Here is a 56,298-nt window from a genome sequence, read left to right on the forward strand (position 1 = left end):
CTTGGCGTTCAACTCACCTTTCAGGTAACGCTGGTACATCGCTTCCAACGAGATCGGCTTGATCTTCGAAGCATTACCGGCAGTACCAAACGCTTCGTAGCGAGCGATACATACATCACGCATGGCCGTTACGGTAGCGCCGAAGAATTTACGTGGGTCAAATTCGCTCGGGTTGGTAGCCATCAGGCGACGCATTGCGCCGGTGGACGCCAGGCGCAGGTCGGTGTCGATGTTGACCTTGCGCACGCCGTACTTGATGCCTTCGACGATTTCTTCAACCGGCACGCCGTAGGTTTCTTTGATGTCGCCGCCGTACTGGTTGATGATCGCCAACCATTCTTGCGGGACCGAGGAAGAGCCGTGCATCACCAGGTGGGTGTTAGGGATGCGTTTGTGGATTTCCTTGATGCGGTCGATAGCCAGCACGTCACCAGTAGGTGGCTTGGTGAACTTGTAGGCGCCGTGGCTGGTGCCGATGGCGATGGCCAGGGCATCAACTTGGGTTTTCTTCACGAAGTCAGCGGCTTCTTCCGGGTCGGTCAGCATCTGGCTGTGATCCAGCACGCCTTCGGCGCCGATGCCGTCTTCTTCGCCGGCCATACCGGTTTCCAGGGAACCCAGGCAGCCCAGCTCGCCTTCAACCGAAACCCCACAGGCGTGAGCCATGGCCACGGTTTGCTGGGTTACGCGCACGTTGTACTCGTAGTCGGTTGGGGTCTTGCCGTCTTCGCCCAGGGAGCCGTCCATCATTACCGAGCTGAAACCCAGTTGGATGGAGCGCTGGCACACGTCAGGGCTGGTGCCGTGGTCCTGGTGCATGCACACCGGGATGTGCGGGAATTCTTCGATAGCGGCGAGGATCAGGTGACGCAGGAACGGGGCGCCGGCGTATTTGCGCGCACCGGCCGAAGCCTGGACGATCACGGGGGAGTCGGTCTTGTCAGCGGCTTCCATGATGGCGCGCATCTGCTCAAGGTTGTTGACGTTAAAGGCTGGGACGCCGTAGCCGAACTCGGCTGCGTGGTCCAGCATTTGACGCATGCTGATAAGTGCCATTGTGTTGTCTCTCCCGGTCGAGGGTCGTTAATCGTGCAAGCCTGCCGTAGCGGCGGCTGCTATTCAAGTTATTGCAGATCAAGGGGTTAAGCTTGAGCTGCTGAATCGTTATTGCAGTGTCCGGTTTACACATAAGTGACTTTGGAACCGGATCAATGTGGGAGCTGGCTTGCCTGCGATGGGGGCAGATCAGACAACATTTGTTTTGCTGACCCACCGCAATCGCAGGCAAGCCAGCTCCCACATTTTGATCTCATCTATTTTGAGACCGTGTTCTTACTGGGCCTTACAGCCACGCCCAATCAAATCATCGGTGGCGACCCAGTAAACCAGGCCTTCCTCACCTTTTGTGTGAAACGCCAGCTGGCCGTCGCTGTACAGCACGCCCGAGGCGGCAACCTCTTGTTTAAGGCGATAAACCTGGTCCGAACCACCGAGGCGTACATCCACTTCGGAACGTGCCGCATTGGTAAAGCGCCAGTTGACCTCGGCCTTGCTGTCGCAGGTCCAGGTGGTCCATTTGTCTGCCGGTTCTGCGGCCTTGTTGAACATGTTCATGCTGCTGCAACCGGCCAACAAGGCCAGGGCTGCGAGGGCGAAAACGCCTTTCATTGCCACTCCTCGAACGACGACCCCAAGGGCCGCCACTGCTGTCGGTTAGTTGATCAGACCCGTCATGGGCAACCCTGTTCCTGACCGTTGGGCGCGGCGTCGTATTGTTCCAGCCGTTCATTGCCGATGCGCTTGTTGATCACCGGCATGGTTTCGGCCTGCCAGTCGGCCTGGTAGCAGCTTTTTTTCGGCGCAGCCCCAGGCTTTTCAGCCTCGGGCACAGCGCTTGGCGTGCTGCCGCAGCCGGCCAACAGGCCCGCTGCGATCACCAGTGCCAACGACTTGATCATGGGAATGCTCCTTTTCCGGATCACGAGCCTTAACCTTTGGCTCGGGTTTCCAGCACTTCAACGGCCGGCAACACTTTGCCTTCGACGAATTCGAGGAATGCGCCGCCACCGGTAGAAATGTAGGAGATCTGGTCAGCAACGCCATATTTATCGATGGCGGCCAGGGTGTCACCACCACCGGCGATGGAGAATGCCGAGCTTTCGGCAATCGCCTTGGCCAGCACTTTGGTGCCGTTGCCGAACTGGTCGAACTCAAACACGCCAACCGGGCCGTTCCACAGAATGGTCTGGGAGGTTTTCAGCAGTTGCGCAAAGTTAGCCGCCGTTTGCGGGCCGATATCCAGGATCATGTCGTCAGCCGCCACGTCAGCAATCAGCTTGACGGTGGCTTCGGCGCTTTCCGCGAATTCCTTGGCAACCACCACGTCCACCGGCAGCGGCACGCTGACTTTGGCGGCGATGGCGCGGGCAGTGTCGAGCAGGTCTGGCTCATACAGCGATTTGCCCACCGGGTGCCCGGCTGCGGCCAGGAAGGTGTTGGCGATGCCGCCGCCGACGATCAGCTGGTTGCAGATCTGGCTGAGGCTGTTGAGCACGTCCAGCTTGGTCGACACTTTGGAGCCGGCCACGATGGCAGCCATCGGTTGTGCCGGAGCACCCAGCGCCTTGCCCAATGCATCCAGCTCAGCAGCCAGCAATGGGCCAGCCGCTGCAACTTTAGCGAACTTGGCCACGCCGTGGGTCGAGCCTTCGGCGCGGTGCGCGGTGCCGAAAGCGTCCATCACAAACACGTCGCACAGGGCCGCGTATTGCTGGGCCAGTTCGTCGCTGTTCTTTTTCTCGCCTTTGTTAAAGCGCACGTTTTCGAACAGCACGATATCGCCAGGCGCAACAGAAACGCCGCCCAGGTAGTCGGCTACCAGCGGCACGTCGCGGCCCAGGGCCTTGCTCAGGTAGTCGGCTACAGGCTTGAGGCTGTTTTCGGCGCTGAACTCACCTTCGGTCGGGCGACCCAGGTGGGAGCAGACCATCACGGCCGCGCCTTTTTCCAGGGCCAGCTTGATGGTCGGCAGCGAGGCCAGGATTCGCGCATCGCTGGTGACAACACCGTCCTTGACTGGGACGTTGAGGTCTTCGCGAATCAGTACGCGCTTACCTTGCAGATCGAGGTCGGTCATCTTCAACACGGTCATGGGTCGCAGTTCCTGAATTACTGTTGAGGTTGTTTAGAAGCGATGTGCAGATAGTGCTCTGCCACATCCAGCATGCGGTTGGCAAAACCCCATTCGTTGTCGAACCACGCCAGGATGTTCACCAGCCTGGGGCCGGAAACACGGGTCTGGCTGGCATCGACAATCGCCGAATGCGGGTCATGGTTGAAATCACAACTGGCGTGCGGCAACTCGGTGTAGGCCAGCAGGCCTTTGAGCGGGCCGCTGGTGGCGGCGTCGCGCAAGATCCGGTTGACCTCCGTCGCGTCAGTGTCGCTGACGGTTTGCATGGTGATGTCCAGACAGGACACATTCACCGTCGGCACCCGTACGGCTTTGGCCTGGATTCGCCCGGCAAGTTCCGGCAACAGTCGCTCGATGCCACGGGCCAGGCCGGTAGACACCGGAATCACCGACTGGAACGCCGAGCGCGTGCGGCGCAGGTCTTCATGATGATAGGCGTCGATCACCGGCTGGTCGTTCATCGCCGAGTGAATCGTGGTGATCGACACATAATCGATGCCGATCGCCTGATCCAGCAGGCGCAACAGCGGCACGCTGCAGTTGGTGGTGCAGGAGGCGTTGGACACCAGCAGTTCATCGCCGGTCAGGCAATCCTGGTTGATACCGTAGACGATGGTGGCGTCCACATCCGCCTCGCTGGCCATCGGCTGGGAAAACAGCACACGCGGTGCGCCGGCGTCGAGAAAACGCTGGCCATCGGCACGGGTGTGGTAGACACCGGAACATTCCAGCACCAGGTCAACGCCCAGTGCTTTCCAGTCGATGCCTTCGGGGGTGGCACTGCGCAAGACCTTCACGCAGGTGCCATTAATATGCAGACAATCGCCCTCGACCCGCACTTCGCCGGGGAAGCGGCCGTGGGTGGAGTCAAAGCGTGTCAGGTATTCGATGCTGGCCATGTCAGCCAAATCGTTGATCGCCACAATTTCAAACCCGGCCGCCGCCCCTCGCTCGAACAGAGCACGCAAGACGCAACGACCAATGCGGCCGTAGCCGTTGAGTGCAACTTTGTAGGGACGCGGTTGAGGCATGGGGTTCTCGATCAAGGTGAGTTCGGTGCTGAATGTTCTGACGCCATCGCGGGCAAGCCCGCTCCCACATTAGACCGTGATCCAAATGTGGGAGCGGGCTTGCCCGCGATGGCGCCAGTACAGACAACGCAGACTGACTTAGTCTTCCAGCAGCTCTTCAGCCTGACCCAGGATGTTTTCCAGGGTGAAACCGAATTCTTCGAACAACGCTGGCGCCGGCGCCGACTCACCGTAGGTGGTCATGCCGATCACGCGGCCTTCCAGGCCCACGTACTTGTACCAGTAGTCGGCGTGAGCCGCTTCGATGGCGATACGTGCGCTGACCTGCAACGGCAATACCGATTGCTTGTAGTCGGCATCCTGGGCTTCGAACAGGCTGGTGCACGGCATGGACACAACGCGAACATTGCGGCCCTGGGCGGTCAGCTTGTCGTAGGCCTGAACAGTCAGGCCGACTTCGGAGCCTGTGGAGATCAGGATCAGTTCCGGCTCGCCGATGCAGTCTTTGAGCACATAACCGCCACGGCTGATGTTGGCGATCTGCGCGTCGGTACGCACTTGGTGTTGCAGGTTCTGACGCGAGAAGATCAGCGCCGAAGGGCCGTCCTTACGCTCGATAGCGTGCTTCCAGGCCACGGCCGATTCCACGGCGTCGGCTGGGCGCCAGCAATCCAGGTTCGGCGTGGTACGCAGGCTGGTCAGTTGCTCGACCGGCTGGTGCGTCGGGCCGTCTTCGCCCAGGCCGATGGAGTCGTGGGTGTACACATGGATCACCCGCTTCTTCATCAGCGCGGCCATACGTACGGCGTTACGCGCGTATTCCATGAACATCAGGAAGGTCGCGCCGTAAGGCACCAGGCCGCCGTGCAGGGACACGCCGTTCATGATGGCGCTCATGCCGAACTCGCGCACGCCGTAGTACATGTAGTTGCCGCTGGCGTCTTCGGCCGAGACACCTTTGCAACCTTTCCACAGGGTCAGGTTGGAACCGGCCAGGTCAGCCGAACCGCCGAGGATCTCAGGCAGCAATGGGCCAAAGGCGTTCAGGGTGTTCTGGCTGGCTTTACGGCTGGCGATGGTCTCGCCCTTGGCCGCGACTTCAGCGATGTAGGCCGAGGCTTTTTCCGAGAAGTCGGCAGGCAGGTCACCGGCCAGGCGGCGCACCAGCTCGTTGGCCAATTCCGGGAATTCGGCGGAGTAGGCAGCAAAACGCTGGTCCCACTCGGCTTCGGCGGCCAGGCCTTTTTCCTTGGCGCTCCACTCGGCGTAGATGTCAGCCGGGATTTCGAACGGGCCATGGTTCCACTTCAGCGCTTCGCGAGCCAAGGCAATTTCCGCGTCACCCAGTGGGGCGCCGTGGCAGTCTTCTTTACCTTGCTTGTTCGGCGAGCCGAAACCGATGATGGTCTTGCAGCAGATCAGGGTCGGCTGCTCGCTCTTGCGCGCGGTGTCGATGGCGGTCTTGATCTCTTCCGGATCGTGACCGTCAACGTTGCGGATCACCTGCCAGTTGTAGGCTTCGAAACGCTTTGGCGTGTCGTCGGTGAACCAGCCTTCGACTTCGCCGTCGATGGAGATGCCGTTGTCATCGTAGAAGGCAATCAGCTTGCCCAGGCCCAGGGTGCCGGCCAGGGAAGCGACTTCGTGGGAAATGCCTTCCATCATGCAGCCATCACCCAGGAACACGTAGGTGTGGTGGTCGACAATGTTGTGGCCAGGGCGGTTGAACTGCGCGCCCAATACTTTTTCCGCCAGCGCAAAACCCACGGCGTTGGCCAGGCCCTGGCCCAGCGGGCCAGTGGTGGTCTCGACGCCTGGGGTGTAGCCGAATTCCGGGTGGCCCGGGGTACGGCTGTGCAGCTGGCGGAAGCTCTTGAGGTCATCGATGGTGACGTCGTAGCCGGTCAGGTGCAGCAGCGAGTAGATCAGCATCGAGCCGTGGCCGTTGGACAGCACGAACCGGTCACGGTCAGCGAACGACGGGTTGCTCGGGTTGTGCTTCAGGTAGTCACGCCAAAGTACCTCGGCGATATCCGCCATGCCCATCGGGGCACCGGGATGGCCGCTGTTGGCTTTTTGCACGGCATCCATGCTGAGGGCACGAATGGCGTTGGCACGCTCACGACGGCTGGGCATCGCTGATCTCCTGGAGTTTGAGTAGAAGAAACGGAAAAAAGGACCGGCATTTTCCCTCAGCCACCGCCTGCGGGCAATGACAGATAGTCACTTGTAGGTGTTTTTCCTGCGGTTTACCCGGCATTGGCTTGCAGAAACAGCCCACCGGTTCGTCTAAAGGTTATAGCGGCTGCTTATAACTACCGATTATCGACCAATATCAAAACTTTTTGATATTGGCCTTGCGGGGATTTCCACCCGTCACTAGACTGCTGGCCTTATGAACCTACCCGTGCCCTCCCTGCGTCCCGACGACGGCGATGAGCTGGCTGCCTTATGCAAGGCCGCTGGTGATCCGTTGCGCCTGAACGTGTTGCGCGCACTGGCCAACGACTCTTTTGGGGTGCTGGAGCTGGCGCAGATCTTCGCCATCGGCCAATCCGGCATGAGCCACCACCTCAAGGTGCTGGCCCAGGCCGAGCTGGTGGCTACGCGCCGCGAAGGCAATGCGATTTTCTATCGCCGCGCCCTGCCCCACACCGAGCTGCTCGGCGGCAAGCTGCACGCTGCCCTGCTCGAAGAGGTAGACAGTTTGGGCCTGCCCAGCGACGTGCAGTCGCGCATCAGCCAGGTCCACGGGCAACGCGCCGCCGCCAGCCAGGACTTTTTCTCACGGGTAGCCGAGAAGTTTCGCGCCCAACAGGACTTGATCGCCGGTTTGCCCCAATACCGCGAAAGCGTACTGGCGCTGTTGGACAAGCTGAGCTTCAGTGATGAGGCGACGGCGTTGGAAGTTGGCCCCGGCGACGGTGGCTTCCTGCCGGAACTGGCACGTCGCTTCAAGCAGGTGACCGCGCTGGACAACAGCCCGGCGATGCTTGAACTGGCGCGCCAGCTGTGCGAGCGCGAAGCGCTGGGCAACGTCAGCCTGCAGTTGGCCGACGCGTTGAATGACACCAGCCTGCTGGCCGATTGTGTGGTGCTGAACATGGTCTTGCACCATTTTGCGGCCCCCGCCGAAGCCCTCAAGCAGATGGCGAATTTGCTGCAACCGGGCGGCAGCCTGCTGGTCACAGATTTATGCAGCCACAACCAGAATTGGGCCAAGGAGGCCTGCGGTGATCTCTGGTTGGGTTTTGAACAGGACGATCTGGCCCGTTGGGCCACCGCTGCGGGACTCGTTCCCGGGGAAAGCCTCTATGTAGGTTTACGTAATGGTTTCCAGATCCAGGTCCGCCACTTTCAGCGACCGACTGGCGACACTCACCATCGGTAAATATCAGGAAAACATCGAGATGAGCGAATACTCCCTTTTCACCTCCGAGTCCGTGTCTGAAGGGCATCCGGACAAAATCGCCGACCAGATTTCTGACGCGGTGCTGGACGCCATCATTGCTGAAGACAAGTTCGCCCGCGTGGCGTGCGAGACTCTGGTGAAAACGGGCGTGGCGATCATCGCCGGTGAAGTCACCACCACGGCCTGGGTCGACCTGGAGCAGATCGTTCGTGACGTGATCACCGACATTGGCTACAACAGCTCCGACGTCGGCTTCGACGGCGCGACCTGCGGCGTGATGAACATCATCGGCAAGCAGTCCCCCGACATCAACCAGGGTGTGGACCGCGCCAAGCCTGAAGATCAGGGCGCCGGCGACCAGGGCCTGATGTTCGGCTACGCCAGCAACGAAACCGACGTGCTGATGCCGGCACCAATCACCTTCTCGCACCAGCTGGTACAGCGCCAGGCGCAAGCACGTAAATCCGGTGTGCTGCCATGGCTGCGTCCAGACGCCAAGTCCCAGGTCACCTGCCGTTACGAAGGCGGCAAAGTGGTGGGCATCGACGCCGTTGTACTGTCGACCCAACACAACCCGGACGTGTCCTACGCCGACCTGCGTGAAGGCGTGATGGAGCTGATCGTCAAGCACGTGCTGCCTGCCGAACTGCTGACCAAAGACACCCAGTTCCACATCAACCCGACCGGCCAGTTCATCATCGGCGGCCCAGTGGGTGACTGCGGCCTGACCGGTCGCAAGATCATCGTCGACAGCTACGGCGGCATGGCCCGTCATGGCGGTGGTGCGTTCTCGGGTAAAGACCCCTCCAAGGTTGACCGCTCGGCGGCCTACGCCGGTCGTTACGTGGCCAAGAACATCGTCGCGGCCGGCCTGGCCGAGCGTTGCGAAATCCAGGTTTCCTACGCGATCGGCGTAGCCCAGCCTACGTCGATCTCGCTGAATACCTTCGGCACCGGCAAGATCAGCGATGACAAGATCGTCAAGCTGGTGCGTGAGATCTTCGACCTGCGCCCTTACGCAATCACCACCATGCTCGACCTGCTGCACCCGATGTACCAGGACACTGCAGCCTATGGCCACTTCGGCCGTACCCCTGCGCAGAAGACTGTCGGCGACGACACCTTCACCACCTTCACCTGGGAAAAAACCGACCGCGCCAACGACCTGCGCACTGCCGCCGGCCTGTAAGCACGCGTTGCACCAAAAGCCCCGCCGGGTTCGCCCGACGGGGCTTTTTATTGTCTGCGTGATGACTTTCGTATTTTTTGGATCCAATGCTTGCAGGCCAAATAATGGCCCTCTAGAATCCGCGCCCTCTCGGGCCTCTCACCTTATTTGGATATTGCCTTGCGCCAGCCCGGGATAGACCAGCGCGCAAGCAATCGAACATTGAGGTTTTTCATGCGCATTTCCACGCTCGCTCCTGCCGCCCTGCTGTTGTGCCTGTTTGCCCTGCCGGCCCATGCCGCCGACCTGAGTGCATTGGGTGGCGCCTTGAGCACTCAGCTAGGCGGCAAAACCGGCGACTGTCAGCAGCAAGCCAAAGACCTGCAAGCCAAGATCGATGCGGCGCAAGCCAAGAACGACCTGCTGAGCGTCCAGGCGTTTAAAGCGGCTCAGGAGCAGCTCAACAAAGGTTGTAACAAACTGGCAGAATCCCAGGCCAAGGTCGATGCCAAGCAACAAACACAGGAAGCCAAGATGGAAAAGAACGATGCCGTGAAGGCGTTGGGCGGCCTGTTCAAGTAACTGGTAACACCCGGTAAAAAGCCCCGCACTGCCGGGGCTTTTTTGTGGCTGCCTGGATCACTTAGGCTGAGCGTCCCTTCCGAGCAAGGATGCTCATGATGCATTTACTGATTGCCCTTCTACTCAGCGCCCTGGCGTTTCCAGCCTGGGCCGAAGACTGCCCCGAAGAGGCACGCTCACAGGTCGGCACCCTGGCTGAACAGCTCAAGCTCTGGGATGACAGTTACCACCGGCTCGGTCAGTCCCCGGTCAGCGACGAGCTGTACGACCAGGCCCGACAGCGCCTGGCGCGGTGGCAGGCCTGTTTTGCGCAAACGCAGTCGACGGCTGATAACCCGCTGGCAGGTGCACGCGGTACGCAGCCTCATCCAGTCGCTCATACCGGCCTGGAAAAGCTGGTGGATGAAGGGGCCGTGGGTGAGTGGCTCAAGACACGCCAGGACGTCTGGATCCAGCCCAAGGTCGACGGCGTTGCGGTGACGCTGGTGTATCGCAAAGGCCGCCTGAGCCAGCTCATCAGCCGTGGCGACGGCCTGCTCGGTCAGGACTGGACAGCCGCCGCGCGCAAGATCCAGGGCATTGTCCAGCAACTGCCAGAGCCCATCGACCTGGTGCTGCAAGGCGAACTCTATTGGCGTCTTGACGATCATGTGCAGTCCGAACACGGCGGGCTCAGTGCCCGCAGCAAAGTGGCGGGGCTGATGAATCGCCGACAGTTAAGCGATGCCGAGGCCTCCAGGATCGGGCTATTCGTCTGGGCCTGGCCCGACGGCCCGACAGACTTCAGCACGCGCCTGGCCACCCTGGCGCGCTGGGGGTTCACCGATAGCCGCCGCTACAGCCATCCCGTGCAAAACCTCACTGAAGCCGCGCATTGGCGCAGGTACTGGTACAACCATCCGCTGCCCTTTGCCAGCGATGGCGTGGTGCTGCACCAGGCCCGGCACGCACCTGCCAAGCGCTGGCAGGTCAGCGCGCCGTATTGGGCGGTCGCCTGGAAATACCCGATAACCAGGGCTTTGGCGCTGGTACGCAAGGTGCAGTTCAAGATCGGCCGCACGGGGCGTATCACGCCCATTCTGGAACTGGAGTCGGTGCGACTGGACGACCGGCAAATCCGCCGCGTCAGCGTCGGCTCCTTGAAACACTGGCATGCACTGGATATCCGCCCCGGCGATCAGGTCTCCATCAGCCTTGCCGGCCAAGTGATTCCTCGGTTGGAGCAAGTGATCCTGCGCAACGAGACCAGGGTGGCGGTGCAAGTACCGGATGCGCGCAACTTCCACGCCTTGAGTTGTTGGCAACTGGACCCTGGCTGCGAAGAGCAATTGCTCGCGCGCCTGACCTGGCTGAGCAGCAACCAGGGACTGGCCCTGCCTTATATGGGCCGCGAGACCTGGAACGCATTGATCCAGGCCGGTCTAATCGCAGGCATTCTCGATTGGTTAACCCTGGATGCGGCAGAGCTTGCTAACATTGACGGCTTCGGTGATCGCCGCCGTGCCCGGGTGCTCGACAGCCTGAAAAGCGCGCGGCAACGGCCCTTTGCACAATGGCTAAAAGCCCTGGGCGTACCGCCTTCGGCGCGCAACGATCTGGAGGGTGGCTGGCAGGCCCTGGCAGCCAAAGACACGCAAGCCTGGCTGGCCACCGACGGCATTGGCCCGGGCCGCGCGGCGCAATTGAGCGCTTTTTTTCGCGACCCGCAAGTACAAGCGTTAGCTGAAACATTACGCGTGGCTGGAATTGACGGGTTTTAAGCCCAACCCGGCCACTTTTACTCCCGGCAGAATTCACCCTGCCATCCGATTGCGACCTTGGAGCCTCACATGAAATTTCTAGCCCCACTTGCCTTGTTGGCCACCGTAAGCCTGGCGAGCATGCCGCTGCTGGCCGCCGAAGAAGTGCCAGAACTCACCGGCTGCGCCGCCAAGCGCCAGGCCATCAGCGCACAAATCGAACAAGCCAAGACCCATGGCAACAGCGAACAACAAGCCGGCCTGGAAAAAGCCCTGAGCGAAGTCACCGCCCACTGCACCGATGCGTCCTTGCGCAAAGAACGCGAGAACAAAGTGCTCGACGCCAAGCACGAAGTCACCCGCCGTCAGGCCGACCTCGACAAGGCGATGAAAAAAGGCGATGCCGACAAGATCAACAAACGCAAAGACAAGCTGGCTCAGTCGCGCAAAGAACTGCAGGAGGCTGTCGACGAACTCGACAAATAAAACCGGTCAGTGGTCGCGAAACTGTTTATGGCAGGCCGTGCAGGCATCTTCGACTTTCTGCACCGCAGGCCCCAGGTTGCTGGCCTTGTAGGGCTGCACCTGGCTTGCGATTACCAATTCACCGGTAGCCGTTTCAAGGTTTCGGGCCAGCTCCTGGAAGCGTGCCTGCTGTTGCCACACAGTATCCTTGGCGCTGGTGTGATCTTCCTCACGCACACTCGGGAAATGCTTCCACGGTTCGTGGGACAACGCATCGAGCTTGACCGCGCCTTCGGCGAACTTCGCGCCGTCGAACGGGATACGCCCACGCAGCATGCCGCCCAGGTCTTCGCCGGTCTTGAGCATCTGCTTGAAGATGGCCTTGCGTTGGCCCAGCGGCGAATTAGGATCGACACCGCCGCAGGCGGACAAGGTCAGGCAGGCCAGCAATACCACGGTCAGTTTTTTAAAAGTCATGATGGCTTCAGGGTCACGGGAAACGGCGGCCAGTATCCTCGCCCCGCCCGCAAAGACCAATAGCCCTATTAATAATAAGGGTTGCCTGAATGCGCTGCGGCGCAGGCAACCGCTTCAGGAATTACGTGTATGAATGTCACCTTGAAACGCTGGAGCCGCCGAATGGTGTGGGCTCTGCCGATGGTTGCGCTGCTGGCCGGTTGCGATGGCGGCAAAGACACCGGCAAAAAAGATGAAGCGGCCAAGCCCCATGCCGTCGCCACCTATGTCAGTGCACCGTGGGAAGCGCTGCCGGCGGTTTCCGACAGCGACCTGCTGGCCGGGTTTGAATCCTGGCGCAGTGCCTGCCAGCGCCTCAAGGCTGATCCGGTGTGGGGCGCAACCTGTGCCGCCGCCGCCACCGTACCGGGCGATGCCGTAGCCGTGCGCGGTTTTCTCAAGGAGCGCCTGGATGTGTTCGGCCTGCGCTCGGCCGACAACACACCCAATGGCCTGATCACCGGCTACTACGAGCCGGTCTACCCCGGCAGCCTGACCGAAACCGCCACCGCCCATGTGCCGGTGTACGGCGTGCCGGACGACCTGATCATCGTCAACCTGGAAAGCATCTACCCGGAACTCAAGGGCAAGCGCCTGCGCGGCCGCCTCGAGGGCCGTGTACTCAAGCCGTATGACGACGCCAGCACCATCAACGGCCAAGGCTCCACTGCCAAGCCGATTGCCTGGCTGACCAACCCGATGGACCTGCAATTCCTGCAGATTCAAGGCTCGGGGCGTATTCAACTGGCCGGTGGGCGCCAATTGCGCGTGGGCTATGGCGACCAGAATGGTTACCCGTACCGCCCGATCGGCCGCTGGCTGGTGGAGCAAGGCGAACTGAAAAAAGAAGACGTGACCATGGGCGCCATCAGCGCCTGGGCCAAGGCCAACCCGCAGCGCATTCCGCAATTGTTGGCGAGCAACCCCAGCTACGTGTTTTTCAGCGCCCGCCCGGACAGCAACGAAGGCCCGCGCGGCTCACTGAATGTGCCGCTGACGGCGGGTTACAGCGTGGCGGTGGACCGCAAGGTGATTCCGCTGGGCAGCCTGTTGTGGCTGTCGACCACCAAACCCGATGGCTCGCCCATCGCACGGCCCGTCGCCGCGCAGGACACCGGCGGCGCGATCACCGGCGAAGTGCGCGCAGACTTGTTCTGGGGCACCGGTGACGCGGCGGGTGAGCTGGCGGGGAATATGAAGCAGCAGGGGCAGATCTGGATGCTGTGGCCCAAGGGCGCGGCGTTGCCCCACGTGCCGGATGCGCCAGCTGGCACCTGAATAACGCTGAAGAACCCATGTGTGCGGGCTTGTGTGGGAGCTGGCTTGCCTGCGATAGCATCACCGCGGTGTAACTGACATACCGAGGTGCCCGAATCGCAGGCAAGCCAGCTCCCACACAAGCCAGCTCCCACAGGGGATTACGTCAAACCTCTAGATCGACACAAAAAAGAAACTCGCAATCAACGCCATCCCCACCGCCCACACCAGCGAACGCAGCATCGCCCAGTCGGCCAGGTAGCAAATGATGTACAGCAGGCGACTGGTGATAAACAGCACCGCCAGCACATTGATGGTCACCAGCGACGCCGTACCGGCCAGGTGCGCGATGATTACCGCCGCTGCAAACGCAGGCGTCACTTCAAAGCTGTTGAGCTGGGCATTGTGGGCGCGCTTGGCGACGCCTTCGACGGTATCCAGGAAGGCACGCGGGTCGTGGTTCTGCCGCGGGCCGAACTTGCCACCGCTGAACTTGGCCACCCCCGTGCACAGGTAAGGCAGGAATATTGCGATCAACACACACCAGAAAGCGGCCGTCATGATGGATTCCTTTTTTTGTTTTAAATAGAAATTAGAGTTTTAGCACTATCACTGCAAAATCGCACTCACCGGCTATGAACCGAGGCGCGCCGAAAGGTTCTATCAGGCTTTTAGCCCGTGCCTTGAAACATCCCGCAGCTGGTGCGGTCCATCCCAGCAATAACGACCTTCCCTCACTTCCAAGGACCTCGGATGCTTGAACTTGTCGCCGCCTTTATTTGCCTTACCACCCTGCTCACCTATGTGAACTACCGATTTATCGGGCTGCCGCCCACTATCGGTGTGATGGTCACGGCCCTGGTGTTCTCCCTGATTTTGCAAGGCCTGAGCCTTATCGGCTACCCAGGCCTCGAAGAACGTATCCAGCAGTTAATCGGCCAGATCGACTTCGGCGACTTGCTGATGAACTGGATGCTGTCGTTCCTGCTGTTCGCCGGCGCCTTGCACGTCAACCTCAACGACCTGCGCAGCTATCGCTGGCCCATCGGCTTGCTGGCGACCTTCGGCGTATTGATCGCCACCGTGGTCATCGGCAGCCTGGCGTACTACATCTTTGCCCTGTTCGGCTGGCACGTCAGCTTCCTCTACTGCCTGCTTTTCGGTGCACTGATTTCGCCCACCGACCCGATTGCGGTGTTGGGCGTGCTGCGAACCGCCAACGCCTCCAAACCACTGAAAACCACCATCGTCGGCGAATCGCTGTTCAACGACGGCACCGCAGTGGTGGTGTTTACCGTACTGCTGGGCATCGCACAGCTGGGCGAAACACCGACCGTCGGCGCCACGGCCATGCTGTTCGCCCATGAAGCGATTGGCGGCGTGGTGTTCGGCGGGCTGATCGGCTACTTGGTGTACCTGATGATCAAGAGCATCGAGCAGCATCAGATCGAAGTGATGCTGACTCTGGCGCTGGTGATCGGCGGTTCGGCAATGGCGACCGAACTGCACGTTTCGGCGCCAATTGCGATGGTGGTGGCCGGGCTGATCATCGGCAACCTGGGGCGCAAGCTGGCCATGAACGACATGACCCGCCGCTACCTCGACGGCTTCTGGGAGTTGCTCGATGACATGCTCAACGCCCTGCTGTTTGCACTGATCGGCATGGAGCTGCTGCTGTTGCCGTTCAACTGGCTGCACGTACTGGCCGCCAGCTTGCTGGCCGTGGCGATCCTGGCCTCACGCCTGCTGACCGTGGCCCCGGCGATCCTGTTGCTGCGCCGCTGGCGCACGGTGCCACGCGGCACTATCCGCATTCTCACCTGGGGTGGTTTGCGCGGTGGCGTCTCGGTAGCACTGGCGCTGGCCCTGCCGCTTGGCCCGGAACGCGACTTGCTGCTGAGCATCACCTACATCGTGGTGCTGTCGTCGATCCTGTTGCAGGGTTTGAGCATCGGCAAGCTGGTCAAGCATGTGACCAAAGATGAGCCTGCACCGCCAACCGAGGCTCACTGATTGAGGCCGGCGGCGGATTCATTTCGCCGCCGGCGCCTGCGATCAATGGGCCTGCACGATGATCTGGCTCTTGAGGTCATTGAACATCGCCTCGATCATCGGCTGCATACTCTTGAACCACTCAGGGCTGCACACCGCTTCGGGGTGGTTAAAGGCAAGCGTGCGGGAAACAAGCACGGTATTGCCGCTGCGCTCATAACTGGCGTCGTAGGTTACATCCGCGCCCTTGAGCGAAACGGTCTTGGGCAGCGCCAGAATAGTCAACGACGCGGGGAACTCGAAGCGGGCCTTTTCAACGCTCTCGCCGGCAAAGCAGGTGAAGTTCTGCACCCGCTTCTTTTCTACCGACAGGGCCTGCACATCCTGGGCGATATAGCTTCCCAGGCGACTGAGTGCCGGTACACCGATCGGCCCAGGCACGTTGACGAAGTTTTCCGTGCGCCCGGCCAACGTGGTGTTGAAGCCGGACGCATCACCGTCCAGCGCATCTGTTTGCAGGGTGCCGTTGCCCGCCTGGCCTGAGCTGCGCAGCATTTTCTGGATCATCTGATCACGCTCCGCCGGCTGCTGAGACCTGATCCAAAAACGCGTCGCTTCGGTACGCCAACCCTCGGCGAGGGACGTTTGCGTAAAGTCTGCCGCGCCCTTGTCATCGACCTTGAACACCAATTCACTCGACAGCTTGCTCGGTTGAGTGGCCGGGGTACGTGCCAACTCGCCAGTACGCGTCAACAACACCGGCTTGTCCAAGTCCTGCAGTGGCAAGTAACCGGCAGCGATGAAACTGGCGGTGGAGTCCAGGTAGAGGTCCAGGCTTGGCACATAGGTGATCGCATGGTTGAGCACGCGTAACGCCGCCACCTTGGGCAAAACATAGGCATTGCCGGCGTTGATCAACACCGGTGAGCTGTCGATGCCAACGGCCTTGAGCATGGCTTCCAGCAGGGCCACATGGTCCTTGCAGTCGCCGTAACGGTTGTCCAGCACCGATTGCGCCGGGTGCGGCACCACGCCGCCGGCGTCGATGTACACCGCCACATAACGGATGTTCTTGCGCACCCAATCGCTGAGCACCAGGGCCTTGGCCCGAGGCGTTGGCTGGTCGGCGGTGAGCCTGTGCGCCAATTCGGTGATTTGCGGTGTGACCTCAACCTTGGCACGTGCCTCGTAAGCCCTGGCCAGGTCTTTGTAGGTTGCAAAGGTCGAAACAGCGAGGAGTTGGCCATAGTCGGTGTAGGCCACCGCGCCTTGTTCGGGCCGGGTTTTGTCGGCCGGCACGTAGTCCCATCGGTACACCTTACGCCCAACCGCTGCGGCCGAAGTGGAGGCTTTGAAACCCCGGGCCTCGGCGTACAAAGGCTTGTCGGCCGGCAAGTCGTAGATCAGGGAGTAATCCAGCGTGGGGCTCAAGCTCGCCGTGGAGAAGTCGGTAAACTCGCCAGGAAACAGCGCCGTGTGGCGTATTCGCTTGTAACGCAAGCTCAGACGATCACCCACTGCCACCTCAGGAAAAATCACCACCTTGACCCGCGAATCCTGAAACATCGGAGCATTGGCCGAGGCCTGCTCCTGTTGTTCCCTGATCTGTGGCGCGGTGACCATTACCCTGCGCCCATCGGGCTTGAGCGTGAACGCCTCGATAATCTCCAGGCTATCCAATGAGCGGTTGTAACTGACCGCTTGCTGGGCACTGGACCTGATGGCCCGCTCTTCGTTGATCAGCACGACCTTATCGGCATCCACCACATAGCTGCCGTCGGTATTGATCACGTAGCGCTGAGTTTGCTTTTCGATGGTCACGGAGCGATCCGCAGCATCATCCTTGGCCTGTGCCACGCCGAAAACGCCCACCGCCAATACCAGCGCGCACCAACTGCGCCCCCGCAAAAAAGGGAAAGTCCGCATAAAGATCCTTCTTTCATGAATGGAAAACCGCGCAGCGACTTTGCCATTCATTTATGACGAATCAGCTTACTCGTCCTTGTTCACCCGCTGGGGATGGCGCGGGTCTGCGGGCTTGCCCGGCAAGCTGCTCTCACTGCGAATCTGCGCATGGCTGATCAGCGCAAAAATGAAACTGCCGCCGATGATATTGCCTGCCAGGGTCGGCCCGGCGAACACCAGCCAGAAGTCCTTCCACGGCAGTTCGCCGGCAAACACCAGGTACGACACTTCCGCCGAACCGACGACGATGTGGGTGAAGTCTCCCAGCGCCATCAGGTAAGTGATCAGGATGATGATGAACATCTTCGCGCTTTCCATGGACGGGATCATCCACACCATGGTGGCGATCATCCAGCCGGAAATAATGCCCTTGGCGAACATCTGGCCGGGGTCGTTTTCCATGACCTTGCGGCCGATTTCGAGAAAGGCCATGTCGGTCTTGGTGTCGAAGATCGGCAGGTGCAGCATCACGTAGGCCACCAGCAAGGTGCCGCACAGGTTGCCCACCAGCACCACCGTCCACAACCGCAACAGGCGGCCGGCATTGGCCAGCGTCGGCTTGCTCATCACCGGCAGCACGGCGGTCAGGGTGTTTTCGGTGAACAGTTGCTGGCGCGCGAGGATGACCGCGAGAAAGCCCGCGCAATAGCCAAAGCTGGCGATCACCTTGAAAGCTTCGCCATCCGGCAGGCGCGAGTTGAGCAACCCCATGCCCATCAGCGACAGGCCCATGGTCAGGCCGGCCGCCAACGCCGACCACCACAACGCAGCCACATTGCGTTCCAGTTCCTGATCGCCCTGGGTGCGGATGATTTCGTGCAGCACCGCCGCGCGGGGCGGCTGGTTGTTGTCGACGTCCTGTTGCTCTTCCTGCGACAGGTTGGGGGTTTTGCCGTCTGCTTGAGTCGCCATGGGTGTACCTGAACAGGTGGGTGTTGTTCAGGTACGACCTGTCGCCAGCCGCCAGCGTTCAATGCCCGCCGCCGCTGGGTTCGCAGTTACTCGGTTTCGTCTTTGAACTGGTCTTTGACGTACCTGATTTCTGTACGCCCGTGCGGTGCCGGCAAACCATCTTCGCCCAGGTTGACGAACACCATTTTCTCTACGGTGAGGATACTTTTGCGGGTGATCTTGTTGCGCACTTCACAGGTCAGGGTGATCGAGGTGCGGCCGAACTCGGTGGCGGTGATGCCCAGTTCGATGATGTCACCCTGGCGCGAGGCACTGACGAAGTTGATTTCGGAGATGTACTTGGTCACCACGCGTTGGTTGCCCAGTTGAACAATCGCGTAGATCGCCGCTTCTTCGTCGATCCAGCGCAGCAGGCTGCCGCCGAACAGGGTGCCGTTGGGGTTGAGGTCTTCGGGTTTTACCCATTTGCGGGTGTGAAAGTTCATGGTCACTCCAAAGCGTCTTGCCGAATGATGGGCAACATCATGGCAGAGCCCGCGCCCAAGCTCTATGCACCATTGCCTATCATGCCCATGCACGATCTGCATGTGGCCGACAGAAAGGCTTGGGAAGTGCCGCGCACACGGCTATAATCGCCACCGCTTCAAAACGGTCATCTTCGATTGATACCGTTCTCCCGCCACCTGTCCGAGGGGCGCTGCAGCAGGTTCAACCTGTCAGGCTCGGATGGGGCGTTGTTCGGCCTGGTTAGCCAGCTGGATACTAAACGCACAACGGCGCCCATTCGCACACTACGAATGGAGGCTCTTCATGAGCGCTGTAATCACGCCTGCAGGTTTTACCGACTACAAAGTCGCCGACATGTCCCTCGCTGCCTGGGGCCGTCGCGAAACCTTTATCGCCGAATCCGAAATGCCAGCCCTGATGGGCCTGCGCCGCAAGTACGCCGCTGAGCAGCCGCTCAAAGGCGCGAAGATCCTCGGCTGCATCCACATGACCATTCAGACTGCTGTGCTGATCGAAACCCTGGTTGCCCTGGGCGCCGAAGTACGCTGGTCGTCCTGCAACATTTTCTCGACTCAGGACCAGGCCGCTGCTGCTATCGCTGCTGCCGGTATCGCGGTTTACGCCTGGAAAGGCGAGACCGAAGAAGAGTACGAGTGGTGCCTGGAGCAAACCATCCTCAAAGATGGCGCGCCATGGGATGCCAACATGATCCTCGACGACGGCGGTGACCTGACCGAGCTGCTGCACAAGAAATACCCGCAGATTCTGGACCGCGTTCACGGTGTGACCGAAGAAACCACCACTGGCGTACACCGCCTGCTGGACATGCTGGCCAAGGGCGAGCTGAAAATCCCGGCCATCAACGTCAACGACTCGGTGACCAAGAGCAAGAACGACAACAAGTACGGCTGCCGTCACAGCCTCAACGATGCCATCAAGCGCGGCACCGACCACCTGCTGTCGGGCAAGCAAGCCCTGGTAATCGGCTACGGCGACGTGGGCAAGGGTTCGTCCCAGTCTCTGCGTCAGGAAGGCATGATCGTTAAAGTCTCCGAAGTTGACCCGATCTGCGCCATGCAAGCGTGCATGGACGGTTTCGAAGTGGTTTCGCCGTTCATCAACGGCCAGAACGACGGCACCGAAGCGAGCATCGACAAAGCCCTGCTGGGCAAGATCGACCTGATCGTGACCACCACCGGTAACGTGAATGTTTGCGACGCAAACATGCTCAAAGCCCTGAAGAAGCGCGCTGTAGTCTGCAACATCGGCCACTTCGACAACGAAATCGACACCGCTTTCATGCGCAAGAACTGGGCATGGGAAGAAGTGAAGCCGCAGGTACACAAGGTTCACCGTACCGGCGCTGGCGATTTCGACCCGCAGAATGACGACTACCTGATCCTGCTGGCTGAAGGCCGCCTGGTTAACCTGGGCAACGCCACCGGCCACCCAAGCCGCATCATGGATGGCTCGTTCGCCAACCAGGTACTGGCGCAGATCTTCCTGTTCGGCCAGAAGTACGCCGACCTGTCGCCGGCCCAGAAAGCCGAGCGTCTGACCGTGGAAGTACTGCCGAAGAAACTCGACGAAGAAGTGGCCCTGGAAATGGTCCGCGGCTTCGGCGGCGTGGTGACTCAACTGACCAAGACCCAGGCCGACTACATCGGCGTGACCGTCGAAGGTCCGTTCAAGCCGCACGCTTACCGTTACTGATCGGCCCAGTGCCAGCTGCCATAGGGGAGCTGGCTTTTGTAGGAGCTGGCTTGTCGGATCGCCGCACCGCTGCGATAGCATAGCCTCGGTATTGCTGAAAAACCGAGGTGCCTGCATCGCGGGCAAGCCCGCTCCCACACCGGTATTCTGAGTTTCCATAGGTACGACCATGTCCCAAGACCGTCGCTACAGCTTCGAGTTTTTCCCGACCAAGACCGATGCTGGGCATGAAAAACTGATGGCGACTGCCAAGCAGTTGGCCAGCTACAACCCCGACTTCTTCTCCTGTACCTACGGCGCCGGCGGCTCGACCCGTGACCGCACGATCAACACCGTGCTGCAGCTCGAAAGCGAAGTCAAAGTTCCCGCCGCTCCGCACTTATCGTGCGTGGGCGACAGCAAGGCCGACCTGCGCAGCCTGCTGACCCAATACAAACAAGCCGGCATCAAGCGCATCGTCGCCCTGCGTGGCGACCTGCCGTCCGGCATGGGCATGGCCAGCGGCGAGCTGCGCTACGCCAATGACCTGGTGAGCTTCATCCGTGAAGAAAGCGGCGATCACTTCCATATCGAAGTGGCGGCTTACCCGGAGATGCACCCACAGGCGCGTAATTTCGAAGACGATTTGCAGAACTTCGTGCGCAAGGCCAATGCCGGTGCCGACAGTGCGATCACCCAGTACTTCTTCAACGCCGACAGCTACTTCTACTTTGTCGAGCGCGTACGGGCCATGGGTGTGAATATCCCTATCGTGCCGGGCATCATGCCGATCACCAACTACAGCAAGCTGGCGCGTTTCTCCGACGCCTGCGGTGCTGAAATCCCACGCTGGGTGCGCAAGCAACTGGAAGCTTATCGCGATGACGTCAAGAGCATCCAGGCGTTCGGCGAGCAGGTGATCACACAGATGTGTGAACAATTGCTGCAAGGTGGCGCACCAGGGTTGCACTTCTACACCCTGAACCAGACTGAACCCAGCCTGGCCATCTGGAACAACCTCAAGCTGCCACGCTAAGGCTTGTTTGGTAATGCCAAGGCCCTCGTTTATACGAGGGCCTTTTGCTTTTAATGCGCCACATCAACTTGCCCGCGAATGCGTGTGCCAGAGCTTCTCTTTAGCGCAGGAGCATCGTAACCTCAGGGGATGCCCGTCATTCTCAAGCTGTTGACCGCTGTGCTTTTTGCTTGCCTGAGCTTCACCGCTTACGGCGAGAAATTGCGCGTTGTCACCGAGCCTTGGGCACCTTATGTGTACGACGACAACGGCAGCATGCGCGGCCTGGATTACGAAACCACGATGATCGTGTTCCAACGCCTGGGGGTGGAGGTGGAGTGGCAATTCCTGCCCTGGAAACGTTGCCTGGCCATGCTGGACCAGGGCCACGCCGATGGCGCACTGGATATTTTCCACAGCCATGAGCGCGATGCTTTGCTGCTTTACCCCAGCGAACCGTTGTCGGCTGTCGAGTTCGTGCTGTTCTATGCCAACGACCGCCCTCATCCGGCCCAGACCCTGGATGACCTGCGCGGGCTGACGGTCGGCACGTCACCAGGCTATCTGTATGGCGAGGCCTTCAGCGAATCCAGCCTGTTCGACCGCGAGCCGGCGCCCAGCCATGAGGCCAACTTCGGCAAACTGTCGCTGGGCCGCATTGACCTGGTGATTACGGACCGTCGAGTCGGCCAGCATGTGATCAAGGCCATGGGCCTGGAAGGCAAGGTCAGCCAGGCGCCGCTGGTGGTCAGCCGCCAGCCGCAATTTTTAGCCGTGCGCCGTGGCGCCGGCATGGACCTGCTGGTGCAACGCTTTGCCGCCGAGCTCAAGCGCTTCAAGCAAGAGCCTGCCTACGCAGCCTTAAGCGCCAAATATGGCGGAATCCAAGCCAATACAGCCCCTGAACACACCGTTGAGCAGCAGGAAAGCGGCGCGCCGTGATTGCTCTGTTATACTCCGGCCTTTCCGCCAGGCTCACGCCCGGCCGCTGAGGTCTTGAAAAAGGCACCTAACCCAGCTACTGCGCAGCTTTCAGCCCGCGCGAGCCGGTGGAGTGCCCGCCAGACGCAGCAGGACCGGACGGGGTTGCGCTCCCCTAAGCGCCATTCACGCCCGGCAAGATTATCCCTTTGGGCCAAGCCCTAACTAAAACAGGATTACTCATGTCCTTTGCTTCCCTCGGTCTCTCCGAGGCTTTAGTCCGCGCCATCGAGGCAGCGGGCTATACCGAGCCTACTCCGGTGCAACAGCGGGCCATTCCCGCCGTGTTGCAAGGTCGCGACCTGATGGTTGCGGCGCAGACAGGTACTGGTAAAACCGGTGGTTTCGCCCTCCCGATTCTGGAGCGGTTGTTCCCCAACGGTCACCCGGACAAATCCCAGCGTCACGGCCCGCGCCAACCGCGCGTACTGGTCCTGACCCCAACCCGCGAACTCGCCGCCCAAGTGCACGACAGCTTCAAGCTGTACGCCCGCGACTTGAAGTTCGTCAGCGCCTGCATCTTCGGCGGCGTCGGCATGAACCCACAGGTTCAGGCCATGTCCCGTGGTGTTGACGTGCTGGTAGCCTGCCCGGGTCGTTTGCTCGACCTGTGCGGCCAAGGCAGCGTCGATTTGTCCCACGTGGAAATCCTCGTGCTGGACGAAGCCGACCGCATGCTCGACATGGGCTTTGTCCATGACGTGAAAAAGGTCCTCGCCCGCCTGCCGGCCAAACGTCAGAACCTGCTGTTCTCGGCAACGTTCTCCCAAGACATCACCGCCCTGGCCGGCAAGCTGCTGCACAACCCGGAACGCATCGAAGTCACGCCGCCGAACACCACGGTCGAGCGTATCGAGCAACGCGTATTCCGCCTGGCAGCCAGCCACAAGCGTTCGCTGCTGGCGCACCTGATCACCCACGGCGCGTGGGAGCAGGTGCTGGTGTTTACCCGCACCAAGCACGGCGCCAACCGCCTGGCCGAGTACCTGGACAAGCACGGCCTCACCGCCGTCGCCATCCACGGTAACAAGAGCCAGAACGCGCGCACCAAAGCCCTGGCCGATTTCAAGGCCGGCACTGTGCGCATCCTGGTCGCCACCGATATCGCCGCGCGCGGCCTGGATATCGACCAATTGCCACACGTGGTCAACTTCGAGCTGCCGAACGTCGATGAAGATTACGTGCACCGTATCGGCCGTACCGGCCGTGCCGGTCGTTCGGGCGAGGCCATTTCCCTGGTCGCTCCGGACGAAGAAAAGCTGCTGAAAAGCATCGAGCGCATGACCAAGCAGAAAATCGCCGACGGCGACCTGATGGGCTTCGACTCCAGCGCCGTGGAGGCCGAAAAGCCTGAAGCGCGCGAGCGTCCGGACGTGCGTAACCCACGCAACCCACGCGGTCCGAAGGGCGATGGCCCGAACGGCGGCGGTGGTGGCGGTGGCCGTCGCGACAAGGGCAAAGACAAAGGCGGCAAGGAAAAAGCGCCTACCAACGGCCGTGGCGAACGCCCAGCCCGTGAGCAGAAGCCCCGTGAAGGCACCCCGGCCCGCGAACAGCGCCAGCCGAGCCAGCCGCCACGTGCCGCTGCCGACCGCGCCCCGGACGAGTTCCTCGACGACGATGTGGATAACTTCGGTAACCGCGTTGACTACGTGCCTCAGGCCAAGCCGGCCCAGGGCCGTGGCCGCCGTCCTGGTGCCCCGGCACAAGGTGCGGGCGCAGGCACGGGTGCTCCACGTGGCGGCCAGCCACAGGGCGGTCGTCAAAATGGCCCGCGCAACAGCAGCGGCGGTACCACCGGTACGCCACCTGCCAAGCGCAACGGCCCGCGTAATGGCGCCCCCCGTGACGGCCAGGCCCGTCGTGAAGACTCGCGCAGCAACAACCGCCGTCCGGCCCGTGACGACCAGCCACGCTTGTCGGAACCCGCCGTGCAGAACCCGCGCGGTGGTCCGGCGCCGAAGATCATCCACAAGGAGTCGAAAGCGGATCGCTTCCCGACACCTGAGCAGCTGGATCAACTGCCAGGCCGCCCTCGTGGTGAAAAACCAGCGCTGCTGACCCGCAACCGCTGAGTTTTCGACGCTAACAAAAACGCCCCGATTAATCGGGGCGTTTTTGCATCCAGGCGTTAGCTTATTGATCAGCCACTTCACCGGCCTTATGAAAAAGCTTGGCAAAGATCATCCAGCGACCGTCAACTTTCATCAGGTTCAAATAATCAACCATCACGTTATTGAACAAGCGCAAGCGCACTTTGACGATGGCCATTTCCGGCGACATCACGTCAATCATCAATACCTCATCAAGCTGCGGAAAACCGCCTTCCTGCGGCGACTTTCGGCCTTGAACCATGGTCCGGTACTCATCGAACGGCCGCACGACCACGGTCGAGTTCTGTGCGCTGTATAACACGCAGCCACGATGAAAGACTTGATCGAACGTATTCAAATCCTGAGTTTGCAACACACTAAAGTAATCGTTCAGAAACGCTTGAATCTCATCAATCATGGCGCACAACTCCCGACAGTTTCAACACGGTGTTATTTGAATAAATAACTTGCCGCCATTATTGATAGTCCACTCATTTCACGTATAGCGGCTATTATTAGGCTTTTCTGTGAAAGGAATTCACACTTTGAAACTGCCTCCCCTTGCCGCGCTGCGTGCTTTCGAGGCCTTGGCCCGACTGGGCAAAGTGAACCTGGCCGCCCTCGAACTGCACGTGACCCACAGTGCCGTCAGCCATCAGATTCGCGCCCTTGAAGAGTACCTGGGCCTCGCTTTGGTCATGCGCAACAAGCGCACGCTGATGCTGACGGATGAAGGCCGCGTGTATGCCTACCAGATCAGGCAGGGGCTGGGCGAAATCGCCGGGATCACCGAAAAACTGATGGCAAAAACCAGGCACCCACAGCTGACCGCTTCGGTGCTGCCTTCCTACGCCATGCATTGGTTGTTGCCGCGCCTGCATGATTTCAGGGCGGCTCACCCCGAGCTGCACTTGCGGCTGGAGTCGAGCATGGAGTTCGCCAGCTTCGAGCAAGGCCCGCTTGATTGCGCGATTCGCTTCGGTCATGGCCAGTGGCCGGATGTGCATTGCGAAACGCTGATGGGTGACTCATTGCTGGTGGTCGCCGCGCGCGACTTCAACCACGGCGTGCTGCCGGACACGGCGCAAGCCGTCCTTGAGCAGCCGTTGCTGCACGCCAGTGAGAGCTGGCCGATCTGGCTGGGCGCCGCAGGTATCGAGGGGCAACGTCCGCAAGCGCCGCTGGAGTTCACCGATTCCACGTTGATGCTCGAAGCCGTGCGGCTCGGGCACGGCGTCGCGCTGACACGCCGCTCGATTGCCCATGCACTGATTCAACGCGGGGAGCTGGTCCGGCTCACCGACATTGAACCGGCGCACACCTCACGCTATTACATAGTCTGGCCTGCGGGCAGCAAACCGTCGGCGCAGTTGACCTTGTTGCACACTTGGCTCAAGGGCCAAGTGACGATGTATCAAGAAAGCCTTTGAACAGCGCACAGCAAAACGCCGACCCTGAGGTCGGCGCTTGGCGTTTGAAACAGCGAAATAATTACTTCGCTTTTACGCCTTCAAAAGTCACGTACAGCTCAACAGTGTTGGACGCTGGGCCCAGGTCCATCTGCTTGCCGAAGTCCTGACGGTTGAAGCTGGTGGTGCCTTCAAAGCCGGCACGGTAGCCGCCCCATGGATCCTTGCCTTCGCCCAGGAACGTGGCCTTGACCACGATCGGCTTGGTCACGCCGTGGAAGGTCAGGTCGCCGGTCACGTCGGCAGTGACTTGGCCTGCAGCATTTTTACCGGTGGTTTTGACACTGGTGGAGACGAACTTGGCATCGGCAAACTTGCCAACGTCCAGGAAGTCTTTGCTGGCGATGTGCTTGTCACGTTCGGCGTGGTTGGTGAATACGCTGGCGGTACGGACGTTGAACTCGATTTTGCTGTCTTCAGGCTTGGCGGCGTCAAAGCTGAACTTGCCGTCCAGATCCTTGAAAGTACCGGTGATGAAGCTATAGCCCAAGTGGCTGATCTTGAAGTCAACGAAGGCGTGCTGGCCTTCCTTGTCGACAACATAATCAGCGGCCATCGCCGAACCTGCGGACAGCAGTGCGGAACCGATTGCCAGAGCGGCGAGAGTCTTTTTCAACATGCTTTCTATTCCTTGTGAGTCGAGGTTGAACATCAGGCTTTGCGTCCCAGCATTCGTGTCAGGGTCGCATCACGATCGATAAAGTGGTGTTTAAACGCGGCCACGCCATGCAAACCGGCGAAGACCACCAACACCCAGGCCAGGTACAAATGCACCAAGCCGGCGTTGTCTGCCTGGTCCGGTAGCCCGGAAACCACAGCAGGAATCTCAAACAGGCCAAACACCGGGATACCGATACCGTCTGCGGTGGAAATCAGGTAACCGGCGATCATCACGGCAAACAGCCCGAGATACAGGAACGCGTGGCCAAACGCAGCGCCAATACGCGTCATTCGGCTGTAGCTGGCCAACGGTGGTGGCGGCGGGCTGACAATGCGCCAGACGATACGCACCAGCATGATGGCGAACAGCGTGATGCCAATGCTCTTGTGCAGGTCGGGCGCGTCTTTGCGCCAGGCGCTGTAGTAGTCGAGGCCGACCATCCACAGGCCCAGCGCGAACAAACCGAACACCACCAGGGCTACGCCCCAGTGCAAAACAATGCTGACCCAGCCATAACGGGCCGATGAATTACGTAGCTGCATGTCCCAAATCCCGTAAGAACTGTGCCCAAGACTAGCGATTTACCTATCGAATTAAAGCGGAAAATTTCGCTTTGAAATATCGAGAAATACGATCAAGAGAGTATGCACAGTACGTTAACAATGGATTAAGGACTATTCCTGATAAACGTGACAGATCGTCCTGCCTTTACTGCCAATTCATCCGTAATGGGTTGTGACGCCGCCTGGCATTGCATAGGCTTGCGCGATTGTTTCGCCTGCGCCGGGCGCAGGGCCGCTTCGAGGAGATAACCGATGGGCTTGAATAACCAGTGGATGCAACGCGACCTCGCGGTGCTGTGGCATCCCTGCACCCAGATGAAAGACCACCAGCAACTGCCGCTGATCCCGATCAAACGTGGCGAAGGCGTATGGCTGGAAGACTTCGAAGGCAAGCGCTACCTCGATGCCGTCAGTTCCTGGTGGGTCAATGTGTTCGGCCACGCCAACCCGCGCATCAACCAGCGCATCAAGGACCAGGTGGATCAGCTGGAACACGTGATCCTCGCCGGTTTCAGCCACCAGCCGGTGATCGAATTGTCCGAACGCCTGGTGGCGATGACGCCTGAAGGTTTGACCCGCTGTTTCTATGCCGACAACGGCTCGTCGTGCATCGAAGTCGCGCTGAAGATGAGCTTTCACTACTGGCTCAACCATGGCCTGCCGAACAAGAAGCGCTTCGTCACCCTGACCAACAGCTACCACGGCGAAACCATTGCCGCGATGTCCGTGGGCGATGTGCCATTATTTACCGAAACCTATAAAGCCTTGCTGCTCGACACCATCAAGGTGCCAAGCCCGGATTGCTACCTGCGCCCCGAGGGCATGAGCTGGGAAGAGCACTCACGCAACATGTTCCTGGCCATGGAACAGACCCTGGCCGAAAACCACGACAGCGTCGCCGCCGTGATCGTCGAGCCGCTGATCCAGGGCGCCGGCGGCATGCGCATGTACCACCCGGTGTACCTCAAGCTGCTGCGTGAAGCCTGCGACAAATATGGCGTGCACCTGATTCACGACGAAATCGCCGTCGGCTTCGGCCGCACCGGCAGCATGTTCGCTTGTGAGCAAGCCGGCATCCGCCCGGACTTTTTGTGCTTGTCCAAAGCCCTCACCGGCGGTTACCTGCCATTGGCGGCGGTCGTCACCACCGACGATGTGTACGACGCCTTCTACGACGACTACCCGACGTTGCGCGCCTTCCTGCATTCCCACAGCTACACCGGCAACCCGCTGGCGTGCGCGGCAGCCTTGGCGACTTTGGATATTTTCGAAGAAGATAACGTCATCGAAAACAACAAGGCCCTGGCCCAGCGCATGGCCACCGCCACCGCGCACCTGGTGGACCACCCGCACGTGTCGGAAGTGCGCCAGACCGGCATGGTGCTGGCCATCGAGATGGTTCAGGACAAAGCCACCAAAACCGCCTACCCGTGGCAGGAACGCCGTGGCTTGAAGGTGTTCGAGCATGCCCTGGAGCGCGGTGCGCTGCTGCGGCCGCTGGGCAGCGTGGTGTATTTCCTGCCGCCGTATGTGATAACGCCGGAACAGATCGACTTCCTGGCTGAAGTCGCCAGCGAAGGGATTGATATCGCCACCAACAGCACTGTCAGTGTTGCGGTGCCAAAAGATTTTCACCCAGGCTTTCGGGATCCGGGTTAATTGAGTTCACTCAACTGATCGGGCGTCGGGTCCACCGCCATCGCGGGCAAGCCCGGCTCCCACAGGTTTTGTATGATCGTTCCCACGCTCCGCGTCCGCTCTGCACACCACTTCCAGAGAACAGAAATGAGACTGTCCCGCTTTTTCACCGACACCCCGCTCAGCATCGGCGACCATGAATTGCCCGAAGCCCAGGCGCATTACATCAGCCGCGTATTGCGCATGGGTGAAGGCGACGCCGTACAACTGTTCGACGGCTCCGGCCAGGAATTCCTCGGCACCTTGCTGGAAGTCGGGAAAAAACGCGTTACCGTGCAACTCACGGAACGCTTTGCGGGCCAGACCGAATCACCGCTGCACATCCACCTCGGCCAAGGGCTGTCCCGGGGCGAGCGCATGGATTGGGCGATCCAGAAAGCCACCGAACTGGGTGTGAATGAAATCACGCCGATCTTCAGCGACCGCTGCGAAGTACGCCTCAAGGACGAACGCGCCGACAAACGCCTGCTGCACTGGCGCCAAGTGGCGATCAGCGCCTGCGAGCAATGTGGGCGTTCGACAGTGCCGATGATTCACCCGCCGCTGTTACTGGCCGACTGGTTGAAGCAAGCCGAGGCGGATTTGAAGCTGGTGCTGCACCCGGTGGCCGAGCCGATGGTCAGCCACGCCAAGCCATCGAGCCTGGCGTTCCTGATCGGGCCCGAAGGTGGGTTGACCGACGCAGAAGTCGCAACCGCCCAAGCTGCCGGCTTCCACGCCGCCCGCCTCGGCCCGCGGGTGCTGCGCACCGAAACCGCGCCGGTCGTGGCATTGAGCGTGGCCCAGCAACTCTGGGGCGACTTCTAACCTCGCCCGATCGTTCCCACGCTCTGCGTGGGAAAGCCTCCTGTGACGCTCTGCGTCACGACCTCAAATTGGGACGCAGAGCGTCCAAGGCTGCATTCCCACGCGGAGCGTGGGAACGATCATTGCGGCTATCACTCCACCGGGTCACTCACCGGCTTGGCAATAATCGCTTTCAACTCGCTGGTCATCGGAAACTCCAGGTTCAGGCCCTTGGGCGGAATCGGCTGTTCAAACCAACGCTGGTAAATCCCGTTGATCTCCCCGGAGCGGTACAGGTCGGCGAGCGTTTCGTTGACCACCGCTAGAAACTGCGGGTCGTCCTTGCGCAGCATGCAGCTGTAAATCTCCCGCGACTGTTCCTTGCCCACCACCACCCAGTGGTGCGGGTCTCGGGCCTTGGCGCGCTCACCGTAGAGCAACGCATCGTCCATGTAGAACGCCACTGCGCGGCCGGTCTCGAGCATTTTGAACGCTTCGCCATGGTCCTTGGCGCTGATCACAAACATATTGGCTTTGTGGTCGGCGTTGTAGCGCTTGAGAAAGCGTTCATTGGTGGTGCCGGCCGTGGTCACCACATTCTTGCCCTTGAGGTCTTCAAAACCCTGGATGCCACTGTCCTTGGCGGTCAGCAGTTGGCCCTTCACATAGATAAACCCGTAGGAAAACGCCACCTGCCTCTGCCGCTCGGCGGTGACACCGGTGGAACCGCATTCCAGGTCGACGGTGCCGTTTTGCACCAGCGGAATACGGGTCTGAGAGGTCACCAGGTTGTACTTAACATTCAGCTTGGCCACCCCGATTTTCTGCTGGATGCGCTCAACGATCTTGCTCGCCAACTCCACCGAATAGCCCATGGGCTTGCCACTGTTGTCGCCCACATAGGAAAACGGCACCGAGGCATCGCGATAACCCAAGGTGATCGACTTGGCATTCGCGATCTTGCTCAAGGTGCCGTCCAGCGGGGCTTCATTGGCCTGAACCTGTGCGCCAAACAGCAGCCCCAGAGTGCAGCCGGTCAACAGGATTTTTTTCATTGTTATTCTCCGTTGCTGGTGATGAATCCAATTATGCAGCGCGGGGCGTGAGGCCCTGCATATCAATGGAAGGCGCGTGCTCGCTGATCAGTTCGGCCAGCAATTGCCCGCTGCCGCAGGCCAGGGTAAAACCCAGGGCACCGTGGCCCAGGTTCAACCACAGGTTTCGATAGGCGCTGGCGCCGATCAGCGGCACGCCGGTGGGCGTTGCCGGGCGCATGCCGGCCCATTCGACCGCGTGGGTGTAATCGCCGGCCGTTGGGAATGTCTCCATGGCCTGGCGTTTCATCAGCGCCAGGCGCTTGGGCTCAAGGCCTGCATCAAAGCCGACGATATCCACCATGGCCGCGACCCGCAGTTGCTCGCCGATGCGCGCATACACGATCTTGCGGTCATAGTCGGTGACACTCACGTTCGGCGCCTGGTGATGCGCTCCAATCGGCACGTTCAGGCTGTAGCCCTTGAGCGGATACAGTGGCAATGACAACCCTGGCAAACCCAATTGCGCGCTGCGATGCCCGGCCGCCAGCACCAGTTGATCCACCGCCATCACCTCGTCACCCAACTCGATGGCCTGCACCGAGCCGTCGGCGTGGCGTATGCGAGTGACCTTGCGGCCCAGCAAAAACCTGCAGCGCCCCGAGGCTTCAAGCCAGGCCGCCAGCCGTTGGCAGAAGGCGTGACAGTCAGCCACCTCCTCGTTCGGCGTGTAGATGCCACCGAGAAAGTCGGCGCCCATTAACGCTGGCTCCAAGTGCGCACAATCGGCCACGGACAACACTTGCTGCTGCACGTTATTGCTGACCTTGCTGCGCGCATGCTCAAAGGAGGCAGCGTTACGAAACGTCACCAGTTTGCCGTTGCGGCGCCAGTCGAAACCTTCCAGGCGATCGCCTTCGCGCCATTGCTCCAGCGTGGCCTGGCTCAAGGACGCCAGGCGCAGCAGGTGCGCGGCATTGCGCGTGTTCACCGAGCCACGGCAGGCGCAGATAAAGGCCGCCATCCAGCGCCATTGCTGCGGGTCGAGACGCGGGCGCAGCTTCAGCGGCGAATCACCGCGCAGCAACCAGCCGATGGCTTGCAGCGGCACACCTTTGTCGGCCAACGGCGCGACATAGCGGTAGGACAGTTGCCCGCCATTGGCGAAACTGGTCTCGCTGCCGAGGCTGTCCCGCGTGTCGATCACTGTCACCTCATGGCCTGCACGCACCAGGGCATAGGCGCTTGCCAAGCCGATAACGCCACCACCGATGATGCAAACCCGCTTGGCCATTGCTGCCACCCGCTATTGAATTGACTGGCACCAAGCCTAGGGCCAGGTGACAGGTCGCCGACAATGAATAAAGATAGGTCATCTATAAACAAAGGTTATGGACTTGCCATGCGCCTGCGTCATATCGAAATCTTCCAGGCCATCCGCCAGACCGGCTCCGTCAGCGCCGCCGCGCAGCTGTTGCACGTCTCGCAACCGGCGGTGACCAAGGTGCTGCAGCACGCCGAGTTGCAGTTGGGCTTTGCGCTGTTTTTACGGGTGCGCGGCAAACTGCAGCCCACACCGGAAGCGCTGGCGCTGGAAAGCGAAGTCGAGAAAGTCACCGAAAGCCTGCAAGGCGTGCGGCGCCTGGCCAAGAGCCTGCGCCGTGAGCCGGGCCAAAGTGTGCGTATTGGTGCGATTCCGGCACTGGCCCTGTCGCTGCTGCCGCCGGCGATTCTGGAATGGAAGCGCGACTACCCGGACATTGCCTGTGAGCTGTCCAGCGACCACAGCCGCGAGCTGGTGCAGAAGCTGTTGATGCGTGAGATTGACCTGGCGCTGACGCTGAACTTCTCCGGCCATCCGGGGCTGACCACGCAGGTGCTGGCCAATGGCGTGTTGGTGGCGCTGGCGTCAAAGGGTTATTGGTCGGATGCCGAGCTGAGCAAGCCCCTGCCATTGGCGGACCTGGCGGGTGCGCCGTTGATTGGCCTGTCGAGTGCCGACCCGTTGGCCGCCAAGCTCGACAGCTACCTGGAAAACGTCGACCCACCGCCACGGGTGAGCATTGCCGTACAGACCTATTCCCTGGCCCGGGCGATGGTAGAGTCAGGTGCCGGGTTGACGGTCATCGACCCGTTTACCGCCCTCGGCGCGTCAACGGCGACCACCTGCATTCGCCCGCTCACGCCGCCGTTGCCGATCACCCTGTACGCCCTGACCCGCGCTGATGAGCCACCGCCACATATGTTGGCGAACCTGTTGGACATTTTCGGCAACCGAGCGCGAGAGCTGCTGGAACGCTTGTAATGTCGGAGCTGGCTTGCCTGCGATAGCGGTATTGAATGTGCCGACGCTATCGCAGGCAAGCCAGCTCCCACACAAGCCAGCTCCCAAAAATACCAGCTCCCACAGGTCAGAGCACGTAGTGCATGATCGCCACAAAGTGCAGCAAACTGCCGCCGATCACAAACAAATGCCAGATCCCATGGGAATGCCGCAGGCGATCCTCCAGGGCAAAAAAGATGATGCCGACGGTGTACAACACCCCGCCCGACGCCAGCCAGATAAACCCCGCCGTGCCCAGCGCGGCAATCAGTGGCTTGACCGCCACCAGCACAATCCAGCCCATCACCGCGTAGATCACAATCGACAGAATCCGCGCCTCGGAACGCGGCTTGATCTCCTGCAAAATGCCGATCACCGCCAGCCCCCACACGATTCCAAACAGCGTCCAGCCCCACGGCCCGCGCAGCGTCACCAGGCAAAAGGGGGTGTAGCTGCCGGCAATCAGCAGGTAGATCGAAAAGTGATCAACCTTCTGCATGATCTCTTTTCGCCGCCCCTGCACGCTGTGGTACACGGTGGACGCGCTGTACAGCACCAGCAGGGTAAAACCATAAATCGCCACGCTGACGATCTTCCAGGGGCTGCCGTCCAGGCTCGCCACCACCAACATCCACACTGCGCCGACAAACGCGGCGACCGCCCCGGCCAAATGGCTCCAGGCGTTGAATCGTTCCCCGTGATACATGTGTCACTCACCTCGAATAACCGTTACCACATGGTTGTGCCAGGACCATTGTGACGCTACCGGCACTGTTACAGGTAACACGCATTTCTGCCTTTGCCCAACGACCCCGTGCCGATGGATCACTCACTGAGTCCTGTGGGAGCTGGCTTGCCTGCGATAGCGGTGTGTCAGCCCATCATTCAATAATTGACAGACCTCATCGCAGGCAAGCCAGCTCCCACATACGGCAATCTCCATGGCCCGGCCCCAATATCGCCACCTGCATGGCTTGCCGGGTGCGATTGTGACCGTGCGCGGGCTGTACCTGTTCCCTTCGGTACACCCGCCTGGTGCTGGGCCTGTGCAGCGCATCGCTGGGAGTGAACGGGTTTTAGGGGCACAATCGACAGCATTCGAACCCGAGCCACGGCCATGCTGATCGACGAAGAGTTCACCCTCAAGAAACTGGAAATCTTCCTGGCGTTCATGCGCACCGGCAACCTGGCCCGCGCCGCTGCCGAGCTGCAAACCAGCAACGTCAGCGTGCACCGCGCTATTCACTCGCTGGAAAATGCGCTGCGCTGCCCGTTGTTCAAACACGAAGGGCGCAACCTCACGCCGCTGGAAAGTGCCTACGTGCTCGAAGAACGCGCGCAGAAACTGGTCGCCGATGTGGTCGACAGCGTGCGCCTGACCCGCGAAGCCGCCGGGTTTTCCGCCGAGCGCTTCAAGCTGGGCTCGCTGTATTCGCTGACGGTCAAAACCGTGCCGCAATTGATCATGGGCCTTAAAATCAGGCGCAGCGAACTCAATATCGACCTGATCCTGGGTTCCAACTTTGACTTGCTCTACAAACTCAAGAACATGGAAGTCGACGCGATCCTCATCTCCCTCGATGACCACGCCAACGACCCCGACTGCGAACAGATCGCGCTGTTTTCCGACGACATCTTCCTCGCCACTCCAGCCGATTCACCCTTCGACCGTGAGCAGCAAATCGACTTGGCGGATGTGCGCGACGCTACTTTCATTACCCTCACCCAAGGCTTCGCCACCCATCAGGACGGCAATCGGGTGTTCAAGCAGGCGGGCTTTGAGCCGAAGGTGGCGATGCAGGTCAATGACATTTTCACGCTGCTGAGCATGGTCAGTTCAGGCGTGGGTTATGCGTTGCTGCCAGGGCGGATTGCAGCGGTGTATGAGAACCGCGTGAAGCTCATACCGCTGCAACCGCGGTATCGGTTGCAGCAGCATATTGGCGTGGTGTTTTTGAAGGCCAAGGAGCGTGATCCGAACTTGCTGGCGTTGCTGGCGGAGTGTCGGATGTATGCCAACCGCCAAACCTGACACCGATCGTTCCCACGCTCTGCGTGGTAATGCAGCCCTGGACGCTCCGCGTCTGCTCTTAAAGGCGTGACGCGGAGCGTCACATGAGGCATTCCCACGCGGAGCGTGGGAACGATCATTGATGAGGCCGGCTCAGGTCAGCCCACCAACCCGCGCATCAGCAAAAACAGCAACGACGGTCCCAGCAGACAGCCCAGCGCCGTGTAAAACGCCGCCGTCAGGCAACCATATGGCACCAGCTTCGGATCGGTCGCTGCCAAACCACCGGCCACGCCGCTGGACGTGCCCATCAGCCCGCCGAAAATCACCGCACTGCGTGGGTTATTCAGCCCGATTAACGGCGCTACAAACGGCGTCATCACCATCACCAGAATGGCCTTGATCAACCCTGCGGCAATCGACAGCGCCATGACCTCGGAGCTGGCACCAATCGCCGCGCCCGTCACCGGGCCAACGATGTAGGTCACGGCGCCCGCACCAATAGTGGTGAGGCTTACGGCATCGGTATAACCAAACGCCAGCGCCACTCCAACGCCAGCCACGAACGAGGAACCCACGCCGACAAACAGCGCCAGCACGCCCACATAACCGGCGCGCTTGAGTTCATCCACACTCACGCCAAACGCCGTGGCAACAATGGCAAAGTCCCGCAGCATCGCGCCGCCCAGCAAGCCGATGCCCGACAGCAACGGAATATCCACAACACCCTTGGCGCCGCCGGTAAACGCGCCGCCCACATACGACAGCACCAGCCCGAGCAAAATGGCGATGGCCGAACCGTGCAGCCGGCCTTTGGTGAAGGTGTCGGAGATCCAATAGGACACCCACATGGTCAAGCCGATCACGGCAAAACCACTGATCAGGCCGTAGCCGGTGATCACTTTCATCATGGATTCGTACATGGCGATCACCCGGCTTCTTTAGTGGGAACAACCGCAACAGGCTTGCGGTTGCCGATGCGCACTAACACCGGTACCAGGGCAAAACCCAGCACTACAGCGAGCGTGCCGGCCAGAATCGCCATCGGCCCGCCCTTGATTGCGCCGTACACGTTTTGTTGGGCCGCCATCGCTACCACAATAGGGATATACACCGCCGCCCAGAAGCTCACGCCCTGCTCCGACTTGCCGGTAAACAGCCCACGTTTACTGAGGTAACTGCCCAGGCCGATCAACAGCAACATGGCGATACCCACCCCGCCGACGTTGGCCGGAATACCCATCCACTTGCCCAGCAACTCACCGATAAACAGGCCGATCAACGTACACAGCGCCAGAAACGCCACACCGTAAATAATCATTGTTGTTGTCCTCGAAGTGCTTCATCGAAATTGTTGTTTTTGTGCTTCGAAAGCCTTGGGTGGTGCTTTATCGGTGGCGGCGCTCCTCCTCTTGCAGCAGGGCCTGCAAGGTGTCCAGGCGTGCGCCTTCATAGGCGATTACGCTGCCTTGCTCGAAGACACGGCGGGACAGGCCGGTGAGTACCGCGCCAGGCGGCAATTCGATTTGCAGGCGCACACCACGCTCGTAGGCGCTTTGCACGGTGCCGCGCCAGTCGACGATGCGGCACATGTTGAAAGCCAGGTCGTCGCGCAGTTGCTCGGGGTTGTGGATCGGCCGCGCGCGGGTGCTGCTCAGGTAGGTGATGCGCGGCGCCTTAAGCGTTACAAACGCCTGCGCCAATGCCTCGGCGGGTTCGTTCAGCAGCACGCAATGGGATGGCACGCTCACGGCCAGGCGCTTGGCCACGCCGTTGCCTTTGATCCGTTGCGCGACACGCTGCATGGCTTCGTCACTGCCGGCGATGACGGTCTGGTTGTCGGCGTTGATGTTGGCCAGGTACACCGGGGTTTGCGGGCTGTGGATTTCAGCCAGCAGCGTTTCGACTGTGGATAACTGCGGGCCGATGATCGCGGTCATGCCAAAGCCTTGTGGATAAGCGTTTTGCATCAGTTCGCCGCGCAGGCTCACCAGCTTAACCGCGTCAGCAAACTCCAGCGCACCAGCGATGACGGCTGCAGGGTAGGCGCCGATGGACAGGCCCGCCACGTAATCAGGCGTGCGTTGCAATTGGCGGGCGTGGGCCACACCGGTGATCAACAGGCAGAGTTGCACAGCGCGAGTGTTGGCCAGGGCTTGGACTGAATCGAGCTGGCTTACGTCTTCGCCCAATGCATCACTGGCTTCTTCCAGGACGTGATCAGGCAACGCTTGAAGCATGCCCGCGCGTTGGGCACCCTGCCCCGGAAATACCAGAAGGCTGCTCATGCCACGGCCTGCCAAGGGTCAAGTACCAGGTGCGCGCCGTGGGTGGTTTTAAGCAGAACCCGGTGTGATTCGCCAGCCCATTCACGCAAGGCGACAGCGCCAAACGGGGTTTGCAGTTGCAGGTCGACAGCGCATTCGGCCGAGTCCAACAACGCCAACAGATTGCGTGCGGCGTTGCGCTCAAATGGCTCGGGTGTGCACAGCATCAAATCCAGATCGCTTTGGGCATGCAGTGCTTCAATGCCGCTGGCCAGCTCGAACCCTGCACTGCCGGTGACGCCCCAGTCCTGCTGCGCCAGCACTGGGCGCAGTTGATCAAGCGCGCGCAATGCCGGTAGATCCCGCGACGAGACCACACCGCGCAAATCTTGCGGCGTCACGCGTCGTTGCACTGCCACAAGGGGCATCAGCGCCGCAAAGCGCTGCTCACGCAAGCGCCCGCGCACACCCACAGCCACGTCACCCGGCTCGACCGTGGCGCGACGCACCACCACCGGGTGACCGGCGCTGATCACCTCCAGCACCCAGGCCGGCGCATCAGCGGGCAGATGCGCCGGGGTCATGCCCCAGAGCAAGTCGTGGGCGTTCACCATTGCTCCCGCAGCAGTTGGCGTACGTGGCTTGAGGCGGCGCGATTGCTCGCACCGAGGCGCCCTTTCAGATCCGGGCTGTGGATATCTTCAATGGCGCGCAGCAGGCAATCGCTGACCCGCGTCACGTCGTCCGCGGTGGGCTGTTCAATCTGGCTGACCGACAGGGTTTCCCAGAGCAAACCCAGGCTGGCATAGCTGTCAATGTCATAGGCCATGGGCGGCACGCTGGCGGCCAGGGCCTCGAGTTCTTCAACACTGCGCAAGGTCACCCGCGCCGCCGAGGCCTTGCCCATGGCGTGCACCATCACGCCAGGGTCACGCAGGGCGATCATGCGGTTGGCCTGATAACCGTGAGCAAGGAATGCACCGGACATGGCTTTGCCCACCAGCAGCGCAATCACCGGGTGCCCGGCCAAGCGAGCGCGGGCATAGCTGTCGGCGGCGGCGGCCAGGGCCTGATGGATGCCGAGGGCTTCTTCGCGACGGCCGTAGGCTTGGCTGGGTACATCGACGATAGCGATGATGGGGCGTTTGTCGCCCTTCTCGATGGCTTCGTCGACAGCCTTGGCAAGACCCCAGCCCTCCAGTAAACCGACTTCGCCGTTGCGCGCACGCGGGAAACGATTTTGCGCATCGGTGACCACGGCAATAAAGCGCACGGCCTGTTCACCCACTACGCCGTCTGCAACCTTCAATGAGTCGGGCAACCCTTCGACAGGCGTTGCGCCGACGCTCAATGCGTTGAACCACTGCAAGCCTCTCATGGACGTTCTCCTTGATACAGGTCGCGCACCGTCGCGGGGTCTATTTGCGGCGTTGCGTCCAGCTCGGTAAGGCGCGCCAGGTAGAAGTCGATCTGACGGCTGCGCTGCTGCTCGGGCAAACCCTGTTGCAACAAGGCGCTGACGGTCTGTTGGATGTGCGCCACATCGTCCGCCACATAACGGTCGGCCAGGCCGCTGTTGAAGCGTTGCTCGCCGCCGGTAAGGCTCCAGATAAACGGCCGGTCGCGGGAGTCGTACTCTTCCAACCCCGCTTCCTGCTCGATCACTTGTGGGCCATTCAAGCCCAGGCGTGCTTCGCGGGTGACCACCAGATAACTGCACAACCCGGCGGCGATGGACATGCCACCAAAGCAACCGACGCTGCCCGCCACCACACCAATCACCGGCTGGTACTGGCGCAGGTCGACAATCGCCGCATGGATATCGGCAATCGCCGCCAGCCCAAGGTTGGCTTCCTGCAAGCGCACGCCGCCGGTTTCCAGCAACAGCACGGCACGGGTGGCAACACCGTTGCGGTTATCTTCGGCAGCCAGTTCAAGGGCACCGGCGATTTTGGCGCCGCCCACTTCACCGAGGCTGCCGCCCTGGAAATTGCCTTCAATTGCGGCCACTACCACTGGCAACCCGGCAATACTGCCCTTGGCAATCACCACGCCGTCATCCGCTTGCGGCACCACGCCTTGGCGGCTGAGCCACGGCGACATCACGCGTTGGAACGGGTCGATCAGTTCGCGGTAAGTGCCGCTGTCCAGCAACGCCTTGGCTCGCTGCCGCGCACCGAGTTCGACGAAGCTGTGCTTGTTGAGTAAATCAGTCATGGCCGATCTCCTCGAAACCCTGTTCCAGGCGCAAACGCACCACGCCGGGCGTGGCGCCGAAGTCGTGGATGTCAATCTTCAAGGCCGGTGGCGTCTGCTCCTGGAAGATCCGTTCGAACAGATGCTGCCAGCGTTGCTCGGCGCCATTCACCGAAGTCTGCACTTGAATGGTCAGCGTGCCGGGCGTGCCCGGTTCCAGCAGCACTTCCAGGTCGCCGGAGCCGACGCAACCCACCAGCGCACGGCCTTTGGGCGGCTGCCCGGCGGGGAATTCAAAGGATAAGGTTTCCATCACAACGCTCCGTCGAGGCGGTCGATAAACAGGCAGGCGGCCAACAGGTCGGCGGCGCCGCCGGGGGAGGCATTCAGGGCCAGGAGTTGCTGGTCAAGGTCGTGCAGTTGGCGGCGCCCGGCGAGGCTTGCGCTACCGCCAGCGTCCAGCACCGCCTGGGCGCCGCGTTGCATGGCGCGCAGGCCTTCGGTGCCGGCTCGGTAGAGCACGCAGGTGTCGGCCAGGTCGGTCATGATCGCGAGCAAGGCGTCCAGGCGCGCATTCTGTTCACCGGCGTTTTGCCGGCGGCTTTTGTGCAACTGCGGCAGGCCGCGTTGCACCACGGCAGGGAAGCCCAATTGCGCTTCTTCACGGGCACCGCGTGCGCCGTAGCGTTGCGCGACTTGCGCGCCATGGCTTAGCGGTTGCGGGGCGAAACGGTCGTTGAGCAAGGCCAGTTTGGCGGCGGTGAGCGTGACAGCGCGTGGCTCCAGAGCCGCTGCGGCAGTGAGCAAACCGAGGGCCCAGATCGCGCCGCGATGGGTATTCACGCCTTGGGTGGTGGCGAGCATGGCTTGCTCACCTTCGCGCCCGATACGCCCGAGGGCTTCGCGCAAGGGCAAACCCACTTCACCGAACTCAAGCGCCGCTTCGGCCATTTCCTTGAACATCGGCCACAACGACAGCGCCGAGGCGTGCATCAGGCCCAGGTGCAAATCGCTATGGGCGCCATTGCCGCGACGGTCTACCAATGCGGGTTTGGGTGACAGGTCAGCCTCATCAATCAAGGCATCCACAGCCATATCCGCCAGGCGATCGGCGAGGCTCAGTTCATGCAGTTTGAGGGCGCGCATTTACCAGCTCCTGAACTTGGCGGGCGGGTTATACAGGCCACCGGACCAGTCCACCAAATCGGCCACGCTCTTGGCGGCGAGCAGCTCGCGGGTGGCGTCGGTGCGGCGGATGCCGAGGTCTTCGGGCAAGGCGATCAAGCCTTCGCGGCGCATGCGCGCAGTGTCCTTGGGGTTGTGGCGCATGCCGATGGCGGTGACGCCTGCAACGGCGGCGATCATCGCCTGGCGCTCTTCCAGCGAGCGTGCCTTATACAAATAGGCGATGCCTTCTTCGGTGAGCAGGTGAGTGACGTCGTCGCCGTAGATCATGATCGGCGCCAGCGGCATGCCGCTTTTGCGCGCGACTTCCACGGCGTCGAGGGTTTCGACGAAGGTGGGTTTGCCACCTTCCTGGAAGGTCTCGACCATTTGCACCACGAGCTTTTTGCCGCGTTCCAGCAAGGCCTCCGGCGCGTCGTCGTGGCGCATATCGAGCCAGGCAGGCGTACCGTGACGGCGGCCGCGTGGGTCGTGGCCCATGTTCGGCGCGCCACCAAAACCAGCGAGACGGCCACGGGTCACGGTGCTGGAATGCCCGTCGCCATCCACTTGCAGCGTGGCGCCGATAAACAGGTCCACCGCGTATTGGCCAGCCAGTTGGCAGAACATCCGGTTGGAGCGCATCGAGCCGTCGCGGCCGGTGAAGAACACATCCGGGCGGGCGGCGATGTAGTTTTCCATGCCCAGTTCGGTGCCGAAGCAATGCACGCTTTCCACCCAGCCGCTTTCAATCGCGGGGATCAGGGTTGGGTGCGGGTTGAGGGTCCAGTTGCGGCAGATCTTGCCCTTGAGGCCCAGGGACTCGCCGTAGGTCGGCAGGATCAACTCAATGGCGGCGGTGTTGAAACCAATGCCGTGGTTGAGCGACTGCACATTGTGTTTTTCGTAGATGCCACGGATCGCCATCATCGCCATCAGCACATGCACCGGCTTGATATGACGCGGGTCGCGGGTAAACAGCGGTTCGATGTAGAACGGCTTGTCGGCCACCACCACAAAATCCACCCAGCTCGCCGGGATGTCGACACGGGGCAAGTCGGTGACATCGTCGACCAACTGGTTGACCTGCACGATGACGATGCCATCGCTGAACGCAGCGGGTTCGATCAGCGCCGGAGTGTCTTCGGTACTGGCGCCGGTGTAGATATTGCCGGCGCGGTCGGCCATGAAACCGGCCGAAAGCACCACGTTGGGGATCAGGTCAACCACCAGCCGTGCGTAGAGTTCGATGTAGGTGTGGATCGCGCCGATTTCCAGCAGGCCATCTTCGAGCAACTGGCTGATGCGCAGGGATTGGGTGCCGGCGAAGGAGAAATCCAGCTTGCGCGCGATGCCCTTTTCAAACAGGTCCAGGTGCTCGGAACGGCCGACACTGGGCATGATCATGTGCAAATCGTGGAGCTTGGTCGGGTCGGCCTTGGCCAGTGAGCGCGAGAGAAAATCGGCTTGCTTCTGGTTATTGCCCTCCAGCACCACCCGGTCGCCGGGGAGGATCAGCGCTTCCAACGCCTCGACGATTTTGTCACTGGGCAACACCGCCCCGTCTGCGTACTGCTTGACCAGCCCGAGCCGCCGCTGCTTCTCGTCGCGCCGCCGCGTCCAGCGCGAATCGGGGGTGATGGTTGTTGTCATGGTCGCTCCACGGGGTTTGCTGTCGTGGGCTGTACCTTAGGAGTGAATGTGGGGGGCATCAATCAAGCCCGGCGGTGGATCGTTACGGTTGGAGTAACGGAACATCAGTGAATGCTGGATTCAAGCCAAATGAAAATCAAAGGTGGGAGCTGGCTTGCCTGCGATGGCGGTGGGTCAGCTATGAAGGTGTCGGCTGACAGTCCGCTATCGCAGGCAAGCCAGCTCCCACATGTGTTCGGTGGTGTGTGTTAGATAGCGGTTCCAATCAGGGACCGCTTAAGCAGGGCTGACTTGTTCCAGTGCTCTATCGACCAACAGTTGACTCAGCTCTGCCATTTGCTGAATCGCCAACATGCTCGCGCGCTGGGCGGGGTCCAGGTCGAAGGCCAAGTTGCAGGTCAGTGCGTTGAGGGAGCACAGGGTTTCGCTGGCGTTGGTCAGCAAAGCTTCGGTGTTTTGGTGGGGATTTACGGTGAAGAGGGGCGGATTAGGGGTAGGTTTGATCATGATGAAGCTCCTAAACAGTTAGTAAGGAGCGCCACCGTTCGCTTGCACGCGAATGAGGGTGGCGACCGTGCGCAGGTGTGCAAGACCGGGCCTGTTTAGGACACCCAGCAGGTCCGAAGACCTCCTGCGCGCAGCCGCCATAAAGCAGCGAGCACAAAAAACGCCCGTGGTTGGCTGGGCGTTTGTACGCCTAAACAGTTTCGTCGGACTTGCACGTCCGTGTCATCGTTTTTCGATGACGAGACGAAGACTAGCCGCCAAGACTACCCACAACAAGTTCATGCACAGCTCGAAATCTTGCAGGAAAATTCCGAAGGCTGGCCCATCAAAGCGCCATCACCACCTTGACCGACCCCAAGCCTTCCAGTGCAAAGCTGTGGTACTCGTAGACCTCTCCTTGAATATGAAGAAGTAGAGCGCTTCCCTCATCACTCACCTGAACTTCAGGTTTTTTTGTTTTCAGAAAAGGATGAGCAGACACCAATGCGGCGAGTATTTCCTGATCACTCCCCAAATCCTCATGGACGTAGTACCTATAGGAAAAACCCACCGTCGCTCCACCCTGACCGTCTCGAGCACCGTAGATGGAGGTGCCGTTGCCCAAGGAATGCTTCAACACCACTTCATCCAGATCCGGTGCTCCGGCAGACATGATCCAACTGGCGCCGATATAGAGAAGGCAGACGATGAGCAGGCAATTGCGCAGTAACGGTCCGAGGCGTTTAGTGGCCTTGGGAAATTGCATATTCAATCCCTCTTCTTATCCAATATTGGTCCCGTGGATCATCACCAAAAGGCTCACCGCCCCACCATGTACCGAAATCCGGGAGTGTCGTTTTTGCAACAGTTTGCGCCACGCCGGCAGCTCGCAGTAATACGTGCTCGGGAATGCCCAACACTGTCCCCGTAGCGCCGTAATTGAAGTTACCAAACGCTTCGTACTCGCTCCCTCTCTTCTTGTAGTTCCAAGGTCCGGCTGCCCGAACCTGGGAGTAAAACCAGGAATAGGCGAATGCCGAGCCGGGTTTGAGGTGGGTGCGTTTACATCGAGAAATCGCCATGTTTTCAAAAATTGAAACACCCGGCGGCATTAGCGGAACAGCCATTTGCGGATCCTTGCAGGCAGTGAGGAGCGCAGAAACTAGCCACTCCACTCAGGCCTGAAAACCCGCTTAATCCAAATGCAGAACCGACCTACAGCAACTACAGCCCATTCCGACATGTGAGCGGTCAATCCGCATCATTAGCAGATCCAAAACGGCGGAAAGATACGGTCATCAAAAACAATTTTTAGTCAAGCCAGCTCCCACATTGGATTGACGGTGCTGCGAGGACTCGCGTCATTCCCACCGATGAATAGCCAACACTTCTTCCACTTTGCCCAGCAGCATCGTCGCGCCGTCCATCAACTGCCCAAGCAACGCCTCATCCTCATCCATATATCCTTCATATTCCGCCAGGTTGCGGCGCTCATGACACAGCGCCAATAACCTCACCTGCACCTTGTTCGCGTCGACGGTGTGGATCAGGCATTGAAAAACCAAATAGCGTTTGTCCGAGCGATAACCGCGCAGGCGCAGCGCTGTGAGCGCGATAGCGTGGGCGGCGTTGTATGCCAAGTCGAAACGACTGGCGAAGGCTAATTGCGGGTTACCTGCATCCCTCAACCGATCTCGCGCCGAGCGCATCAGCCCATCACACTCTTTGCGATCCGGCGGCTCAGCCTTCAAGCCACCGCTACGTTGCAGGTTCTCCAGGTTTGCCTTGCTGTCCATCCATGGACTCCTGAGGGTTGCCCCCCATCAGATTGATCTTGTCCTGCTGCACGACCCGCTGCACAAAACTGTTCCCGGCATTCCATTTGCTGGTCCAGTCGTCAGGGGTGTAAAGCGTCGGGTTGATGGTGCGGCCCAGTTGCTCTTCCAGCGGCATGAGTTGCTCCATGACTTCACTGTAGTTGAGGCTTTGGCCGATCAGCATCAGATCTATGTCACTGGATGAGTGCGCCTCGCCCTTGGCGATGGAGCCGTAGATAAAGGCCCAGGTTATCTGCTCCGCGAACGGTGCCAATGCATTGCGCAAGGGTTCGTCCAGACTGAGGGTCTTGCGCACGATGGCCAACAACTCCGAGTAAATCGGGCATTGGGGATTAGCCTGGTAGTGGGTCTGATTGCCTTGGCGCGTCATGCTCAAGATGCCCGCCAACTGCAAACGCTCCAGCTCGCGGGTGAGGCTGCCTTTGCCCACTTGAGCCGAGCGTGCGATTTCATTGGTGTAGAAACTTTGACCAGGCTTGCCGAACAGCAGGCCCAGCACTTTTTGCTGGGTGTTGGTGAAGAGTGCGGTGCTAAGCGGCAAGGTTTGCATGGCAGCGGCCAAAGAGTCCCAAAAAGGGAACGATAGGTCCCTTTTTGGGAACGATCAAGTCATCCCCGACCTGCGGCTACTTTCAGGCTGCCGCACAGAGCCCCTGTGGGAGCTGGCTTGCCTGCGATGGCGGTGGGTCAGCTACGAAGGTGTCGGCTGACAGTCTGCTATCGCAGGCAAGCCAGCTCCCACATGTGTTCGGTGATGCTAGTTAGATAGCGGTCCCCTTTTGGGACTACTCAGGCAGGGCTGATGTGTTCCAGTGCTCTGTCGACCAACAGCTGACTCAGCTCTGCCATTTGGATCGTTCCAACGCTCCGCGTGGGAATGCCGCCTGGGACGCTCCGCGTCCCGCCAGGCAGCACAAGACTCAAGACCAGCGCAAGGGTGACGCGGAGCGTCACGGGATGCATGCCCACGCGGAGCGTGGGAACGATCATCTCAAGTAATCCGCGACCTGCGGCTACTTTCAGGCTGCCGCACAGAGCCCCCTGTGGGAGCTGGCTTGCCTGTGATGGCGGTGGGTCAGCAATGAAGTTGTGGGCTGACAGTCTGCTATCGCAGGCAAGCCAGCTCCCACATGTGTTCGGTGATGCTAGTTAGATAGCAGTCCCCTTTTGGGACTACTCAGGCAGGGCTGACGTGTTCCAGTGCTCTGTCGACCAACAGCTGACTCAGCTCTGCCATTTGGATCGTTCCCACGCTCCGCGTGGGTATGCCGCCTGGGACGCTCCGCGTCCCGCCAGGCAGCACAAGACTCAAGACCAGCACAAGGGTGACGCGGAGCGTGGGAACGATCATCGCCGTCAGGCCAGGCCGGACTCGACCAACAACGCTTCCACCCCCATCAAATCCGGCACCTTCGCCACGTGCTCGCCCACCTGCACGGCCGCGAGTTCCAGCGGGCAGAGTGGCACGTCCACGTAGCTCAATTCGCTGTCGAGCTTGTACGAGCGGGGAATGCCCTGGATCACCAGCGCAATAAACTTCAACGTCGGCCGCCCGCCCAGCGCATTCAGCACCACGATGCGCGAGCGCTCGGCGGTCAAGATCGCCTCGCCGCACACCGCTTCAAAGCTGATCAGGGGTATTTGCCGGTCACGCCAGGTCACTTGCCGCAGGTACCACGGCGGCGCATCGCTGGCCGGTTCGCCGCGCTGGAAGTCGATCAGCTCGGCCACGGCCACATTGGGCAGCAGCAGATGGCGGTCAGCCAAGGGCAACAACAGGCCAGTGAGTTGGCTGGTGCGGTGGTCAAGCATGGGACTTGCTCCAGTAGGCGATGCTTTCCAACAGCACCGACTCTTGGTACGGCTTGCCGAGGTAGTCGTTGACGCCGATGGCCATGGCGCGGTCGCGGTGTTTCTGGCCGGTGCGCGAGGTGATCATGATGATCGGCAGGCGCATCAGGCGCGGGTCGTTGCGCACCTGAATCGCCACCTCGAAGCCGTCCATGCGCGGCATTTCGATGTCGAGCAGCATCAAGTCCGGGGTGTGTTCTTCGAGTACGGCGATGGCGTCGATGCCGTCTTTGGCGGTGAGTACGTTCATGCCGTTGCGCTCCAACAGTCGGCTGGTAACTTTGCGCACGGTGACCGAATCGTCCACCACCAGCACCAGCAGCGGGCGCTTTTTCAGCGGGTCGTTGAGGATCAGCGGCGCGTCAACCGCCTGGGCCGGCGACACGGGTTGACGTGCCCGGATGTGCGCAAGCAGGTCGATGATCAGCACCACGCGGCCATCACCCAGGATGGTCGCGCCGGACAGCCCCTGCACGCCCGCGAACGGCGGCCCCAGGCCCTTCACTACAATCTCCCGAGTACCGGCCATGGCATCCACATGCACCGCCACGCGCCGCTCGTTGCATTGCACCAGCAGCACCGGCACGGGCTGGTATTGGCCGAGCAATTTCGGGCGGCTGACGGTATGCAGCAGGTCGCCAAGGTAGAACAACTCATAACGCTGGCCGCCATATTCATAACGCGGCGGGTCTTGCTGATAGTGCCCAGCCAACTCGTGGGGCAGCACACGCACCACGCCTTCAATGGTGTTGAGCGGGATCGCATATTGATCGTCCGCGCACTGCACCATCAGCGCCCGGTTAACCGACACGGTAAACGGCAGGCGAATGCGAAAGTGCACGCCCGCACCGGGCGTGGAGTCAATCACCATCGAGCCGCCAAGCTGGCGCACTTCTTCGTGCACCACGTCCATGCCCACGCCGCGTCCGGATATCTGGGTGATCTTTTCCGCCGTCGAAAAACCCGGCTGCAGGATAAACTGCAACACGTCGCGGTCGCTGATCTCTTGATGGGGGTCGAGCAGGCCGCGCTTGATCGCCTTGCGCCGCACTGCGTCCAGCGGCACGCCGGCGCCGTCGTCGCGCATATCGAACACGATATCGCCGCCTTCGTGGGTCAGGTCCAGGGTGATACGACCCTTTTCCGGTTTGCCCGCCAGCACACGTGCTTCGCGCGACTCCAGGCCATGGTCGACGGCGTTGCGCAGCATGTGTTCCAGCGGCGCGACCATGCGTTCGAGCACGTTGCGGTCCATCTCGCCTTCGGCATTGCCAACCACGAACTCCACGTCCTTGCCCAATTCCTCTGCCACCTGCCGCACGATGCGCTTGAGGCGCGGCAGCATGCGCTCAAACGGCACCATGCGCGTGCGCATCAGGCCTTCTTGCAACTCGGTGTTGATGCGCGCCTGTTGCTGCAACAGGTTGTGCGCATCCTGGTTGCGGCGGTCGAGGGTTTCCTTGAGGTCCAGCAGGTCGGAAGCGGACTCGGACAGCGCACGGGACAGTTGCTGCAACTGCGAATGGCGGTCCATTTCCAGCGGGTCAAACTCTTCATAACCCAGGCGCTCGGCCTCGGCTTGCTGGCGGCTGAGGATACGACCCTGGGTTTCGCTGTCGAGGCGGCGCAGTTGGTCGCGCATGCGCTCGATAGTGGTTTCGACCTCGCTGAGGGCCGTGCGCGCATCGTTGACCTGCTGCTCGATGCGCCCCCGGAAAATCGAGGTTTCACCGGCCAGGTTGACCAGGTCATCGAGCAAGTCGGCGGAGATTTTCACCATGTCCGCAGCCGGGTCCATAGCCGCTTCGGCCTTACCGGCGGGCAGTGCAACCGGCGCCAGCGGCTCATCGCTCGGGTGTACCAGGCTCTTGATCCGCTCGATCAGCTTGTCCACCGAGCCCACCGGTAAACCGTCTGCCACCGCGTCGATCATCTGCGCCAAGCGGTCGTGGCAACCTTGCAGCAGCGAAAACAGTTCCGGCGACGGCGCGAGCAAACCAGCGGACAGCCCTTCGTAGAGAAACTCCAGCTCATGGGCCAGATCGCCAATCGGCCCGATCTCGACCATGCGTGCACCGCCCTTGAGGGTGTGCAGGTCGCGCAGCAGGGTTTCCACTTCCTGGCGATTGTTCGGCTCGGCCTGCCAACGCACCAGCGCGCTGCCGGAGCTGTCGAGAATATCGGCGGCTTCTTCGAGGAAAATTTCCAGCAACTCGGGGTCGGCGGTCGCCACTTCGGGTGCTGTGGCCGCGGCTGCGGGCGTGCTGCTGTGGCGCAACTCGCGCAGTTGCGCGATCAAGTCGCTGGAGTCACTCAGCGGTTGCTGGTCTTGCAGTTGATCCAGTTGCAAGGCCAGCCGCTCGTGACTGGCCATCAACACTTGGGACAACTCGGTGGAGTAGCTGTAACGGCGGTCTACCAGGCCTTCGTAGAGGCCTTCCAGCTCATGGGCCAGGTCGCCAATCAGGCCGATTTCGGCCATGCGCGCGCCACCCTTGAGGGTGTGCAAGTCGCGCTGCAACGAAGACAACGGCGCTGCGCTGTCGGGCTCCAGCAGCCAACGTTTGAGCGACTGGCCGGCGCTGTCGAGGATGTCCACGGCTTCTTCGAGGAAAATCTCGACGATCTCATCGTCCATTGCCGTGTCCTGGTTCAACTGCGCCGTGGCCGCGCCCAATTCAGCGATGCTGAGGGCACGGCTGCCGTCGCTTTTGATCAGGCCGGTGGCCGACGGGTCGAGGGCTTCATCGAGCAATTCGCGCAGGGCCTGCACCCGCGCCGGCGCCGGGCTGATTTCCTGCCCCGCAGCCAACTGGTCGAGCATGTTGATCAGCGCGTCATGGGCCTGTTCGGCTTCTTGGAAAAACCGCTCGCTGACCGCCAGGCTGCTCTCCTCCACCGCCCCGTACAGGTCAAGCAAAGCTTCACAGAGTTCGTCGATGCTGTGCAGGTCGGCGATATGCGCGCCCTCGCCCAAGGTGGTCAACTCGTCCAGCAGTGCGGTGAGTTCCTGACGCTCACCGGGGTGCTGCTGCCAGCGGCGCAACAGGCTTTCGGCGTCGAGCAGAATGTCCATGCCTTGGGCCAGGAAGTTGGCGATCAACTGCGGGTCGCGTTTGATACGCAGGCCCGTGTTCGGCGCGTCGAGCAAGGCTTGCAGTTGTTGGTCGAGCAGGCTTTGAGTGCGGCTGATCAGGTCCGGCGCGCCCTTGATTGGCACCAGCGGGTCACTGTCCAGTTGGTGCAGGCCGCGCTGGAACAAGCCTTCGGCTTCCAGCAACAGCTCCACTTCGTCCAGGTCCAGCGGCAGGCGGTGGGCCTTGTATTCGCGGGTCAGGTGATCCAGCGGCCGCGCCAGTTCGGCAATCGGCAGCACACCGGCCATGTAGGCACTGCCTTTGAGGGTGTGCAGGGCACGTTGCAGCTCATCGCTGACTTGCAGCGGCACATGCTCGGCGGCCTGTTGCAGGAAGCGGTTGATGCTCTCCAGGTGGCTCTGGGCTTCGTTGCGGAAGATCTCCAGCAGCATTGGGTCGTGCGGCTCGGCGGTGGCTGTTGCAGTGCCACTGGCTAGGGCATGGGCACGGGCGGCCAGGGCGTCGACTTCATCGCGCTGGTGTTGGTCGTCGGTGGCGAAGTCGGCGATCAATTCGGGCAGCAGGGCCACCGCTTCATCCAGTACGTGTTGCACATCGGAGCTGAGGGCCACGCTGCGTTCGAGCACGCGATTGAGCAGGTTTTCCACCGCCCAGGCCAGTTCGGCCAGCACCAGGGCACGGACCATGCGGCCGCTGCCTTTGAGCGTGTGAAAAGCCCGGCGCATTTCGCCTTGAGCAGTTTTGTCGGCGCTGTTGGGCAGATGGCGGTGTAGCACGTCGAGGACTTCGTCGGTTTCTTCGAGGAAGACTTCGCGCAGCTCATCGTCGATGGGTTCTTCATCGGCCGGCGGCGGCAGCAAACTGCCGGGGCGATGCAGCGCCGGCGGATTCAGGCGCGTGATCGGGCTGGCCAAGGCATCGAACTGGGACTGGCTCGGCGTGCTGTCGGCCGACAATGCGCCATCCGGCGCAACCAGCGCCTGACGCCAGGGCTTTTCGGCGGGCAGGTAACCGAGCGCGGCCAAGCCTTGGGTGGCCAGTTCCAGCACGCGTTCGCCAGCGGCGTCAGGGTCCTGGAGCATGCGTTCCAGGTAATACTCAAGGCTGCTGATCACGTCGGCGAAATGCGCCAACTGCGCCTGGGTCGGCGGCGCGTCGTTGACCATCAACTGTTCGTCGACGTAATCGGTGCAACCCCGCATAAGGCTCGCTGCGCGGGGCAGTGGAATCATCGCCAAGGCGCCGCGCACCTGGCTGAGCAGCTCCGGCAGGGATTCCAGGCGTTGGCGGTCCCAGTCGGCTTCAATGCAGTCGATCACCAACTCTTTGGCTTGGCGCAGGCATTGGCAGGACTCGCGGATCACCAGTTGATGAATCTGCGTCAGGTCGGTGGTGGGCAGGCGGCTTTCTTCGCGGCTTTCCGGTTCGACGGTGCCGACCATGCCGGCCAGCGTGGCCTCGACATAGAGCAAGGCGCCGGCGACGTCCATCAGTACGGCGTCGTTGGGTTCGCGGTGACCTTGCACCAGGCTCAACACCACGGCGAGCTGGTCGATGATCACCTTGCGCGGCTGGCCGAAACCCAGCACGGCCAAGGTATCGGCGATCTGCCGCAATGGCGCCAGCAGCGCATCCAGGTCGTCGGTGTGTTGGCGGTCGCTGCGCACGAACAAGTCGAGGCGCTCCTTGACCCGCACCAGTTCCTCACACAATGCGCCAAGCACCGACCCCATGGCATTGCGATCCGGTCCCGCCAGCCGCGCCCGTTCGGCATCGACCACGGCACTGTCGGGCAAGGCCTCATCCAGGCCGTAGCGTTCCTTGAGACTTTGCATGCGCGGCGTCGGACGAGTGACCTTGGCCACATAAAACAGCAGGCTCTTGAGCAGTTCGTCGGGCGCCGGCTGGTTGATACCGCCGATGCCCTGGGCCAGCAGGCGCTTGAGTTGCTTGTCGCTGGCCTTGAGCAGGCTGCGCAGCGCCGGGCTGTTGGCGATCACGCCGGTGAGCATGCCTTCGACCAGCGCCGAGGTGACTTGCCACAACGGCAACAGCGGCGCGCCCTGGCACAGCGCTTCGAGGCGCGCAAACACCCGCGCCATGTCTTCCAGGTTGCTCGGGCCATGGTCTTCGCGCAGCAGGCCAGCCAAGGCTTGTTGGAGCAATTTGTGCCACTGGTGCAATTGTTCGTGCAGTTCTGGCACTGCGCGCTGGGCCAGGGCTTCGTCGGGCAGCGGTGCAATCGACAAGAGCTGTGGGCTGAACAGACTGGTTTCCGACAACAGGCTTTCGCCGCGGGCGCTGCGCAGGTCGTTGAGCAGCGGCAACACCACCAGCGGCAGGTCGCGGCGGGCGCTGTGTACGCGGTCCAGATACAAGGGCAATTGGCTGAGGGCTTGTTGCAGCAGGCGGATGCTTTCATCGCGCTGGCCGACGCGCTCGGCTTGCAGGGCCAGGGTCAATTCTTCGATTTCTTCGGCGAGCAACGCCGCACCGTAGAACTCGACCATTTGCAGCGCGCCATGCACTTGGTGGATGGCGGCCAGGCACTCGGCGATGGCGTCGCTGTCGTGGGTTTCGACAAACGCATCCAGCGCCGAACGGGCCTGCTTCAGGGTTTCGGCAATGTCGCCCTTGACCCATTCAAGGGCCACGTAGTCGTGCCGATCAACCATAACTGCTCCGCTTAAAATTTATGAGTTGCTGGTGTTGCCAAGAACAATCGAGATCACCTGTGGGAGCTGGCTTGCCTGCGCTGGCGGACTGTCAGGTGATACCTGTGCAACTGACCCACCGCTATCGCAGGCAAGCCAGCTCCCACATCAGATAGCATTTCAATCATCGGCCTGTTTAGGCGGCGGCAGGGTGAAACCCGACACCGACCGGCGCAACTGACTGGCCATCTTTGCCAAATTGCCGATGCTCTCCGCCGTGGCCGTAGAACCCGACGACGTCTGCGTGGTGATCTGCTGAATCACATTCATCGTCAGCGAGATCTGCCCCGCCGATGAGGTCTGTTGCTGCGCCGCATTGGAGATGCTCTGAATCAACGCCGCCAGGGTTTTCGACACGCCTTCGATCTCTTCCAACGCCACCCCGGCGTCCTGGGCCAGCCGTGCGCCACGCACCACTTCGGTGGTGGTTTGTTCCATGGAGATAACCGCTTCGTTGGTGTCGGCCTGAATCGCCCGCACCAGGGTTTCGATTTGCCGGGTGGCGGCGGATGAGCGCTCGGCCAGCCGCTGTACTTCGTCGGCCACCACCGCAAAACCGCGCCCGGCGTCACCGGCCATGCTCGCCTGGATGGCGGCGTTGAGGGCGAGGATGTTGGTCTGGTCGGCAATGTCGTCGATCAGGCTGACGATATCGCCAATCTCCTGGGAAGATTCGCCCAGGCGTTTGATGCGCTTGGCGGTGTCCTGGATCTGTTCGCGGATGTTGTCCATGCCATGGATGGTGTTGTGCACCACCTCGTTGCCCTTGTTGGCGATTTCCACCGAGCGCTCCGCCACGGCCGAAGATTCGGCGGCGTTGGCCGACACTTGATCGATGGACTGGGCCATCTGGTTGATCGCCGTGGAGGCTTCGGCGATCTGCTGGGCTTGATGCTCCGAAGCCTGGGCCAGGTGCATGGCGGTGGCCTGGGTGTCCTGCACCGCACCGGCCACTTGCCCGGCGGTGAGGTTGATGGTCGCGACCAGATCGCGCAGTTGGTCGACGGAGTAGTTGATGGAGTCGGCGATGGTGCCGGTGAAGTCCTCGGTGACCGAGGCGGTCACGGTGAGGTCGCCATCGGCCAGGTCTTCGATTTCATCGAGCAGGCGCATGATCGCGTTCTGATTGCGCTCGTTCTTCTCGGCGGTTTCATGCAGTTGGCGGTTGGTTTCGCGCACCATCACCAGGCCGATCAGAATGATCGAGGCCAGTGCCAGCAAACCCAGCACGTAGCCACCAATGGTGTCGAAACTTCGCCCGCTGGCGAGGTTTTCAAAACCGGTGGCCAGGTGCGAGGCCTCATCGAGCAGGGTTTGCGACAGGTTGAAGATATTGCTCGCCGAGGCCCGCACCTGGAACAGCTGCGGCGAGGTTTCGAGGATTTCATCCACGGAGCCGGAGACAAACTCGAACAGCTCCGAAATTTCCGCCAGCCGCGCGCGCGCGTCATGGTCTTCGACCTGGGTAATGCGCAAGCCCGGGTTGCCATTGAGCATGCCGTTGAGCACCACACCGAAGCGGCTGGCATCGCGGCCAAAGGCATCGGCGGCTTGCACGGCGGTTTCGTCGCCCGCCAGCACGGTGTTGACCGCGCCGAGAATACGTTCGGCCAACAGCGATTGGCGTTGAGCCAACGCTACCTGGCTGGCCGGTGCGCCACGTTGCAGCAGGATATCGACGACCTTTTCCGATTCCATCTGCAATTGCGGCACGGTTTCGGCGAGGGTCGCGGCCACTTGATGCAGGGACAACACGGTTTGTTCGCTAGCCAGAATCGCGTCGGTGTTTTTCAGCAGCGCTTCCCAGTCGGTCTGCACCGCGCGCATTTCCGCACGAACCGCACTGGGCGCGGCGGGCAGGCCGGTTTCGGTATCACCTTTTTTCAGGTAGCCCCAGCGCTGGGCAAAGTCGTTGCGCGCATCGCCCAGCAATTTGAACGCGGCGGCCTTGCCGGCAGCGGCCTCGGTGGCGTTTTTGGCGATGCGTTGGGACAGCACACGCAGCTCACCGGCGTGGCCGATGTACTGCTTGTCATAGGTGGACTGAGTGTTGAGGTACGCGAAGTTGGCGAACAACAGCATGATGAACACGATCAGCGCAATAAACAGCACGATGATCTGTGAGCGGCTGCGCGATGCGGCCTGGGGTTTGGGCGTGGTGACGGTGGTCATGCGGCAACATCCATGAAGCCTGGGGCCTGGGCCAGAGCGAAGGGGCTGAAGACCTGCCACAGCGGGTCGCCGTCGAACTGGCCGAGGATAAACGGCGCGCCGGGTGCGGCGCTGGTCAACAAAGCGTCTTGTGCGAAATGCTGCATGCCCACCACCTCGTCTACCAGCAGCCCGACAAACAGGTCGTTGTACTCGACCACCAGCACCCGCCGTTGCTTGCGTGCCTTGGACAATTCAAGGCCAAGAAAGCCGCCCAAGTCCATTACCGGCAGCAAACGCCCACGCAGGTTGGCCACGCCCTTGACCCACGGTTTGACACCGGGCATCAAGGTGCAACGCGGCTCATGCAGCACTTCGGCGACTTCGCCCATCGGCGCCACGTACCAGTGTGGCCCCAGGCGAAAGCCGATCCCGCTCCAGCGTTGCAGGCGAGCTTCCTGGGACGGCAGGTCGGCGGCCAGCAGGCGGCAGCGGCGGTCGATGTCCAGCAGCAGCTCGAAGGCGGTTTGCGACTCGGTCATGATCGCGAGCCTTTAGCCGGCCAGTACCTTGTTCAAGGTGGCGATCAGGGTGTCTTCGTCCACAGGCTTGGTCAGGTAATCCTTGGCACCCTGGCGCGCGCCCCAGATTTTGTCGGTTTCCTGATCCTTGGTGGTGATGATGATGATCGGAATGCCGTTGGTTTCCGGCTCCTTGGACAGTTGGCGGGTAGCCTGGAAGCCGTTGAGGCCCGGCATCACGATGTCCATCAGCACGGCGTCGGGTTTTTCCTGGCGGGCCAGGGCCACGCCGTCCGCGCCGTTTTCGGCCTTGAGCACCACGTGGCCGTGCTTTTCCAGCATGCCGGTGAGTTTGTACATTTCAGTCGGCGAATCGTCGACGATCAGAACGCGTGCCATGGTTTTCCCCACTACATTGGTCGGCGCCAGCCCTTGTGAGGCGGCGTCAGTGTGCTTGTTCTACTGCGGCAAACCCAGGCACGTAAGCCTTGATTGCGCCCAGCAGTTCTTCCTTGCTGAAAGGCTTGGTCAAAAACTGATCGACACCAACGATGCGCCCCTTGGCCTTGTCGAACAGGCCGTCTTTAGAAGACAGCATGATCACCGGGATCGACTTGAACGCCGGGTTGTTCTTCACCAGGGCGCAGGTCTGATAGCCATCCAGGCGCGGCATCATGATGTCGACAAAGATAATGTGCGGGTGATGATCAACAATCCGGGCCAGGGCATCGAAACCGTCGATAGCCGTGATCACATCGCAGCCCACGTTCTTCAACAGCGTCTCGGCGGTGCGGCGGATCGTTTTTGAATCATCGATCACCATCACTCTCAAGGCGTTGGAATGCTGTTCCATATCTGCTCTACCATCGCCACAGCGAATCGGTTTTCGGTGTGTACTGCCTGATGTTGCACAGGATGAGCGCCGCAAGCCTTGGAATTCAAGGGCTGCTGCGCCGTGGCAGTCTTTTTAGCACAGTCTCCGGGCGCAATCTATCGAGCAACCGGCCAGGTGGTTTTTCCTTGACCCACAACAGCCGCAGCGCCACTCTGACGCCACTTTTATGCGCCCTAATTTGCTAGAGGAAATCCCCCATGAGCGTTCGCGTCGGCATTGTCATGGACCCTATCGCCAGCATTTCCTATAAAAAGGACAGCTCGCTGGCCATGCTCCTGGCCGCCCAGGCCCGCGGCTGGACCCTGTTTTATATGGAGCAGCGCGATCTTTACCAGGGCGACGGCGAGGCCCGCGCGCGCATGCGCCCGCTGCAGGTGTTTGCCAACCCTGAGAAGTGGT

54 protein-coding genes and 1 riboswitch (2 of these 55 running past the window's edge) are annotated in these 56,298 nt (G+C 60.9%); of the genes, 17 read left to right on the forward strand and 37 right to left on the reverse strand.

From position 1 onward, the window contains the following. From fba to tkt, 6 genes are all read right to left on the reverse strand, one after another. A protein-coding gene (fba, locus tag HU759_RS28440; RefSeq protein ID WP_003177554.1) for a class II fructose-bisphosphate aldolase crosses the window boundary here: on the reverse strand, positions 1–1,056 show its 5' portion. It extends 9 nt beyond the left edge of the window; only the first 1,056 of its 1,065 coding nucleotides appear in the window; it begins with the start codon at positions 1,054–1,056; its stop codon lies beyond the left edge, outside the window. Positions 1,057–1,332: 276 nt separating this feature from the next. Continuing rightward, positions 1,333–1,668 carry an MliC family protein gene (locus tag HU759_RS28445; RefSeq protein ID WP_099550365.1) on the reverse strand — a complete coding sequence of 112 codons (336 nt, stop codon included), beginning with the start codon at positions 1,666–1,668 and terminating at the stop codon, positions 1,333–1,335. Between the two features lie 62 nt (positions 1,669–1,730). Beyond that, positions 1,731–1,958 (reverse strand): hypothetical protein, encoded by a 228-nt coding sequence (locus tag HU759_RS28450; RefSeq protein WP_186617020.1) that lies wholly within the window; start codon positions 1,956–1,958, stop codon positions 1,731–1,733. Between the two features lie 29 nt (positions 1,959–1,987). After that, entirely contained in the window at positions 1,988–3,151 is a 1,164-nt protein-coding gene (locus HU759_RS28455) for a phosphoglycerate kinase (protein WP_186617018.1), read from the reverse strand. 17 nt (positions 3,152–3,168) lie between these two features. Next, positions 3,169–4,224 carry an erythrose-4-phosphate dehydrogenase gene (gene epd, locus HU759_RS28460; protein WP_017139397.1) on the reverse strand — a complete coding sequence of 352 codons (1,056 nt, stop codon included), beginning with the start codon at positions 4,222–4,224 and terminating at the stop codon, positions 3,169–3,171. 138 nt (positions 4,225–4,362) lie between these two features. Beyond that, positions 4,363–6,360 carry a transketolase gene (tkt, locus tag HU759_RS28465; protein ID WP_138453924.1) on the reverse strand — a complete coding sequence of 666 codons (1,998 nt, stop codon included), beginning with the start codon at positions 6,358–6,360 and terminating at the stop codon, positions 4,363–4,365. A 259-nt stretch (positions 6,361–6,619) separates the two neighbouring features. Here tkt and HU759_RS28470 point away from each other — a divergent pair, with 259 nt between their 5' ends. The 5 genes from HU759_RS28470 (at position 6,620) to HU759_RS28490 (ending at position 11,611) form a co-directional block, all read left to right on the forward strand. Continuing rightward, entirely contained in the window at positions 6,620–7,615 is a 996-nt protein-coding gene (locus tag HU759_RS28470) for a metalloregulator ArsR/SmtB family transcription factor (protein ID WP_017139399.1), read from the forward strand. A gap of 19 nt (positions 7,616–7,634) precedes the next feature. After that, the gene (gene metK, locus HU759_RS28475) at positions 7,635–8,825 is read left to right on the forward strand and encodes a methionine adenosyltransferase (RefSeq protein WP_099550362.1); all 1,191 of its coding nucleotides are present in this window, start codon (positions 7,635–7,637) and stop codon (positions 8,823–8,825) included. 213 nt (positions 8,826–9,038) lie between these two features. Beyond that, positions 9,039–9,386: a hypothetical protein gene (locus HU759_RS28480; RefSeq protein WP_169987539.1), complete on the forward strand. Its 348-nt coding sequence runs from the start codon at positions 9,039–9,041 to the stop codon at positions 9,384–9,386. A gap of 95 nt (positions 9,387–9,481) precedes the next feature. Beyond that, complete coding sequence (gene ligB, locus HU759_RS28485; RefSeq protein ID WP_186617016.1) at positions 9,482–11,146, forward strand: NAD-dependent DNA ligase LigB; 1,665 nt, start codon at positions 9,482–9,484, stop codon at positions 11,144–11,146. Positions 11,147–11,215: 69 nt separating this feature from the next. Continuing rightward, positions 11,216–11,611 (forward strand): DUF1090 domain-containing protein, encoded by a 396-nt coding sequence (locus tag HU759_RS28490; protein WP_017139403.1) that lies wholly within the window; start codon positions 11,216–11,218, stop codon positions 11,609–11,611. A gap of 6 nt (positions 11,612–11,617) precedes the next feature. On the opposite strand, the gene HU759_RS28495 is transcribed toward HU759_RS28490, so the two are convergent. After that, a complete protein-coding gene (locus tag HU759_RS28495) occupies positions 11,618–12,067 on the reverse strand; it encodes a cytochrome c (RefSeq protein WP_017139404.1) in 450 nt (149 codons plus the stop codon). 129 nt (positions 12,068–12,196) lie between these two features. Here HU759_RS28495 and HU759_RS28500 point away from each other — a divergent pair, with 129 nt between their 5' ends. Then, positions 12,197–13,384 carry an MltA domain-containing protein gene (locus tag HU759_RS28500; RefSeq protein WP_017139405.1) on the forward strand — a complete coding sequence of 396 codons (1,188 nt, stop codon included), beginning with the start codon at positions 12,197–12,199 and terminating at the stop codon, positions 13,382–13,384. Positions 13,385–13,537: 153 nt separating this feature from the next. Here the strand turns inward: HU759_RS28500 and HU759_RS28505 are convergent, their stop codons facing one another. Further along, positions 13,538–13,924 carry an MAPEG family protein gene (locus HU759_RS28505; protein WP_017139406.1) on the reverse strand — a complete coding sequence of 129 codons (387 nt, stop codon included), beginning with the start codon at positions 13,922–13,924 and terminating at the stop codon, positions 13,538–13,540. Positions 13,925–14,116: 192 nt separating this feature from the next. Here HU759_RS28505 and HU759_RS28510 point away from each other — a divergent pair, with 192 nt between their 5' ends. Further along, positions 14,117–15,376, forward strand: a complete 1,260-nt coding sequence (locus HU759_RS28510; RefSeq protein WP_017139407.1) for a sodium:proton antiporter — start codon at positions 14,117–14,119, stop codon at positions 15,374–15,376. Positions 15,377–15,418: 42 nt separating this feature from the next. Here HU759_RS28510 and HU759_RS28515 read toward each other — a convergent pair whose 3' ends face one another. The 3 genes from HU759_RS28515 to HU759_RS28525 form a co-directional block, all read right to left on the reverse strand. Then, the gene (locus HU759_RS28515; RefSeq protein WP_186617014.1) at positions 15,419–17,281 is read right to left on the reverse strand and encodes a DUF3857 domain-containing protein; all 1,863 of its coding nucleotides are present in this window, start codon (positions 17,279–17,281) and stop codon (positions 15,419–15,421) included. Positions 17,282–17,347: 66 nt separating this feature from the next. After that, positions 17,348–18,232 (reverse strand): formate/nitrite transporter family protein, encoded by an 885-nt coding sequence (locus HU759_RS28520; RefSeq protein ID WP_017139409.1) that lies wholly within the window; start codon positions 18,230–18,232, stop codon positions 17,348–17,350. A gap of 86 nt (positions 18,233–18,318) precedes the next feature. Further along, positions 18,319–18,717: a hotdog domain-containing protein gene (locus HU759_RS28525; protein ID WP_017139410.1), complete on the reverse strand. Its 399-nt coding sequence runs from the start codon at positions 18,715–18,717 to the stop codon at positions 18,319–18,321. 198 nt (positions 18,718–18,915) lie between these two features. Continuing rightward, positions 18,916–19,021: riboswitch (S-adenosyl-L-homocysteine riboswitch) on the forward strand. A gap of 21 nt (positions 19,022–19,042) precedes the next feature. Between HU759_RS28525 and ahcY the strand changes: the two genes are divergently transcribed. From ahcY to HU759_RS28545, 4 genes are all read left to right on the forward strand, one after another. Then, complete coding sequence (ahcY, locus tag HU759_RS28530; protein WP_017139412.1) at positions 19,043–20,452, forward strand: adenosylhomocysteinase; 1,410 nt, start codon at positions 19,043–19,045, stop codon at positions 20,450–20,452. 169 nt (positions 20,453–20,621) lie between these two features. After that, on the forward strand, positions 20,622–21,467 hold the full coding sequence (gene metF, locus HU759_RS28535; RefSeq protein ID WP_170036833.1) for a methylenetetrahydrofolate reductase [NAD(P)H]: 846 nt from the start codon (positions 20,622–20,624) through the stop codon (positions 21,465–21,467). A gap of 129 nt (positions 21,468–21,596) precedes the next feature. Beyond that, complete coding sequence (locus HU759_RS28540; protein WP_017139414.1) at positions 21,597–22,388, forward strand: transporter substrate-binding domain-containing protein; 792 nt, start codon at positions 21,597–21,599, stop codon at positions 22,386–22,388. Between the two features lie 221 nt (positions 22,389–22,609). Continuing rightward, positions 22,610–24,502 (forward strand): DEAD/DEAH box helicase, encoded by a 1,893-nt coding sequence (locus tag HU759_RS28545; protein ID WP_017139415.1) that lies wholly within the window; start codon positions 22,610–22,612, stop codon positions 24,500–24,502. A gap of 61 nt (positions 24,503–24,563) precedes the next feature. Here the strand turns inward: HU759_RS28545 and HU759_RS28550 are convergent, their stop codons facing one another. Further along, entirely contained in the window at positions 24,564–24,938 is a 375-nt protein-coding gene (locus HU759_RS28550) for a nuclear transport factor 2 family protein (RefSeq protein WP_056857726.1), read from the reverse strand. A gap of 127 nt (positions 24,939–25,065) precedes the next feature. Between HU759_RS28550 and HU759_RS28555 the strand changes: the two genes are divergently transcribed. Further along, positions 25,066–25,950 (forward strand): LysR substrate-binding domain-containing protein, encoded by an 885-nt coding sequence (locus HU759_RS28555; RefSeq protein WP_017139417.1) that lies wholly within the window; start codon positions 25,066–25,068, stop codon positions 25,948–25,950. Positions 25,951–26,011: 61 nt separating this feature from the next. Here the strand turns inward: HU759_RS28555 and HU759_RS28560 are convergent, their stop codons facing one another. Next, positions 26,012–26,608 carry a YceI family protein gene (locus HU759_RS28560; protein ID WP_026013867.1) on the reverse strand — a complete coding sequence of 199 codons (597 nt, stop codon included), beginning with the start codon at positions 26,606–26,608 and terminating at the stop codon, positions 26,012–26,014. A gap of 32 nt (positions 26,609–26,640) precedes the next feature. Next, entirely contained in the window at positions 26,641–27,192 is a 552-nt protein-coding gene (locus tag HU759_RS28565; RefSeq protein WP_186617012.1) for a cytochrome b, read from the reverse strand. Between the two features lie 273 nt (positions 27,193–27,465). Here HU759_RS28565 and HU759_RS28570 point away from each other — a divergent pair, with 273 nt between their 5' ends. Together HU759_RS28570 and HU759_RS28575 are read left to right on the forward strand one after the other, a co-directional pair. After that, positions 27,466–28,872, forward strand: coding sequence for an adenosylmethionine--8-amino-7-oxononanoate transaminase (locus tag HU759_RS28570; protein ID WP_170036831.1), 1,407 nt, complete (start codon positions 27,466–27,468; stop codon positions 28,870–28,872). Between the two features lie 126 nt (positions 28,873–28,998). Next, positions 28,999–29,718 carry a 16S rRNA (uracil(1498)-N(3))-methyltransferase gene (locus tag HU759_RS28575; protein WP_170036829.1) on the forward strand — a complete coding sequence of 240 codons (720 nt, stop codon included), beginning with the start codon at positions 28,999–29,001 and terminating at the stop codon, positions 29,716–29,718. Positions 29,719–29,849: 131 nt separating this feature from the next. On the opposite strand, the gene HU759_RS28580 is transcribed toward HU759_RS28575, so the two are convergent. Then, on the reverse strand, positions 29,850–30,752 hold the full coding sequence (locus HU759_RS28580) for a transporter substrate-binding domain-containing protein (protein WP_170036827.1): 903 nt from the start codon (positions 30,750–30,752) through the stop codon (positions 29,850–29,852). A 31-nt stretch (positions 30,753–30,783) separates the two neighbouring features. Beyond that, positions 30,784–32,025 (reverse strand): D-amino acid dehydrogenase, encoded by a 1,242-nt coding sequence (locus HU759_RS28585; protein WP_170036825.1) that lies wholly within the window; start codon positions 32,023–32,025, stop codon positions 30,784–30,786. 108 nt (positions 32,026–32,133) lie between these two features. Between HU759_RS28585 and HU759_RS28590 the strand changes: the two genes are divergently transcribed. Beyond that, complete coding sequence (locus HU759_RS28590; protein WP_170036823.1) at positions 32,134–33,036, forward strand: LysR substrate-binding domain-containing protein; 903 nt, start codon at positions 32,134–32,136, stop codon at positions 33,034–33,036. A 106-nt stretch (positions 33,037–33,142) separates the two neighbouring features. Here the strand turns inward: HU759_RS28590 and HU759_RS28595 are convergent, their stop codons facing one another. After that, positions 33,143–33,760, reverse strand: coding sequence for a hemolysin III family protein (locus HU759_RS28595; RefSeq protein WP_017139425.1), 618 nt, complete (start codon positions 33,758–33,760; stop codon positions 33,143–33,145). A 411-nt stretch (positions 33,761–34,171) separates the two neighbouring features. Here HU759_RS28595 and HU759_RS28600 point away from each other — a divergent pair, with 411 nt between their 5' ends. Then, on the forward strand, positions 34,172–35,086 hold the full coding sequence (locus HU759_RS28600; protein WP_017139426.1) for a LysR substrate-binding domain-containing protein: 915 nt from the start codon (positions 34,172–34,174) through the stop codon (positions 35,084–35,086). 137 nt (positions 35,087–35,223) lie between these two features. Here HU759_RS28600 and madM read toward each other — a convergent pair whose 3' ends face one another. From madM to pilG, 20 genes are all read right to left on the reverse strand, one after another. Further along, positions 35,224–35,988, reverse strand: coding sequence for a malonate transporter subunit MadM (madM, locus tag HU759_RS28605; protein ID WP_026013868.1), 765 nt, complete (start codon positions 35,986–35,988; stop codon positions 35,224–35,226). Positions 35,989–35,993: 5 nt separating this feature from the next. Next, complete coding sequence (gene madL / locus HU759_RS28610; protein WP_017139428.1) at positions 35,994–36,386, reverse strand: malonate transporter subunit MadL; 393 nt, start codon at positions 36,384–36,386, stop codon at positions 35,994–35,996. Between the two features lie 67 nt (positions 36,387–36,453). Further along, positions 36,454–37,353, reverse strand: a complete 900-nt coding sequence (gene mdcH / locus HU759_RS28615) for a malonate decarboxylase subunit epsilon (protein ID WP_170036821.1) — start codon at positions 37,351–37,353, stop codon at positions 36,454–36,456. Then, positions 37,350–37,946, reverse strand: coding sequence for a malonate decarboxylase holo-ACP synthase (locus HU759_RS28620; RefSeq protein ID WP_170036819.1), 597 nt, complete (start codon positions 37,944–37,946; stop codon positions 37,350–37,352). The genes mdcH and HU759_RS28620 overlap by 4 nt, the downstream gene beginning before the upstream one ends. Then, complete coding sequence (gene mdcE / locus HU759_RS28625) at positions 37,940–38,710, reverse strand: biotin-independent malonate decarboxylase subunit gamma (RefSeq protein WP_170036817.1); 771 nt, start codon at positions 38,708–38,710, stop codon at positions 37,940–37,942. The genes HU759_RS28620 and mdcE overlap by 7 nt, the downstream gene beginning before the upstream one ends. Further along, positions 38,707–39,549 carry a biotin-independent malonate decarboxylase subunit beta gene (locus tag HU759_RS28630; protein ID WP_170036815.1) on the reverse strand — a complete coding sequence of 281 codons (843 nt, stop codon included), beginning with the start codon at positions 39,547–39,549 and terminating at the stop codon, positions 38,707–38,709. Before HU759_RS28630 ends, mdcE begins: the two co-directional genes overlap by 4 nt. Continuing rightward, complete coding sequence (locus HU759_RS28635) at positions 39,542–39,841, reverse strand: malonate decarboxylase subunit delta (protein ID WP_017139433.1); 300 nt, start codon at positions 39,839–39,841, stop codon at positions 39,542–39,544. The genes HU759_RS28630 and HU759_RS28635 overlap by 8 nt, the downstream gene beginning before the upstream one ends. Continuing rightward, positions 39,841–40,674, reverse strand: a complete 834-nt coding sequence (locus HU759_RS28640) for a triphosphoribosyl-dephospho-CoA synthase (protein WP_138452413.1) — start codon at positions 40,672–40,674, stop codon at positions 39,841–39,843. The genes HU759_RS28635 and HU759_RS28640 overlap by 1 nt, the downstream gene beginning before the upstream one ends. Beyond that, on the reverse strand, positions 40,675–42,345 hold the full coding sequence (mdcA, locus tag HU759_RS28645; RefSeq protein ID WP_169987560.1) for a malonate decarboxylase subunit alpha: 1,671 nt from the start codon (positions 42,343–42,345) through the stop codon (positions 40,675–40,677). A 276-nt stretch (positions 42,346–42,621) separates the two neighbouring features. Continuing rightward, a complete protein-coding gene (locus tag HU759_RS28650; protein WP_186617010.1) occupies positions 42,622–42,852 on the reverse strand; it encodes a DUF6124 family protein in 231 nt (76 codons plus the stop codon). Between the two features lie 325 nt (positions 42,853–43,177). Next, positions 43,178–43,597, reverse strand: a complete 420-nt coding sequence (locus HU759_RS28655) for a hypothetical protein (protein ID WP_186617008.1) — start codon at positions 43,595–43,597, stop codon at positions 43,178–43,180. After that, on the reverse strand, positions 43,575–43,958 hold the full coding sequence (locus HU759_RS28660; protein WP_186617006.1) for a polymorphic toxin type 44 domain-containing protein: 384 nt from the start codon (positions 43,956–43,958) through the stop codon (positions 43,575–43,577). The genes HU759_RS28655 and HU759_RS28660 overlap by 23 nt, the downstream gene beginning before the upstream one ends. Positions 43,959–44,192: 234 nt before the next feature. Then, the gene (locus tag HU759_RS28665; RefSeq protein WP_186617004.1) at positions 44,193–44,627 is read right to left on the reverse strand and encodes a hypothetical protein; all 435 of its coding nucleotides are present in this window, start codon (positions 44,625–44,627) and stop codon (positions 44,193–44,195) included. Next, positions 44,590–45,219, reverse strand: coding sequence for a nucleotidyltransferase domain-containing protein (locus HU759_RS28670; protein WP_169987570.1), 630 nt, complete (start codon positions 45,217–45,219; stop codon positions 44,590–44,592). Before HU759_RS28670 ends, HU759_RS28665 begins: the two co-directional genes overlap by 38 nt. Before the next feature lie 806 nt (positions 45,220–46,025). Then, positions 46,026–46,481 carry a chemotaxis protein CheW gene (locus HU759_RS28675; RefSeq protein WP_186617002.1) on the reverse strand — a complete coding sequence of 152 codons (456 nt, stop codon included), beginning with the start codon at positions 46,479–46,481 and terminating at the stop codon, positions 46,026–46,028. Beyond that, positions 46,474–52,293 carry an Hpt domain-containing protein gene (locus HU759_RS28680; protein WP_186617000.1) on the reverse strand — a complete coding sequence of 1,940 codons (5,820 nt, stop codon included), beginning with the start codon at positions 52,291–52,293 and terminating at the stop codon, positions 46,474–46,476. The genes HU759_RS28675 and HU759_RS28680 overlap by 8 nt, the downstream gene beginning before the upstream one ends. 159 nt (positions 52,294–52,452) lie before the next feature. Continuing rightward, the gene (locus HU759_RS28685; protein ID WP_017139440.1) at positions 52,453–54,504 is read right to left on the reverse strand and encodes a methyl-accepting chemotaxis protein; all 2,052 of its coding nucleotides are present in this window, start codon (positions 54,502–54,504) and stop codon (positions 52,453–52,455) included. Then, positions 54,501–55,025 (reverse strand): chemotaxis protein CheW, encoded by a 525-nt coding sequence (locus HU759_RS28690; RefSeq protein ID WP_017139441.1) that lies wholly within the window; start codon positions 55,023–55,025, stop codon positions 54,501–54,503. The genes HU759_RS28685 and HU759_RS28690 overlap by 4 nt, the downstream gene beginning before the upstream one ends. Before the next feature lie 12 nt (positions 55,026–55,037). Continuing rightward, on the reverse strand, positions 55,038–55,403 hold the full coding sequence (gene pilH / locus HU759_RS28695) for a twitching motility response regulator PilH (RefSeq protein ID WP_017139442.1): 366 nt from the start codon (positions 55,401–55,403) through the stop codon (positions 55,038–55,040). 46 nt (positions 55,404–55,449) lie between these two features. Then, a complete protein-coding gene (gene pilG, locus HU759_RS28700; RefSeq protein ID WP_010564379.1) occupies positions 55,450–55,857 on the reverse strand; it encodes a twitching motility response regulator PilG in 408 nt (135 codons plus the stop codon). 239 nt (positions 55,858–56,096) lie between these two features. Between pilG and gshB the strand changes: the two genes are divergently transcribed. After that, positions 56,097–56,298: the start of a glutathione synthase gene (gene gshB, locus HU759_RS28705; protein ID WP_099550340.1), read on the forward strand. The gene runs 752 nt beyond the window's last position; only the first 202 of its 954 coding nucleotides appear in the window; the start codon lies at positions 56,097–56,099; its stop codon lies beyond the right edge, outside the window.

This window comes from Pseudomonas sp. OE 28.3, assembly GCF_014268205.2.
Classification (GTDB): domain Bacteria; phylum Pseudomonadota; class Gammaproteobacteria; order Pseudomonadales; family Pseudomonadaceae; genus Aquipseudomonas; species Aquipseudomonas edaphica.

Excerpts from the sequence above, each read along its gene's own strand:
- HU759_RS28445 (WP_099550365.1), bottom strand. The coding sequence starts at position 1,668 with ATGAAAGGCGTTTTCGCCCTCGCAGCCCTGGCCTTGTTGGCCGGTTGC.
- HU759_RS28450 (WP_186617020.1), bottom strand. The coding sequence starts at position 1,958 with ATGATCAAGTCGTTGGCACTGGTGATCGCAGCGGGCCTGTTGGCCGGC.
- HU759_RS28455 (WP_186617018.1), bottom strand. The coding sequence starts at position 3,151 with ATGACCGTGTTGAAGATGACCGACCTCGATCTGCAAGGTAAGCGCGTA.
- epd (WP_017139397.1), bottom strand. The coding sequence starts at position 4,224 with ATGCCTCAACCGCGTCCCTACAAAGTTGCACTCAACGGCTACGGCCGC.
- tkt (WP_138453924.1), bottom strand. The coding sequence starts at position 6,360 with ATGCCCAGCCGTCGTGAGCGTGCCAACGCCATTCGTGCCCTCAGCATG.
- HU759_RS28470 (WP_017139399.1), top strand. The coding sequence starts at position 6,620 with ATGAACCTACCCGTGCCCTCCCTGCGTCCCGACGACGGCGATGAGCTG.
- metK (WP_099550362.1), top strand. The coding sequence starts at position 7,635 with ATGAGCGAATACTCCCTTTTCACCTCCGAGTCCGTGTCTGAAGGGCAT.
- HU759_RS28480 (WP_169987539.1), top strand. The coding sequence starts at position 9,039 with ATGCGCATTTCCACGCTCGCTCCTGCCGCCCTGCTGTTGTGCCTGTTT.
- ligB (WP_186617016.1), top strand. The coding sequence starts at position 9,482 with ATGATGCATTTACTGATTGCCCTTCTACTCAGCGCCCTGGCGTTTCCA.
- HU759_RS28490 (WP_017139403.1), top strand. The coding sequence starts at position 11,216 with ATGAAATTTCTAGCCCCACTTGCCTTGTTGGCCACCGTAAGCCTGGCG.
- HU759_RS28495 (WP_017139404.1), bottom strand. The coding sequence starts at position 12,067 with ATGACTTTTAAAAAACTGACCGTGGTATTGCTGGCCTGCCTGACCTTG.
- HU759_RS28500 (WP_017139405.1), top strand. The coding sequence starts at position 12,197 with ATGAATGTCACCTTGAAACGCTGGAGCCGCCGAATGGTGTGGGCTCTG.
- HU759_RS28505 (WP_017139406.1), bottom strand. The coding sequence starts at position 13,924 with ATGACGGCCGCTTTCTGGTGTGTGTTGATCGCAATATTCCTGCCTTAC.
- HU759_RS28510 (WP_017139407.1), top strand. The coding sequence starts at position 14,117 with ATGCTTGAACTTGTCGCCGCCTTTATTTGCCTTACCACCCTGCTCACC.
- HU759_RS28515 (WP_186617014.1), bottom strand. The coding sequence starts at position 17,281 with ATGCGGACTTTCCCTTTTTTGCGGGGGCGCAGTTGGTGCGCGCTGGTA.
- HU759_RS28520 (WP_017139409.1), bottom strand. The coding sequence starts at position 18,232 with ATGGCGACTCAAGCAGACGGCAAAACCCCCAACCTGTCGCAGGAAGAG.
- HU759_RS28525 (WP_017139410.1), bottom strand. The coding sequence starts at position 18,717 with ATGAACTTTCACACCCGCAAATGGGTAAAACCCGAAGACCTCAACCCC.
- ahcY (WP_017139412.1), top strand. The coding sequence starts at position 19,043 with ATGAGCGCTGTAATCACGCCTGCAGGTTTTACCGACTACAAAGTCGCC.
- metF (WP_170036833.1), top strand. The coding sequence starts at position 20,622 with ATGTCCCAAGACCGTCGCTACAGCTTCGAGTTTTTCCCGACCAAGACC.
- HU759_RS28540 (WP_017139414.1), top strand. The coding sequence starts at position 21,597 with ATGCCCGTCATTCTCAAGCTGTTGACCGCTGTGCTTTTTGCTTGCCTG.
- HU759_RS28545 (WP_017139415.1), top strand. The coding sequence starts at position 22,610 with ATGTCCTTTGCTTCCCTCGGTCTCTCCGAGGCTTTAGTCCGCGCCATC.
- HU759_RS28550 (WP_056857726.1), bottom strand. The coding sequence starts at position 24,938 with ATGATTGATGAGATTCAAGCGTTTCTGAACGATTACTTTAGTGTGTTG.
- HU759_RS28560 (WP_026013867.1), bottom strand. The coding sequence starts at position 26,608 with ATGTTGAAAAAGACTCTCGCCGCTCTGGCAATCGGTTCCGCACTGCTG.
- HU759_RS28565 (WP_186617012.1), bottom strand. The coding sequence starts at position 27,192 with ATGCAGCTACGTAATTCATCGGCCCGTTATGGCTGGGTCAGCATTGTT.
- HU759_RS28570 (WP_170036831.1), top strand. The coding sequence starts at position 27,466 with ATGGGCTTGAATAACCAGTGGATGCAACGCGACCTCGCGGTGCTGTGG.
- HU759_RS28575 (WP_170036829.1), top strand. The coding sequence starts at position 28,999 with ATGAGACTGTCCCGCTTTTTCACCGACACCCCGCTCAGCATCGGCGAC.
- HU759_RS28580 (WP_170036827.1), bottom strand. The coding sequence starts at position 30,752 with ATGAAAAAAATCCTGTTGACCGGCTGCACTCTGGGGCTGCTGTTTGGC.
- HU759_RS28585 (WP_170036825.1), bottom strand. The coding sequence starts at position 32,025 with ATGGCCAAGCGGGTTTGCATCATCGGTGGTGGCGTTATCGGCTTGGCA.
- HU759_RS28590 (WP_170036823.1), top strand. The coding sequence starts at position 32,134 with ATGCGCCTGCGTCATATCGAAATCTTCCAGGCCATCCGCCAGACCGGC.
- HU759_RS28595 (WP_017139425.1), bottom strand. The coding sequence starts at position 33,760 with ATGTATCACGGGGAACGATTCAACGCCTGGAGCCATTTGGCCGGGGCG.
- HU759_RS28600 (WP_017139426.1), top strand. The coding sequence starts at position 34,172 with ATGCTGATCGACGAAGAGTTCACCCTCAAGAAACTGGAAATCTTCCTG.
- madM (WP_026013868.1), bottom strand. The coding sequence starts at position 35,988 with ATGTACGAATCCATGATGAAAGTGATCACCGGCTACGGCCTGATCAGT.
- madL (WP_017139428.1), bottom strand. The coding sequence starts at position 36,386 with ATGATTATTTACGGTGTGGCGTTTCTGGCGCTGTGTACGTTGATCGGC.
- mdcH (WP_170036821.1), bottom strand. The coding sequence starts at position 37,353 with ATGAGCAGCCTTCTGGTATTTCCGGGGCAGGGTGCCCAACGCGCGGGC.
- HU759_RS28620 (WP_170036819.1), bottom strand. The coding sequence starts at position 37,946 with ATGGTGAACGCCCACGACTTGCTCTGGGGCATGACCCCGGCGCATCTG.
- mdcE (WP_170036817.1), bottom strand. The coding sequence starts at position 38,710 with ATGAGAGGCTTGCAGTGGTTCAACGCATTGAGCGTCGGCGCAACGCCT.
- HU759_RS28630 (WP_170036815.1), bottom strand. The coding sequence starts at position 39,549 with ATGACTGATTTACTCAACAAGCACAGCTTCGTCGAACTCGGTGCGCGG.
- HU759_RS28635 (WP_017139433.1), bottom strand. The coding sequence starts at position 39,841 with ATGGAAACCTTATCCTTTGAATTCCCCGCCGGGCAGCCGCCCAAAGGC.
- HU759_RS28640 (WP_138452413.1), bottom strand. The coding sequence starts at position 40,674 with ATGCGCGCCCTCAAACTGCATGAACTGAGCCTCGCCGATCGCCTGGCG.
- mdcA (WP_169987560.1), bottom strand. The coding sequence starts at position 42,345 with ATGACAACAACCATCACCCCCGATTCGCGCTGGACGCGGCGGCGCGAC.
- HU759_RS28650 (WP_186617010.1), bottom strand. The coding sequence starts at position 42,852 with ATGATCAAACCTACCCCTAATCCGCCCCTCTTCACCGTAAATCCCCAC.
- HU759_RS28655 (WP_186617008.1), bottom strand. The coding sequence starts at position 43,597 with ATGCAATTTCCCAAGGCCACTAAACGCCTCGGACCGTTACTGCGCAAT.
- HU759_RS28660 (WP_186617006.1), bottom strand. The coding sequence starts at position 43,958 with ATGGCTGTTCCGCTAATGCCGCCGGGTGTTTCAATTTTTGAAAACATG.
- HU759_RS28665 (WP_186617004.1), bottom strand. The coding sequence starts at position 44,627 with ATGGACAGCAAGGCAAACCTGGAGAACCTGCAACGTAGCGGTGGCTTG.
- HU759_RS28670 (WP_169987570.1), bottom strand. The coding sequence starts at position 45,219 with ATGCAAACCTTGCCGCTTAGCACCGCACTCTTCACCAACACCCAGCAA.
- HU759_RS28675 (WP_186617002.1), bottom strand. The coding sequence starts at position 46,481 with ATGCTTGACCACCGCACCAGCCAACTCACTGGCCTGTTGTTGCCCTTG.
- HU759_RS28680 (WP_186617000.1), bottom strand. The coding sequence starts at position 52,293 with ATGGTTGATCGGCACGACTACGTGGCCCTTGAATGGGTCAAGGGCGAC.
- HU759_RS28685 (WP_017139440.1), bottom strand. The coding sequence starts at position 54,504 with ATGACCACCGTCACCACGCCCAAACCCCAGGCCGCATCGCGCAGCCGC.
- HU759_RS28690 (WP_017139441.1), bottom strand. The coding sequence starts at position 55,025 with ATGACCGAGTCGCAAACCGCCTTCGAGCTGCTGCTGGACATCGACCGC.
- pilH (WP_017139442.1), bottom strand. The coding sequence starts at position 55,403 with ATGGCACGCGTTCTGATCGTCGACGATTCGCCGACTGAAATGTACAAA.
- pilG (WP_010564379.1), bottom strand. The coding sequence starts at position 55,857 with ATGGAACAGCATTCCAACGCCTTGAGAGTGATGGTGATCGATGATTCA.